General features: G+C 70.8%; 54 protein-coding genes, 3 tRNA genes, 1 pseudogene and 1 riboswitch (2 of these 59 only partly in view). Of the genes and pseudogenes, 34 read left to right on the forward strand and 24 right to left on the reverse strand.

Annotated elements, in window-relative coordinates:
• Positions 1-21, forward strand: the end of a protein-coding gene (locus PKF00_RS34505; protein ID WP_271221908.1) for an MFS transporter. Its footprint begins 1347 nt before the window's first position; only the last 21 of its 1368 coding nucleotides appear in the window; the start codon falls outside the window, past its left edge; the stop codon is at positions 19-21.
• Here PKF00_RS34505 and PKF00_RS34510 read toward each other — a convergent pair.
• Positions 2-547 carry an FHA domain-containing protein gene (locus PKF00_RS34510; protein WP_271221909.1) on the reverse strand — a complete coding sequence of 182 codons (546 nt, stop codon included), beginning with the start codon at positions 545-547 and terminating at the stop codon, positions 2-4. The two genes, PKF00_RS34505 and PKF00_RS34510, sit on opposite strands and share 20 nt — an antisense overlap.
• 97 nt (positions 548-644) lie before the next feature.
• Here PKF00_RS34510 and PKF00_RS34515 point away from each other — a divergent pair, with 97 nt between their 5' ends.
• Genes PKF00_RS34515 through PKF00_RS34525 form a run of 3 tightly spaced genes read left to right on the forward strand, consistent with a single transcriptional unit; the run spans position 645 to position 4485 of the window.
• Complete coding sequence (locus PKF00_RS34515) at positions 645-1172, forward strand: PadR family transcriptional regulator (protein WP_271221910.1); 528 nt, start codon at positions 645-647, stop codon at positions 1170-1172.
• Positions 1169-1876, forward strand: coding sequence for an ABC transporter ATP-binding protein (locus PKF00_RS34520; RefSeq protein WP_271221911.1), 708 nt, complete (start codon positions 1169-1171; stop codon positions 1874-1876). Before PKF00_RS34515 ends, PKF00_RS34520 begins: the two co-directional genes overlap by 4 nt.
• Complete coding sequence (locus PKF00_RS34525) at positions 1873-4485, forward strand: FtsX-like permease family protein (RefSeq protein WP_271221912.1); 2613 nt, start codon at positions 1873-1875, stop codon at positions 4483-4485. The genes PKF00_RS34520 and PKF00_RS34525 overlap by 4 nt, the downstream gene beginning before the upstream one ends.
• Before the next feature lie 90 nt (positions 4486-4575).
• On the opposite strand, the gene PKF00_RS34530 is transcribed toward PKF00_RS34525, so the two are convergent.
• On the reverse strand, positions 4576-5430 hold the full coding sequence (locus tag PKF00_RS34530; protein ID WP_271221913.1) for a hypothetical protein: 855 nt from the start codon (positions 5428-5430) through the stop codon (positions 4576-4578).
• Positions 5431-5639: 209 nt separating this feature from the next.
• Here PKF00_RS34530 and serA point away from each other — a divergent pair, with 209 nt between their 5' ends.
• Complete coding sequence (gene serA, locus PKF00_RS34535; RefSeq protein WP_271221914.1) at positions 5640-7229, forward strand: phosphoglycerate dehydrogenase; 1590 nt, start codon at positions 5640-5642, stop codon at positions 7227-7229.
• A 565-nt stretch (positions 7230-7794) separates the two neighbouring features.
• Here serA and PKF00_RS34540 read toward each other — a convergent pair.
• Positions 7795-8571: a C40 family peptidase gene (locus PKF00_RS34540; RefSeq protein WP_271221915.1), complete on the reverse strand. Its 777-nt coding sequence runs from the start codon at positions 8569-8571 to the stop codon at positions 7795-7797.
• A riboswitch (cyclic di-AMP (ydaO/yuaA leader) is annotated at positions 8559-8775 on the reverse strand. (Overlaps the previous gene by 13 nt.)
• A 145-nt stretch (positions 8776-8920) precedes the next feature.
• Here PKF00_RS34540 and PKF00_RS34545 point away from each other — a divergent pair.
• A complete protein-coding gene (locus PKF00_RS34545) occupies positions 8921-9967 on the forward strand; it encodes a 3-isopropylmalate dehydrogenase (protein WP_271221916.1) in 1047 nt (348 codons plus the stop codon).
• Between the two features lie 182 nt (positions 9968-10149).
• Positions 10150-11244, forward strand: coding sequence for a branched-chain amino acid aminotransferase (locus tag PKF00_RS34550; RefSeq protein WP_271221917.1), 1095 nt, complete (start codon positions 10150-10152; stop codon positions 11242-11244).
• A gap of 352 nt (positions 11245-11596) precedes the next feature.
• Here the strand turns inward: PKF00_RS34550 and PKF00_RS34555 are convergent, their stop codons facing one another.
• Positions 11597-12247 (reverse strand): O-methyltransferase, encoded by a 651-nt coding sequence (locus PKF00_RS34555; RefSeq protein ID WP_271221918.1) that lies wholly within the window; start codon positions 12245-12247, stop codon positions 11597-11599.
• 281 nt (positions 12248-12528) lie between these two features.
• Here PKF00_RS34555 and cimA point away from each other — a divergent pair, with 281 nt between their 5' ends.
• Positions 12529-14109: a citramalate synthase gene (cimA, locus tag PKF00_RS34560; protein ID WP_271221919.1), complete on the forward strand. Its 1581-nt coding sequence runs from the start codon at positions 12529-12531 to the stop codon at positions 14107-14109.
• A 225-nt stretch (positions 14110-14334) separates the two neighbouring features.
• Here cimA and PKF00_RS34565 read toward each other — a convergent pair whose 3' ends face one another.
• The 3 genes from PKF00_RS34565 to PKF00_RS34575 form a co-directional block, all read right to left on the reverse strand.
• Positions 14335-16113 (reverse strand): heparinase II/III family protein, encoded by a 1779-nt coding sequence (locus PKF00_RS34565; protein WP_271221920.1) that lies wholly within the window; start codon positions 16111-16113, stop codon positions 14335-14337.
• Positions 16114-16251: 138 nt separating this feature from the next.
• A complete protein-coding gene (locus PKF00_RS34570; protein ID WP_271221921.1) occupies positions 16252-16869 on the reverse strand; it encodes a cysteine hydrolase family protein in 618 nt (205 codons plus the stop codon).
• Positions 16870-16944: 75 nt separating this feature from the next.
• A complete protein-coding gene (locus PKF00_RS34575; protein WP_271221922.1) occupies positions 16945-17964 on the reverse strand; it encodes a GlxA family transcriptional regulator in 1020 nt (339 codons plus the stop codon).
• A 71-nt stretch (positions 17965-18035) separates the two neighbouring features.
• Here PKF00_RS34575 and PKF00_RS34580 point away from each other — a divergent pair, with 71 nt between their 5' ends.
• Positions 18036-18632: an HD domain-containing protein gene (locus tag PKF00_RS34580; RefSeq protein WP_271221923.1), complete on the forward strand. Its 597-nt coding sequence runs from the start codon at positions 18036-18038 to the stop codon at positions 18630-18632.
• Positions 18633-18862: 230 nt separating this feature from the next.
• Here the strand turns inward: PKF00_RS34580 and PKF00_RS34585 are convergent, their stop codons facing one another.
• The 7 genes from PKF00_RS34585 to PKF00_RS34615 form a co-directional block, all read right to left on the reverse strand.
• Positions 18863-19279, reverse strand: coding sequence for an antibiotic biosynthesis monooxygenase family protein (locus tag PKF00_RS34585; protein ID WP_271221924.1), 417 nt, complete (start codon positions 19277-19279; stop codon positions 18863-18865).
• A 162-nt stretch (positions 19280-19441) separates the two neighbouring features.
• Positions 19442-20029: a hypothetical protein gene (locus tag PKF00_RS34590; RefSeq protein ID WP_271221925.1), complete on the reverse strand. Its 588-nt coding sequence runs from the start codon at positions 20027-20029 to the stop codon at positions 19442-19444.
• A gap of 5 nt (positions 20030-20034) precedes the next feature.
• Positions 20035-20796, reverse strand: a complete 762-nt coding sequence (locus tag PKF00_RS34595; protein WP_271221926.1) for a DUF6286 domain-containing protein — start codon at positions 20794-20796, stop codon at positions 20035-20037.
• Entirely contained in the window at positions 20793-21260 is a 468-nt protein-coding gene (locus PKF00_RS34600; RefSeq protein WP_271221927.1) for an Asp23/Gls24 family envelope stress response protein, read from the reverse strand. Before PKF00_RS34600 ends, PKF00_RS34595 begins: the two co-directional genes overlap by 4 nt.
• Complete coding sequence (locus tag PKF00_RS34605) at positions 21257-21445, reverse strand: hypothetical protein (RefSeq protein ID WP_271221928.1); 189 nt, start codon at positions 21443-21445, stop codon at positions 21257-21259. Before PKF00_RS34605 ends, PKF00_RS34600 begins: the two co-directional genes overlap by 4 nt.
• Positions 21442-21708: a hypothetical protein gene (locus tag PKF00_RS34610; protein ID WP_271221929.1), complete on the reverse strand. Its 267-nt coding sequence runs from the start codon at positions 21706-21708 to the stop codon at positions 21442-21444. The genes PKF00_RS34605 and PKF00_RS34610 overlap by 4 nt, the downstream gene beginning before the upstream one ends.
• Positions 21705-22202 (reverse strand): Asp23/Gls24 family envelope stress response protein, encoded by a 498-nt coding sequence (locus tag PKF00_RS34615; RefSeq protein ID WP_425582228.1) that lies wholly within the window; start codon positions 22200-22202, stop codon positions 21705-21707. The genes PKF00_RS34610 and PKF00_RS34615 overlap by 4 nt, the downstream gene beginning before the upstream one ends.
• Before the next feature lie 248 nt (positions 22203-22450).
• Here PKF00_RS34615 and PKF00_RS34620 point away from each other — a divergent pair, with 248 nt between their 5' ends.
• Entirely contained in the window at positions 22451-23227 is a 777-nt protein-coding gene (locus PKF00_RS34620) for a fumarylacetoacetate hydrolase family protein (protein WP_271221930.1), read from the forward strand.
• 28 nt (positions 23228-23255) lie between these two features.
• On the forward strand, positions 23256-24593 hold the full coding sequence (gene gltX / locus PKF00_RS34625) for a glutamate--tRNA ligase (RefSeq protein WP_271221969.1): 1338 nt from the start codon (positions 23256-23258) through the stop codon (positions 24591-24593).
• On the opposite strand, the gene PKF00_RS34630 is transcribed toward gltX, so the two are convergent.
• A complete protein-coding gene (locus PKF00_RS34630) occupies positions 24481-25884 on the reverse strand; it encodes an MATE family efflux transporter (protein WP_271221931.1) in 1404 nt (467 codons plus the stop codon). The two genes, gltX and PKF00_RS34630, sit on opposite strands and share 113 nt — an antisense overlap.
• A gap of 118 nt (positions 25885-26002) precedes the next feature.
• Between PKF00_RS34630 and PKF00_RS34635 the strand changes: the two genes are divergently transcribed.
• Positions 26003-26551 (forward strand): PadR family transcriptional regulator, encoded by a 549-nt coding sequence (locus tag PKF00_RS34635; protein WP_271221932.1) that lies wholly within the window; start codon positions 26003-26005, stop codon positions 26549-26551.
• 72 nt (positions 26552-26623) lie between these two features.
• On the opposite strand, the gene PKF00_RS34640 is transcribed toward PKF00_RS34635, so the two are convergent.
• Complete coding sequence (locus PKF00_RS34640) at positions 26624-28600, reverse strand: M3 family metallopeptidase (protein ID WP_271221933.1); 1977 nt, start codon at positions 28598-28600, stop codon at positions 26624-26626.
• Positions 28601-29048: 448 nt separating this feature from the next.
• Here PKF00_RS34640 and PKF00_RS34645 point away from each other — a divergent pair.
• From PKF00_RS34645 to PKF00_RS34665, 5 genes are all read left to right on the forward strand, one after another.
• A tRNA-Gln gene (locus PKF00_RS34645) sits at positions 29049-29120 on the forward strand.
• A 63-nt stretch (positions 29121-29183) separates the two neighbouring features.
• Positions 29184-29259 (forward strand) — tRNA-Glu (locus PKF00_RS34650).
• Between the two features lie 17 nt (positions 29260-29276).
• Positions 29277-29349, forward strand: a tRNA-Glu gene (locus PKF00_RS34655).
• 139 nt (positions 29350-29488) lie between these two features.
• Positions 29489-30454 carry a redoxin domain-containing protein gene (locus PKF00_RS34660; RefSeq protein WP_271221934.1) on the forward strand — a complete coding sequence of 322 codons (966 nt, stop codon included), beginning with the start codon at positions 29489-29491 and terminating at the stop codon, positions 30452-30454.
• A 437-nt stretch (positions 30455-30891) separates the two neighbouring features.
• Complete coding sequence (locus PKF00_RS34665; RefSeq protein ID WP_271221935.1) at positions 30892-31482, forward strand: SGNH/GDSL hydrolase family protein; 591 nt, start codon at positions 30892-30894, stop codon at positions 31480-31482.
• Positions 31483-31671: 189 nt separating this feature from the next.
• On the opposite strand, the gene PKF00_RS34670 is transcribed toward PKF00_RS34665, so the two are convergent.
• Together PKF00_RS34670 and PKF00_RS34675 are read right to left on the reverse strand one after the other, a co-directional pair.
• Positions 31672-33411: a hypothetical protein gene (locus PKF00_RS34670; RefSeq protein WP_271221936.1), complete on the reverse strand. Its 1740-nt coding sequence runs from the start codon at positions 33409-33411 to the stop codon at positions 31672-31674.
• A 75-nt stretch (positions 33412-33486) separates the two neighbouring features.
• On the reverse strand, positions 33487-34203 hold the full coding sequence (locus PKF00_RS34675) for an IclR family transcriptional regulator (RefSeq protein WP_271221937.1): 717 nt from the start codon (positions 34201-34203) through the stop codon (positions 33487-33489).
• Between the two features lie 69 nt (positions 34204-34272).
• On the opposite strand from PKF00_RS34675, the gene leuC reads away from it, so the two are divergent.
• From leuC to PKF00_RS34695, 4 genes are all read left to right on the forward strand, one after another.
• Positions 34273-35652 (forward strand): 3-isopropylmalate dehydratase large subunit, encoded by a 1380-nt coding sequence (leuC, locus tag PKF00_RS34680; protein WP_271221938.1) that lies wholly within the window; start codon positions 34273-34275, stop codon positions 35650-35652.
• A 12-nt stretch (positions 35653-35664) separates the two neighbouring features.
• On the forward strand, positions 35665-36252 hold the full coding sequence (gene leuD, locus PKF00_RS34685) for a 3-isopropylmalate dehydratase small subunit (protein WP_271221939.1): 588 nt from the start codon (positions 35665-35667) through the stop codon (positions 36250-36252).
• Positions 36231-36485, forward strand: coding sequence for an SCO5555 family protein (locus PKF00_RS34690; protein WP_271221940.1), 255 nt, complete (start codon positions 36231-36233; stop codon positions 36483-36485). Before leuD ends, PKF00_RS34690 begins: the two co-directional genes overlap by 22 nt.
• 143 nt (positions 36486-36628) lie before the next feature.
• Positions 36629-36928: an HU family DNA-binding protein gene (locus tag PKF00_RS34695; RefSeq protein WP_271221941.1), complete on the forward strand. Its 300-nt coding sequence runs from the start codon at positions 36629-36631 to the stop codon at positions 36926-36928.
• Positions 36929-37121: 193 nt separating this feature from the next.
• Here PKF00_RS34695 and PKF00_RS34700 read toward each other — a convergent pair whose 3' ends face one another.
• Entirely contained in the window at positions 37122-37337 is a 216-nt protein-coding gene (locus tag PKF00_RS34700; protein WP_271221942.1) for a hypothetical protein, read from the reverse strand.
• Between the two features lie 17 nt (positions 37338-37354).
• Positions 37355-38155, reverse strand: coding sequence for a TetR/AcrR family transcriptional regulator (locus PKF00_RS34705; protein ID WP_271221943.1), 801 nt, complete (start codon positions 38153-38155; stop codon positions 37355-37357).
• 211 nt (positions 38156-38366) lie between these two features.
• On the opposite strand from PKF00_RS34705, the gene PKF00_RS34710 reads away from it, so the two are divergent.
• Entirely contained in the window at positions 38367-39824 is a 1458-nt protein-coding gene (locus PKF00_RS34710; RefSeq protein WP_271221944.1) for a DHA2 family efflux MFS transporter permease subunit, read from the forward strand.
• Between the two features lie 93 nt (positions 39825-39917).
• Here PKF00_RS34710 and cofC read toward each other — a convergent pair whose 3' ends face one another.
• A complete protein-coding gene (gene cofC / locus PKF00_RS34715) occupies positions 39918-40604 on the reverse strand; it encodes a 2-phospho-L-lactate guanylyltransferase (RefSeq protein ID WP_271221945.1) in 687 nt (228 codons plus the stop codon).
• Between the two features lie 68 nt (positions 40605-40672).
• Between cofC and PKF00_RS34720 the strand changes: the two genes are divergently transcribed.
• From PKF00_RS34720 to PKF00_RS34735, 4 genes and pseudogenes are all read left to right on the forward strand, one after another.
• A complete protein-coding gene (locus tag PKF00_RS34720; RefSeq protein ID WP_271221946.1) occupies positions 40673-41386 on the forward strand; it encodes a lysophospholipid acyltransferase family protein in 714 nt (237 codons plus the stop codon).
• A 20-nt stretch (positions 41387-41406) separates the two neighbouring features.
• A complete protein-coding gene (locus PKF00_RS34725) occupies positions 41407-42417 on the forward strand; it encodes an NAD(P)H-dependent glycerol-3-phosphate dehydrogenase (RefSeq protein ID WP_271221947.1) in 1011 nt (336 codons plus the stop codon).
• Positions 42418-42595: 178 nt separating this feature from the next.
• Positions 42596-43789: pseudogene (locus PKF00_RS34730) on the forward strand (trans-sulfuration enzyme family protein); the annotation flags it as partial.
• A 256-nt stretch (positions 43790-44045) separates the two neighbouring features.
• Entirely contained in the window at positions 44046-45155 is a 1110-nt protein-coding gene (locus PKF00_RS34735) for a D-alanine--D-alanine ligase family protein (protein WP_271221948.1), read from the forward strand.
• Positions 45156-45227: 72 nt separating this feature from the next.
• Here PKF00_RS34735 and PKF00_RS34740 read toward each other — a convergent pair whose 3' ends face one another.
• Positions 45228-45674: a DUF3515 domain-containing protein gene (locus PKF00_RS34740; protein ID WP_271221949.1), complete on the reverse strand. Its 447-nt coding sequence runs from the start codon at positions 45672-45674 to the stop codon at positions 45228-45230.
• 17 nt (positions 45675-45691) lie between these two features.
• Entirely contained in the window at positions 45692-45925 is a 234-nt protein-coding gene (locus PKF00_RS34745) for an Lrp/AsnC family transcriptional regulator (RefSeq protein ID WP_271221950.1), read from the reverse strand.
• Between the two features lie 51 nt (positions 45926-45976).
• Between PKF00_RS34745 and PKF00_RS34750 the strand changes: the two genes are divergently transcribed.
• From PKF00_RS34750 to thiD, 3 genes are all read left to right on the forward strand, one after another.
• The gene (locus tag PKF00_RS34750) at positions 45977-46933 is read left to right on the forward strand and encodes a thiamine-phosphate kinase (protein WP_271221951.1); all 957 of its coding nucleotides are present in this window, start codon (positions 45977-45979) and stop codon (positions 46931-46933) included.
• A gap of 367 nt (positions 46934-47300) precedes the next feature.
• Positions 47301-48107: a hypothetical protein gene (locus PKF00_RS34755; RefSeq protein WP_271221952.1), complete on the forward strand. Its 807-nt coding sequence runs from the start codon at positions 47301-47303 to the stop codon at positions 48105-48107.
• Between the two features lie 82 nt (positions 48108-48189).
• Positions 48190-48993 (forward strand): bifunctional hydroxymethylpyrimidine kinase/phosphomethylpyrimidine kinase, encoded by an 804-nt coding sequence (gene thiD / locus PKF00_RS34760; RefSeq protein WP_271221953.1) that lies wholly within the window; start codon positions 48190-48192, stop codon positions 48991-48993.
• A 215-nt stretch (positions 48994-49208) separates the two neighbouring features.
• On the opposite strand, the gene rpmB is transcribed toward thiD, so the two are convergent.
• Positions 49209-49394, reverse strand: coding sequence for a 50S ribosomal protein L28 (gene rpmB / locus PKF00_RS34765; RefSeq protein ID WP_012894387.1), 186 nt, complete (start codon positions 49392-49394; stop codon positions 49209-49211).
• A 195-nt stretch (positions 49395-49589) separates the two neighbouring features.
• Between rpmB and PKF00_RS34770 the strand changes: the two genes are divergently transcribed.
• From PKF00_RS34770 to PKF00_RS34790, 5 genes are all read left to right on the forward strand, one after another.
• Entirely contained in the window at positions 49590-51164 is a 1575-nt protein-coding gene (locus PKF00_RS34770; protein ID WP_271221954.1) for a DAK2 domain-containing protein, read from the forward strand.
• 208 nt (positions 51165-51372) lie between these two features.
• Positions 51373-53544: an ATP-dependent DNA helicase RecG gene (recG, locus tag PKF00_RS34775; protein ID WP_271221955.1), complete on the forward strand. Its 2172-nt coding sequence runs from the start codon at positions 51373-51375 to the stop codon at positions 53542-53544.
• 457 nt (positions 53545-54001) lie between these two features.
• Positions 54002-54571: a 16S rRNA (guanine(966)-N(2))-methyltransferase RsmD gene (gene rsmD / locus PKF00_RS34780; protein WP_271221956.1), complete on the forward strand. Its 570-nt coding sequence runs from the start codon at positions 54002-54004 to the stop codon at positions 54569-54571.
• A gap of 16 nt (positions 54572-54587) precedes the next feature.
• Positions 54588-55064: a pantetheine-phosphate adenylyltransferase gene (gene coaD, locus PKF00_RS34785; protein WP_271221957.1), complete on the forward strand. Its 477-nt coding sequence runs from the start codon at positions 54588-54590 to the stop codon at positions 55062-55064.
• Positions 55065-55130: 66 nt separating this feature from the next.
• Positions 55131-55171, forward strand: the start of a protein-coding gene (locus tag PKF00_RS34790) for a YceD family protein (RefSeq protein ID WP_271221958.1). It continues 514 nt past the right edge of the window; only the first 41 of its 555 coding nucleotides appear in the window; the start codon lies at positions 55131-55133; its stop codon lies beyond the right edge, outside the window.

Genomic DNA, 55171 nt, shown 5'->3' on the forward strand with positions numbered 1-55171 from the left:
CTCAGATCAGCTGGGGAGTGATCACCAGGAAGACGCAGTCCCCGAAGGACAGGACGTCGCCGGGGCGGACCTTCGCCGGCCCGACCAGCCGCCAGTCGTTCAGCCGGGTGCCGTTGAGTGAGCCGAGGTCGACGACGATCCATCCCTCCCCGTCGCGGCGGAGCTCGGCGTGCACCCGGGACACGGTCAGGTCGGCCAGGACCAGGTCGCAGGCCGACCCCCTGCCGACCACGTAACGGGTGCGGCTGTCGCCGGGCAGCGCCAGCCTGGGCAGCCTCGGACGCCGCCAGGCGGACTCCACGCGCTTGGTGAAGTCGGACGCCGAGGAGACGATCTCGGTCACCATCCGGCGGAACCGGCCGCGTTGCGGCAGATCGGCGACCAGGTTCTCGAGCTCGCCCTGGTTCTGGGCGCGCAACGCCATGTCCACTCGGCCGAGGAACGTGTCGTGCGAGAGGCGACCCTCGACGGCGCGGTCACGGAGCTCGCTGATCGCGCGATCGCGGTCCCCATCGGACGCGCGGGACGGGGGATGCGTCGAGCTCATCCCCTGAGTATCAGCCCCAGCGGTGGAACCTGTCCAGAATATGCGGATCTCTTGCTCCGGTTGCCGTGACCATACTGAGTATGCATACTCAGTATCCATGGCGATCAGACAAGGGCTTCTCGCTCTGCTGAGTCGGGGGTCCCGCTACGGCTACCAGTTGCGGACCGAGTTCGAGGCGTCCACAGGGGCGACCTGGCCGCTCAACATCGGCCAGGTCTACACGACGCTCTCCCGCATGGAACGCGACGGTCTGGTGAGCCCCGGCGAGCAGGACGACCAGGGCCGGGTCGTCTACACGATCACCGAGGCCGGTCGGGCCGAGATGGAGCGATGGTTCAGCACCCCCGTCGTCCAGGCCGACCGGCCTCGGGACGAACTGGTCATCAAGCTCGCGATGGCCGTCACCGCCGGCGCCGACGTGCGGCCCGTCATCCAGGCCCAGCGCGTGGCGACCATGCGCACGCTGCAGGAACTGACCCGCGCCAAGCGGGCGAACGTCGAAGGCCCCGCGCAACGGCTGGTGCTCGACTCGATGATCTTCCAGGCCGAGGCCGAGCAGCGCTGGCTCGACCACTGCGAGGCAGTGCTCGCGGCATCCTCCCAGACGCAGGAGAGACAAAGATGAGTTTCGATCCGGTCTTACGGCTCGCGGACGTGAGCCGCGTGCACGGCGAAGGACCGCAGGCCGTACGGGCGCTGCGGGGGGTGAGCCTGGACGCCGCCGCGGGGGAGCTGATCGCGGTGATGGGCCCTTCCGGATCCGGGAAGTCCACGCTGCTCAACCTCGCGGGCGGCCTCGACACGCCGACCTCCGGCACCGTGGTCGTCGAGGGCACGCCGCTGTCGAACCTGTCGGCCGGGGAGCTCGCCGGGCTCCGCCGCCGCCACGTCGGCTACGTCTTCCAGGACCTCAACCTGATCCCCTCGCTGACCGCCGCGGAGAACGTCATGCTCCCGCGCGAGCTGGACGGCGTCAGGGCGAGGCGGGCCAGGCAGGAGGCGGCGGAGGTCCTCGCCGACGTCGGCCTCGCGGACGTCGCCGACCGCTTCCCCGACGAGATCTCCGGCGGCCAGCGCCAGCGGGTCGCCATCGCCCGCGCGCTGGTCGGGGAGCGGCGGCTGATCCTGGCCGACGAGCCGACCGGGGCCCTCGACACCCCGACCGGCGACGACATCCTCCAGCTCCTGCGCGCCCGCTGCGACGCGGGGACGACGGTCCTGCTCGTCACGCACGAACCCCGCTACGCCGCCTGGGCCGACCGGGTGGTCTTCCTGCGCGACGGCGAGATCACCGACTCCACCTCGGCTCCCATGGAGAGCGCCCGATGAGCGCCCTCCTCGCCGCGCTGCGGATCTCCCGCAGGGACATCGGGCGCGCCAGGGCGCGCAGCGCGCTCATCGTGGTAATGATCGGCCTGCCGGTCCTCGCCATGACCGCCGCCCTCACGCTGTTCGCCACGGATGACATCCGGCTGGAGGAACGGCTGACCATGGAGCTCGGCGTGGCCGACGCCAGACTGGTCGACACAGGCCAGGCCAGGCCGATCCGGCAGAGCGCGAACGGCGAGTACTGGGAGCCCGGCGGCGGCGAGAGTCGGCGGAGTCCGAGGTCCAGGGCGGAGATCCAGGCCCTGGCCGGGCCCGGAGCGCGGGCCGTCCCGATGAACCTGATCACCAGTGAGTACTGGGCGGGCGACGCCTACGACTGGGTCACGGGCATGGAGCTGGACCTGCGGGACCGGGTGACGAACGGCATGTTCCCCCTGCTCCAGGGGCGTTATCCGCAGGCCGCCGACGAGGTGGTGGTCACCGCCTCCCTGAGGGCGGCCGTCGGGACGACGATCCGCTACACCCGTAAGGACACGGCGAAACGCGTGGTGGGCAGGGTGGTCGAACAGTCGACCGGCGTGGGCGCGTCGATCATCGGACTGCCCGGCTCGCTGCCCTCCGCCACGTCCGGCGACGCCGACCAGAGCTACTGGCTGCTGGACACCCCGGCCCCGGTCACCTGGGCGGAGACGCTCCGGCTCAACCGGGCGGGGGTGGCCGTGCTGTCGCCCGCGGTGCTCGCCGACCCGCCGCCGACGGGTGACGGGAACGGGCAGGCCCTCGACGACAGCCTGACGGGCAGCAGCGCGACGTCGACGATCGTCGCGGCCGTCATGGGGATCGCCCTGGCCGTCATCGAGGTCGTGCTGCTGGCGGGCCCGGCCTTCGCCGTGGGCATCCGGCGCCGCCGCAGGGAGCTCGCGCTCATCTCCGCCCAGGGCGGCTCGGGCCGCCACCTCAAGCTGGTCGTGCTGGCCGACGGGCTGACCCTGGGCCTGGTGGCCGCCGTGCTCGGCTCGGTCCTCGGCCTCGGTGTCGCCAGGGCGGTCGTGGCCTACCGGGGGAGCTGGCCCGAGGGCGACATGGGGCCGTTCGAGGTGCCCGCCGGGCAGATCGCGCTGGTCGCCGCGCTCGGCCTGTTCAGCGGAGTCGCGGCGGCCGTGGTGCCCGCCGTGCAGGCCGCGAGGGCGGACGCGGTCGTGGCGCTCGCGGGCCGTCGGGCCGAGACCCGCGACCGGGCGGGATGGCCGCTGGCCGGGCTGGTCCTGCTCGGGGCGGGGGTCGCGGCGATGCTCTACGGGACCTGGAGCACCGAGGCGATGATCTTCTTCGGCGGGGTGCTCGGGCTGCTCGGCCTGGTCATGCTGACCCCCCGGCTGGTCAGGCTGATCGGCGGACTGGCCGGAGGGCTCCCGCTGCCCCTCCGGCTGGCCGTCCGCGACGCCTCCCGCAACCGGGGCCGCACCGCTCCCGCCGTCGTGGCGGTGCTGGCCGCCGCGGCCGCGTTCAGCACCGTCGCCGTCGGCGTGACCAGCAGTCAGGAGCTGGCGCGGCAGTACGGCTGGGAAGGCTACCCGCGGGGCGCGATGATGATCTACGGTGACGACGTCACCGAGGAGTCCTGGAAGAGGATCAGGCCGATCGTCGCCGAGGCGCTCGCCGGCGTGCCGTTGCTGGAGGCCTACCAGGCCGTCGACGACGAGGGCAGGGTGGTGGACTTCGCCTGGACGAACAACGTCTGCGAGCGATGCACCACCCGGTTCGGGGCGCTGCGCGGCCTTCCCGCGGGCGGGCCCGACCTGCTGCGCTTCCTGATGGGCCGTACCGACCCGGCGGCCGAGGCCGCGCTGGCCGCGGGCAAAGCGGTGATCTTCCACCCGAAGGCGGTCGTGGACGGCGAGGTCAGCCTGTCCGCCGCGAGCCTGAGGCCGGACGCGCCGGACGGGCGGAAGATCGCCGTGCCCGCGGTGACCGCCACCGTCCAGGGGCCTTCCATCGTGCTCGGCGTGATGCCGGTGAGCGCGATCACCAAGACCGGTTTCACCTCCAGACTCGGTCACCTCATCGTGGATCCGGCGGTCGCCCGCCTGACCTCCGAGCAGAGGCAGCGGCTCGGCGAATCGGTGCGCGCCGTCACCCGCAACGTCGAGATCGGGGGAGACGACCGGTCGGACAGGGTCAACCTCGTCATGTGGGTCATGGCGGCTCTGGCGTCGGTCGTGGTGCTCGGCGGCACGTTCGCCGCCGCGGGGCTGGCGGCCGCGGACGCCCGACCCGACCTGAGCACGCTCTCCGCGGTCGGGGCGCCGCCCTGGACGCGCAGGACGGTGGCGGCGGGGCAGGCGGTGTTCGTCGCCGGGCTCGGGGTGCCTCTCGGACTGCTCGTCGGGCTGGTCCCCGGATTCGCCATGGCGAGCCAGTCCGCCCTGCAGGTGAGCAGACTGCGGGAGGTCGGGCTCAACGGGATCCCCTACCCGAAGGTGGAGATGGCCCTCAGCGCGCCGTGGCTCTCGCTTGTCGCCGTCGGGGTCGGGCTGCCGCTGGCGGCGGGGCTGATCGCGCTGGTGTTCGCCAGGACCGGGGTCACGCTGACACGGCGGACGGGATAGCCGACGCCGGGCGGCGAAGCCCCACGGGCAGGGGCGCGGACGCTCCGCGGCGGAGCGGCGGTCCCGCCTCGGCGGGACCGCCGCTCCGGCTCAGTCGGTGACGTCGGCGCAGACCACGTGGGCGCCGATCTCTATCATCCGCTGCTCGCTGCGCGCGTCCGCCACCCTGGCCATCAGGATCGGCGCCTCGCTCGCCGCGAGCTGCGGCAGCCGGGCGCGCACCCCGCGGTGTATGTCCCTGACCACGTCCTCCGCCGCCGACATGTGCACCTTGACGTGCAGCATGATCCCCGGAGCCCCCGAGGAGGTCTTGGCCTCGGAGATCCACACGTGGTGGACGAGCGGGTAGTCGGCGAGCACGAGGGAGATCGCGGTGCGCAGCGCGGGCAGGATCGGATGGTCGCACCGCCGGTAGCCGGGGTCGACCATCTGCATCGGCCCGGACAGGTGGGGGCGCGGCGCGGGGATCCACGGCTGGGCGGGCGCCGCGGGGGTGGGGGTCCTGCGCGGGCTCACCGTCGAGGTGCGCGGGACCGTGGCCATCGCCCCGGTCGCGTACGCCGTGGGAGCCGCGCTCGACAGCGCGGGGGTGGGCCCCGTGCGCGTCGAGAGCAGGTAGCGCTGGAGGTCCTCGATCGGCACGGCCGCCGCCGCGGGGCCCGCGGCGTCGATCACGATCTCCCGCACGCCGGTGACGCGCTGGATGTCGAGGATGGTGTCGACGTCGCAGGCCGACAGGGAGTGGCTGCCCCGATGGCGCGCGTAGGTGCTCGAGGAGGTGTATCCGAGCAGGACGCGGTCACCGGCCTGGGTCGTGCCGAGCACGACGGAGCGGTCGGGCCGTACGGCAACCAACAGCCCCCCTTCGGCCAGCGCTGCGAGAAGCCGGTGGGGGCCTCCGTGCTGCGAGAGCACGTCGCCGAGAGCTGGGTTCCCGATGCTCATATAAGGAACCTTAGGTAGTGAACCACGGCTTATCAGGGTAATCGTGAAGATTTCTCTGTATCAAGACCAAGATGAATTTTGTGGGCATGGAACGTGTACGAGGTGGGTACGTGTCTCGGATCCCGGGACACTCGTGAACGCGTTCACAAGCGCAGATAGACTACGTGAGGTCCATGCAGCAGCCTCCACGTCTCCAAAGGATCTAGCCTGTGAACAAGCCCGTCGTACTGGTCGCAGAGGAACTCTCCGAGGCCGGTCTCGCTGTCCTGGGAGCGGACTTCGAAGTCCGCCACACCGACGGCGCCGACCGTGCCCAGTTCCTGCCCGCCCTCGCCGACGTGGACGCGCTCATCGTGCGCAGCGCCACCCAGGTGGACGCAGAGGCGATCGCCGCCGCGCCCAAGCTCCGCGTGGTCGCCCGCGCGGGTGTCGGTCTCGACAACGTGGACGTGGAGGCCGCGACCAAGGCCGGCGTCATGGTCGTCAACGCGCCCACCTCCAACATCACCAGCGCCGCCGAGCACACCGTCGCGCTGATCCTCGCCTCCGCCCGCAACGTCGCCCAGGCGCACCTGGCGCTCAAGGGCGGCGAGTGGAAGCGCTCGAAGTACACCGGCGTCGAGCTCGACGAGAAGGTCGTCGGCATCCTCGGCCTCGGCAAGATCGGCCAGCTGGTCGCCCAGCGCCTGCAGCCGTTCGGCGTCGAGCTGATCGCCTACGACCCCTACCTGCAGCCCGCCCGCGCCGCCCAGATGGGCGTCAGGCTGGCCTCGCTGGAGGAGGTCCTGCGCGAGTCCGACTTCATCACCGTGCACCTGCCCAAGTCCAAGGAGACCGTCGGTCTCATCGGCGACCGGGAGCTCCACCAGGTCAAGCCGTCGGTGCGCCTGATCAACGTCGCCCGCGGCGGCATCATCGACGAGGGAGCCCTCTACTCCGCGATCAAGGAAGGTCGCGTCGCGGGCGCGGGCATCGACGTGTTCCCGAAGGAGCCCGTCACCGACAGCCCGCTGTTCGAGCTGGACCAGGTCGTCGTCACCCCGCACCTGGGCGCCTCGACCCACGAGGCCCAGGAGAAGGCGGGCACCCAGGTCGCGCGCAGCGTGAAGCTCGCCCTCGCCGGGGAGTTCGTGCCGGACGCCGTCAACGTCCAGGGCGGCGCGGTCGCCGAGGACGTCAAGCCGGGCCTGCCGCTGGCCGAGAAGCTCGGCCGGGTCTTCACCGCCCTCGCGGGCGAGGTCGCCACCAAGCTCGACGTCGACGTGCGCGGCGAGATCGCCTCCCAGGACGTCCGCGTGCTGGAGCTGGCCGCCCTCAAGGGCGTCTTCACCGACGTGGTCGAGGACTCTGTCACCTACGTCAACGCCCCGCTCCTGGCCAAGGACCGCGGCGTGACCGTCGAGCTGGTCACCAGCTCGGACAGCCCCGACTGGCGCAACGTCGTGACCGTCCGCGGCGTCCTCGCCGACGGCCGCGCCGTCTCGGTGTCCGGCACGCTCTCGGGGCCGCGCCAGATCACGAAGATCGTCGAGGTCAACGGCTACCAGATGGAGATCGAGCCGACCGACCACCTGTCGTTCTTCACCTACGTCGACCGTCCCGGCGTCGTCGGCGTCGTCGGCCGCATCCTCGGCGACCACGGCATCAACATCGCCTCCATGCAGGTGGCCAGGGACGTCAAGGGCGGCAAGGCCCTCATCGCGCTGACCGTCGACTCCGCCATCCCGTCCGAGGTGATCGACCAGATCGGCGACGAGATCGGCGCCGACAGCGGCCGCTCGGTCGACCTGGCCGACTAGTCCCCGTCTCTCCACGGCTGCGGCTGCCGTCCCCGGTTCTCCCGGGGCGGCAGCCGTCTCCGTTTCCGGAGACAACCGTCGCCGTCTCAGTATGTGAGAAATCTGTACGAGGGGCGAGACGGCATCTTGACCGCCAGGTAACATGGCATGAAATGCGCCAGGTTCTCGTACTCATTACCTGCCGCGGCGAGGCCTGACAGGGGCGGGCCGGCAGCTCGTCGCGGTGTGATGGCGCTCGCCGGCCCAAGGCTCCCTCTTCGCCGATCCGCGACCCGGATCCGCGATCTCGAGCCCGATCCGGATTCGCGACCGGAATCCGGTCCCTCTCCCTTCATGCTCCTGTGCGACCGAGACGAGAAGCGTCATGTATGACATGTATCCCTGGAACCGTCCCGAGGACACCGAGGACGAGGCCACCCAGGCTCTCCAGACCGCCCTGGACCGCCGCGACAACGGCGGGGTTCCCCCGCGCTCGTAGGAATCCCTCCGCGCCTCGCCGCGAACCCCGCCGGGCGCGCGGCGAGCCGGTCGGCTCACCGCGCGCCCACACCCGTGAGAGACGGGGTCAGGAGGCGATCGCGGGGGATGTGGCCGCAGGGACGGCCGGCTGCGTGGGCTGCACGGTCTGCGTGGGCTGCGTCGCCTGTGCCGCCTTCGCGGCCTCTGCGGCCTGCTTGGCCTCCCTGGCCTGCTCGGCGCGCTGAACGGCGACCTTGACGCCCTTGGGGTCGGGGCGGACGGCGCCCACGAAGCTGGAACGACGCCATGCGCCCAGCTTCTCCACCTTGACCACGTCGCCGGTGCGCGGGGCGTGGACCATGTAGCCGGGCTTGCTGACCATGCCGACATGGCCGAGATTGTGGAAGAAGACCAGGTCGCCCGGCCTGAGGTCCTTCCAGGCGATCTTCTTGGAGAACGCGGAGTACTGCTGGGCGGCGGTGCGCGGCAGGTGGATCCCGGCGGCGCCGTACGCGCGGAGCATCAGGCCGGAGCAGTCGAAGCCGCCGTTGCCGGTGCCACCCCAGACGTACGGGGTGCCGCGCTTGGACATGGCCCACTTCAGGGCCTTCCGCCAGGCGAGGGGTTTTTTCTTGACCTTGGAGAGTTTGCCGAGAGCGACAGGGGCCTCGGCCGCGACGCGGGTGGCGGAGGCGGGGAGGGAGTCGTTCGGGCCGGGGGCGGGGCTCGCGACAAAGGCGCCGGCCCGCGCTGTGGCGAGGGCGGGGGACGCGAGCGGGGAGTCGGCCCGCGCGATGGCGGGGGTCGCGAACACGGTGGCGCCGGTGACGATCAGGGTCAGGACACGGGGGTAAGTCTTGCCGGTCAGGATCGTTCCTTCCATAAGGCCGGCCGGGTGAGCTGTCGGGCTCGGGCGTGAAGGTCGCCCTACGGCGCGAGAAGGCGCCGATTCGCCCCAAGGGATCTGTGAAGAGCGGCCGGAGATCTGCTCCGTCGAGCGGAGGTGAGGGCTCCGGGCGCGTCACGGAACCCAGAAGTGGTTCCCCGGCTCCGTGCAGGCCGAAAGGGGGGATGGCCTGCGCGGATTAGGCGACGATGCGAATGGCCAGGACCTTAACGAAACGGTCAAAAGATCGCAAACAGGACAAAGTTCATGAGCCCTGTTCGGTGAAGATATGTCCGATGGGTGAGATCGGTGTTCGATTAACGAGACGGACCGGTAAGGTGCGTGCATGGATTCGCGCAACATTCGCCTGGCCGTCATCCCCGGGGACGGGATCGGAGTCGAGGTCGTCACCGAGGGCCTGAAGGTCCTCGAAGCCGTTGGCACCAAGGTGGAGACCACCACCTACGACCTGGGGGCCAAGCGGTACCACGAGACCGGTGAGGTCCTTCCCGAGGCGGTCCTCGACGAGCTGCGCGGATACGACGCGATCCTGCTCGGAGCCGTCGGCGACCCCAGCGTCCCGCCGGGCATCCTCGAGCGCGACCTGCTGCTCAAGCTCCGCTTCGAGCTCGACCACTACGTCAACCTGCGCCCGGTCAAGCTCTTCCCCGGCGTCGAGACCCCGCTGGGCAAGTCCCGCCCCGAGGACATCGACATGATCGTCATCCGCGAGGGCACCGAAGGCCTCTACGCGGGCGCGGGCGGCGTGCTGCGCCGCGGCACCCCGCACGAGATCGCCACCCAGGAGTCGCTGAACACCGCCTACGGCGTCGAGCGCGTCGTCCGCTACGCCTTCGAGAAGGCCCTCGGCAGACCGCGCAAGAAGCTGACGCTGGTCCACAAGACCAACGTCCTCACCTTCGCCGGTGACCTCTGGGCCCGCACCGTCGACCGGGTCAGCCTGGAGTACCCCGACGTCACGACCGACTACTCCCACATCGACGCCGCCTCGATGTTCTTCGTCAACCAGCCCGAGCGGTTCGACGTGATCGTCACCGACAACCTCTTCGGCGACATCATCACCGACATCGGCGCCGCCATCGCCGGTGGCATCGGCCTGGCCGCCAGCGGCAACGTCAACCCCGACCGCACCTCGCCCAGCATGTTCGAGCCGGTCCACGGCAGCGCCCCCGACATCGCGGGCCAGGGCAAGGCCGACCCGACCGCGACGATCCTGTCGGTCGCCATGCTTCTCGACCACCTCGGCCTGGCCGAGGAGGCCGCGAAGGTCGAGCAGGCCGTGGCCGAAGACCTGGTCGAGCGCCAGACCGGCTGGGCCAGCCGGACCACCCACGAGATCGGCGACGACATCACCGCCCGAGTAGCCGGCTGAGGAAGCCGCCTACCCGACCTCAGACGCGCCTGGCGGCTCACCCGAGCCGCCGGGCGCGTCTTTTTTGTTCGTCGCCACAACGACAGTGCCGGATTTCGGCATAGATGCAGTAGTTTCCCGTTACCTGCTCCATCGCAGAATGGACTCAGGTGCAGTCCGTCACAAAGAGAAGGATCTCCGTCATGACCACCGCTCAGAAGCTCAGCTTCGACGTGCAGCTCTCCGACCACGCTCGCACCGCGGCCGAGCGGGAGCAGGTACTGGCGAGTCCCGGATTCGGTCAGACCTTCACCGACCACATGATCTCCATCGACTACACGGAAGGGGAGGGCTGGCACGACGCGCGGCTCACGCCGTACGGTCCGCTCACCCTCGACCCGGCGACCGCGGTCTTCCACTACGCCCAGGAGTTCTTCGAGGGGCTGAAGGCCTACCGCCAGGAGAACGGGGCGGTCGCCTCCTTCAGGCCGTACGCCAACGCCGCCCGCTTCAACGCGTCGGCCCTGCGGATGGCCATGCCGGAACTGCCGGAGGAGACGTTCGTCGAGTCGCTGGAGCTTCTCGTCCAGACCGATCGCGACTGGGTCCCCACGACCCCGGGTCACAGCCTCTACCTGCGCCCCTTCATGATCGCCACGCAGGCGGCGCTCGGCGTGAACTACCCCTCCAGGTCCTACCGCTACATGGTGATCGCCTCTCCCGCGGCCGCCTACTTCGGCGGGGACAAGGCCGTCTCGGTCTGGCTGTCCACCGAGTACACCCGCGCCGCCCCCGGCGGCACCGGCTTCGCCAAGTGCGGCGGCAACTACGCGGCGGCCTTCGTCGCCCAGCGCCAGGCCGTCGAGCAGGGCTGTGACCAGGTGGTCTGGCTCGACGCGAACGAGCACCGCTACGTCGAGGAGATGGGCGGGATGAACCTGTTCTTCGTCTACGGCGACCGCCTGCTCACCCCCGCCCTCACCGGCACGCTCCTGCCCGGCATCACCCGCGACTCGATCCTCTCCCTGGCCGCCGACCTCGGTCTGACCGCGGAGGAGGGGCGCCTGTCGATCGAGGAGTGGCAGGCGGGCTGCGAGTCCGGCGAGCTCACCGAGGTCTTCGCCTGCGGCACGGCGGCGGTCGTGAGCCCGGTCGGCTCGGTCAAGGGCTCCGACCGCGCCTGGATCATCGGCGACGGCACCCAGGGTCCCGTCACGGCCAAGATCCGCGAGGCGCTGGTCGGCATCCAGTACGGCTCCCGCCCCGACACCCGCGGCTGGATCCACAAGATCTGCTGATCCCCGAAGGGAAGGCCCAGCCCACCGGCTCGGGCCTTCCCTGGTTTTCCCGGATCGGGGACGTGAGGCGACTGTCTTCGGGGCGATGCTCGTCCACCGGCGACACAGTGTCCCCTTGGTCCTCCTGGTGCTCTTGGTCCTCGTGGGTCGCCTGGTCCGCTTGGCCCTCTGGGTTCGCTGGGCAGAGAGCCAAGCTGACCAGCCCGAACAGGCGCCCCAAGCCCCCGATCCACGAAACAGTCCCTATGAGGAACACATCAGACCGTGGCAGGCGATGGCGGACACCGCGAGGGCGAGGTTCCAGCCGTGAACACCCCGGGAGTCCTGGAACCTCTCCTGTCGCCGGTTCTCGTCAGTACTTGCGAATCACGGTGAGTCCGTCGGCGATCGGGAGCATCAACGAGGTCACCCGGCTGTCCGCCATGACCAGGTCGTTGAACTCGCGGATGCCCCTGGTGGCCTCGTCGACGCTGGGGTCGGCGACGCGTCCCTTCCAGAGGGTGTTGTCGACCAGGATCAGGCCGCCGGACGCGAGGCGGGACATGAGGATCTCGTAGTAGACGGGATAGTTGGGCTTGTCGGCGTCGATGAACGCCAGGTCGACGGGCTGGTCCGCAGGGAGCTCGCGCAGCCGCTCCGCGGCCGGGCCGATCCTGAGGTCCACCCGTTCGGCGATTCCGGCCTTCTCCCAGTAGCGCCGGGCGATCGCCGTCCAGTCCTCGTTGATGTCGAAGCAGGTCAGTCTGCCGCCGGGGCCGAGCCCCCTGGCCAGGCAGATGGACGAGTAGCCGGTGAAGGTCCCCACCTCGACCACGTTCCGTGCGCGGCTGAGCTGGACGAGCATGGTGAGGAGCCGCCCCTGGTCGGGAGATATCTGCATGCCCGCCCTGTCGCCGGTGACCTCCCGGGTCTCCAGGGCGAGCGCGTCGAGGACGTCGTCGGGCATCGTGGTGTGCGCGAGCAGATACTGCCCGACGGCCGGGTCCAGATAAGTCGCCTTCATGCAAGCCATTCTTGCCGGTCAGCGGGGGTGTGTGCGAGCGGTTCGCCCCTCGTGTCCACGCCACGCACGTCCCAGATCCTGAGATCGATGTGTCAAGTGGTGTCAGCGTGTGGCAGACTCCGAAGCATCATGTTCTACGGTCTGCTCATTATCGGCAGGCGCGCTGGCTGACAAGGGACACCGCCAGCGCGCAGACCTCTCACGTCCGTGAGGGGTTTTTTTGTTTCTCAGAGCCAAATGAGCGCGCGGCGCAATCATCCGAACCCGCGAAGGAGACTGACATGGCCGACGACCGCTTCCACGTGTACGACACGACGCTCCGTGACGGCGCCCAGCAGGAGGGCCTCAATCTCACGGTGGTCGACAAGCTGGCCATCGCGCGCCAGCTGGACAGCCTGGGCGTCGGCTTCATCGAAGGCGGTTGGCCGGGCGCCAATCCCAAGGACACAGAGTTCTTCAGACGGGCTCGAACAGAGCTCGATCTGAAGCACGCGCAGCTCGCCGCGTTCGGCGCGACCCGCCGAGCAGGTGTGAAGGCGGCCGATGACCCACTGGTCGCCGCGCTGCGCGAATCCGGCGCGCCGGTCGTGACCCTTGTCGCCAAGAGTCACGACCGGCACGTGGAGCTGGCCCTTCGCACGACTCTCCAGGAGAACCTCGCGATGATCCGCGACACGGTCTCTCACCTTCGTGCGGAGGGCCAGCGAGTCTTCCTCGACGCCGAGCACTTCTTCGACGGCTACAAGTCCAACCCAGCCTACGCGCTGGAGGTCCTGCGCACGGCCGCGGAGGCGGGCGCCTCGGTCATCGCCCTGTGCGACACCAACGGCGGAATGCTCCCGGACGAGCTCGCCGAGGTCGTCCACGCCGCCGTCGGGACCTCGGCCAGGATCGGCATCCACTGTCATGACGACACCGGATGCGCGGTGGCCAACACCCTGGCCGCGGTCAAGGCGGGCGCGACCCACGTGCAGGGCTGCGCCAACGGGTACGGCGAGCGGTCGGGCAACGCCAACCTGTTCACCGTCGTGGCGAACCTGCAGCTCAAGCGGGGCTTCGACCTCGTCCCGAGGGAGGCGCTCGCCGACATGACCAGGATCGCGCACGCGATCACCGAGGTCACGAACGTCACCCCGAACTCCCACGCCCCCTACGTGGGCGTCTCCGCCTTCGCGCACAAGGCGGGACTGCACGCCAGTGCCATCAAGGTCGACCCCAACCTGTACCAGCACATCGACCCGGCCATGGTCGGCAACGACATGCGCATGCTCGTCTCCGACATGGCGGGCCGCGCCTCCGTCGAGCTCAAGGGGCGGGAGCTGGGCTACGACCTGTCCTCGGAGACCTCGCGTGTGCTGGTCGAGCGGGTCAAGGACCTGGAGTCGAAGGGCTACACCTTCGAGGCCGCCGACGCCTCCTTCGAGCTGCTGCTCCGCGACACCGTGGCGGGCGGCCGCAAGCGCCGCCACTTCGAGGTCGAGTCCTGGCGGGTGATCGTCGAGCGCACCCGCGGAGGTGAGGTGGTCAGCGAGGCCACGGTCAAGCTGCACGCGAAGGGCGAGCGGATCGTCGCGACCGGCGAGGGCAACGGCCCGGTCAACGCCCTGGACAAGGCCGTGCGGCTCGGGCTGGAGAAGCTCTACCCCGAGCTGGCGGCCGTCGAGCTGATCGACTTCAAGGTGCGGATCCTGGAGGGCACCCACGGCACGGACGCGGTCACGCGCGTGCTCATCACCTCCAGTGACGAGACCGGCGAGTGGGCCACGGTCGGCGTCGACGAGAACATCATCGAGGCCTCCTGGCAGGCCTTGGAGCAGGCCGTCACCTACGGCCTGCTGCGGGCGGGCCACGTCGCCGACTGACCGGCGGGCGGGCCGATCGCCGGCTGACCGGCAGTCCGGTCACGTCGCCGGCTGACCGGCAGTCCGGTCACGTCGCCGGCTGACCGGCAGTCCGGTCACGTCGCCGGGTGACCGGCGGAAGAACCGGCTGACCGGTGGGAGAACCGGGTGACCGGCGGGAGAAAAGGGGGCGCGGCCGCCTGGCCGTACCCCCTTTCACGTCTTCGGGTCTCTCGGCGACGACCTTCAAGACAGGTCGGCGCCCGAGGCCTTGAAACTCACCTGTCCCTTGGAGGTCTGCAGCCGGACCCTGCCGCCGGAGCAGGAGACCGAGGGGTTGTCCGTGCCGGGCACGACGACGGTGAGCAGTGAGTTCTCCGAGGCGGGGGAGAGCACGGCCGGAGCCGCCTGCTTGCGCAGGTAGGCGGGGGAGACCCAGCCCTGGTACGGGTTCTGCCTGCCGCTGACGACCTGCAGTCCGGCCACCGGTTTGCAGGAGGGCATGGACAGCTGGACCAGCGTCGCCTTCCACCCCGCCTTGTCCTTGACCACGACCCGGCCGCCGCCGTTGGAGACGGTGGACAGCTCCCGGGCGAAGTGCCAGACGTTGCTCACCCTGGAACGTCCGGGAACGGTGTCCAGCACCGCCATCACGTCCTGGCCGTGGTTGACGAGCACCGACCGGGTCCTCGGCACGCCGTACGCCTTGTCGGTCAGCCGGTAGCTCTGCCGGTCCTCCCCGACCGAGGACCTGCTCAGAGCGGTGGCCGTCTTCCCTCTGAACCTCGCGCCGACGACGGCGGAGGTGTTGTGCGCCTCGGGCGACATCGTCCAGCGGCGGTAGCCGTTGTTCTCGTAGGAGTGGAAGCCCACGTCGACCAGGACGTCGCGGCCCTGGGCGTAGTAGGTGACGCCCAGGTGGTCCTCGTGGCCGTGGTACTTCAGGCCGGGGCCGAACCGGATGGAGTAGAACGCCGACTCCGGGTCGTCCCACGCGGTGCGCCCGTAGACGTAACCGTTGCCGAACACCCGCACCGTCTTCTTCGGGTGGGCGTACCCGACGGGCCGCACGTCCGCGCCGCCGTCGCCGATCGGGACCATGAACCCGTTCGGCTGCGTCGAATGGGAGATGAAGGCCTCCATCGACTCCCACCGCGTGCTGATCTCGGAGGGAACCTTCCTGCCGCAGTCCTCGATGCGCTCCATCGCGACCTTGAGCCGCTCATAGACGTAGATCGCGTACCGCGGGGCCTGCTCACGCAGCACGCCCTGGGAGTCGACGTCGAGCTTGACGGTCTCGGTCAGCCGCTTGACCGCGAGGTTCGACCACTGCTCGCGGCCGTAGCGGCAGCCGATGCCGAGCAGCGCGATGTCCTGGTCGATCCCGTGGTTGTGGCCCTTCTCGTACAGGGCGGGATCGGCCAGCACCTTGGCGTGCTCGGCCAGGCTCTTGGACAGCCAGGACTCGTTGACGTGCTTGCTGAGACAGACCAGCGCGGGGGCGCGCAACGCGATCGGGTGCTCCTGCCAGGCGTACACGCTGGCCTTCGGACCACCGCGGCGAGGGTTGTCCGCGACCCAGTCCTTGGCGATCTCGGTGGCGCGGGTCAGGTAGGCCTTCTCCCCGGTGGTCTCGTAGTCGGCGACCAGGCGGCCCATCCAGCGCAGCGAGTGGAAGACCATGCTCCAGGAGCGGTTGCGGTAGGGGTCGGTGCGCCAGTTGACGTCCTTGCCCACCTTCACCGGGGGCAGGTCGACGAACTCCACCTGACCGGACATGATCTCCGGCGAGGTGGGCGTCGCGGGCAACCAGTCGCCCTGGCACTCGGCCGTGCGTTTGATCTTGTCCGCAGCCTTCGCCGTGCCGACCGTCGCGCCGCAGGTCAGGGGGAGAATGAGCGAGAGAGCTAGTGCTGTGGTGCGGCGGCGCACGCCAGGCCCCTTCTTCTTCGCGACGCCTGGCGGCGTCGCGGGCTCGGGCGCGTCGACGGCTTCCCTCGTCGCTCGGTCGCTGCGCTCCCTCACTCCTCAGTCCAGCCACCGGCGCGCCGAAGCCTGTCCAGCCACTGGTGTGCCCGAGCCGGTTCCGCCACTGGTGCGCCCAAGCAGGTACGACCACTGGTGTGCCCGAGCCGGTTCCGCCACTGGCGCGTCCGAGTTGGGCTAGTTTAGCGGTGTACGGGCGGGCGCTGTGCTCTGCCAGATGTTGGGGCGGGGAAGGGCGGCGCCGGACTTGGCGGCGGCGGTCCACTCGGCGGTGGTGGCCACCGAGGCGAAGTTGGACTCCATCACCACCAGCACGTGATTGTGCAGCTCCTCGGCCGTCACGGCGCCCATGCGGTTGGACATGGCCACGGTGCCGGTCGCGTCGGACAGGAACTCGACCGCCAGACCGAGGTGGGCGGCGTCACGGGCGGTTGACTCGTCACAGTTCTGCGTCATGTATCCGACGACGGCCAGAGTGTCGATCTCGTGGGCGGCCAGCCACTCGGCCAGGTCCGTCTTCGCGAAGGCCGAGGCCATCGACTTGTCCGTCAGGTGGCTGTACGGCCTGCGCCCGACCTCCTGGTGCAGCTCCCACGAGTCGCTCCCGGCCGCGAACAGCGGGGACTCGACGGGAGCGGTGTGCCTGACCACGATCACCGGGATGTCGTGCTCGTGGGCGGTGTCCATGGCGGTGAGGATGTTCGCCAGGCTCTCCTCGCGAGGGGGATGGGCGATCGGCAGGTTGCCGGTGAAATACTCGTTCTGGACGTCGATGACGATCAGTGCTCGCTTCATAGGTCCAGGTTGACGGGGCGAGCCGCATCGGCGTGATAGGGCTCTCGGCCATTCGTCACGAGAATCACGCCATGTTCATCGCGCCGCCGTGTTCATCGCGACGTCTTCGGCGTCGCGGGTTCGGGCGCTCCCGAGCCGGTGGCCTCCCTCGCCGAAGGTCTCGCGGTAGGCGGTGGGGGAGACTCCCACCTGGCGGCGGAAGTGGGGGCGCAACGCCACCGCGGAGGCGAAGCCCGCGTTGCGGGCCACCACCTCCACGGGCTCCGTCGTCGTCTCCAGCAGCCTCTGCGCGTGCAGGATCCGCTGGTGGAGCAGCCACTGGGCGGGGGTGGTGCCGGTGACCTGGCGGAAGCGTCTGTCGAAGGTGCGGCGGCTCATCATGGCGTGGGCGGACAGGGCGTCCACGGTGAGCTCGCGGTCCAGGTGACGCATGGCCCATTCGAGGGTCTCGCCGAGCGGGTCGCCGGTGGTGGGAACCGGCACCGGATGGTCGATGTACTGGGCCTGCCCGCCGGCCCTGTGCGGCGGCACCACCATGGACCTGGCGATGTCGTTGGCCAGCCGCGAGCCGTACGTCCTGCGGATCAGGTGGAGGCACAGGTCGATGCCGCCCGCGCTTCCGGCCGAGGTCAGCAGGTCCCCCTCGTCCACGTACAGGACGTCGGGCTTGACCTGGATCCGGGGGTAGGTCGAGGCGAGCAGCGGGGCGTAGCGCCAGTGGGTCGCGGCGGGGCGGTCGTCCAGCAGTCCCGCGGCGGCCAGCACGAACGTGCCGAGGCAGAGGCCGACCACCGTCGCGCCCCGGTCGTGGGCCCGGCGCAGCGCCCGCAGCGCCTCGGGCGCGGGCGGGCGGCCGAGCGGGTGCCGCCAGGTCGGCACGATCACCAGGTCGGCCTCGTCCACGGCGTCCAGGTCGTACGGCGCGGACAGCGCGATGCCCGCGTCGGTCCGCACGGGGCCTCCCTCGGCGGCCACCGCGCGCACGTCGAAGTCCGGCAGCCCGCTGCGCCGCTCACCGAAGACCGCGATCGGCACCGACGCCTCGAAAAGCGGGACCTCGTCGAACAACATCACGGCGATCGTCGTGAATCCCATGGCGGGATCCTATCGATGGATGGCTTCCCAGCCACTCGCGAACCTTCCCGTGGCCAGGACACGCTGGTCACATGAGATTCGCCGACATCGTGATCCCCGAGACCGCCGCGACCAGGGCCGCGCTGGAAGTGGCCACCGCCTACTGCTCGCCCGCGCTGCTGAACCACTCCGTACGGGCCTATCTGTGGGCCGCCGCGTACGGCGCGATGAACGACATCGCCTTCGACGCCGAGTTGCTGTACGTCTCCTCGATGTTGCACGACCTCGGCCTGGTCAAGGAGTTCGACAGCCACACCGTGCCGTTCGAGGAGGCGGGAGGGCACCTCGCGTGGGTCTTCGGAGCGGCGGCCGGGTGGCCCGTCGAACGGAGGGTGCGTGCCTCCGAGGTGATCGTGCGCCACATGTGGGACAAGGTCGACGTCGCTGAGGACCCTGAGGGACATCTGCTGGAGCTGTCGACCGGGTTGGACGTCTCCGGAAGACGCCCCGAGGCCTTCCCCGTCGAGCTCAGGGCCGAGGTGCTGGAACGCCATCCCCGTCTCGGCCTTGGCGAGGAGTTCGTCGCGTGTTTCAGGGACCAGGCCGAACGCAAGCCCGACAGCCTGGCCGGGCGGTTCGTGCGCACCGGATTCGCCGAACGCGTCGCGGCGAACGTCCTGGACCGCTGACCCGGACCGCTGACCCGGACCGCTGTTCCGGACCGCTGTTCCGGACCGCTGTTCCGGGCCGCTGTTCCGGGCCGCTGTTCCGGACCGTGGGCGTTCGGGAGAACGCCCCGGTTGGCTGCTCGGATGCCGGTGACCGGCGCCTTCACCGTGTTCGGAGTGCCTCGCCGTCCGGGACGACCCATCGGGCCGGCACGGCGGGCGGCGGCGTGGACGGACGGTGTGCGACCCGGTCAGGACTCGTCTTTGGGGCCGGTGCTCTGGACCACCTCGAACGACCACAGCGTGGCCCCGGTCGCGGCGGGTCCCCTGCCGTGGCCGTGCCCCTGACCGGCTTCCTGGCCCTGTCCCTGCCCGTGGCCCTGTCCGTGGCCGTGACCCTGACCCTGGCCCTGGGCGGCCGCGTCCGCCGCCGCCTGGGCGTGCCCTCGCTGGAAGGCCTGGCTCTCGGTCCACCGTTTGAAGTCCTCCTCGGACCTCCAGCGGGTGTAGACGAGGTACTGGTCGGTGCCCTCCTGCGGACGGAGCAACTCGAACCACTCGAAACCGTCGGCCGACTCCACTATCCCGGCCCGTCCGGAGAAGCGGCGTTCGAGCTCCTCACGCTGTTCGGCGGGGACGGTCAGCACATTGATCTTCACAACGCTCATAAGGCCATCCTGCCCCACAGGCCGTCCCGCCCCACCGGCGACGCCCCCACGCCCTCACCGCCGCCTTTTCCCGCCGCACCCCTGGCCGTGCCGGCCGGAAAACGCCGGGCCCGCGCCGCCGCCGGGCGTCGCAGTGACACGGGCCGCGCGACACGCGCGACGTCAGGCCACCACCCTGCGGGAGTGCGACGGCTCCTCCAGGCTCACCCTGGCGACGGCCGGAACGTGCTCCAGTTCCAGCGCCTGTCGCATGTGGGGGATGGCGTAGGCGCCCAGTCGCTCACGGATCACGCTCATCGGGGCGTTCTCGTCGGCCACGACGCGCAGCCGTACCGCGGGGTGTTCCCTCGTGCCCACCATGGAGGCGCTGGCGCTCAGGACCGCGGGGTGGGCGACGACCTCGCCCGCCACCGCGTTGGCGACGGTGGAGGTGCGGACGTCGGTGACTCCGCCGGAGCCGCTCTCCAGGCGGAAGTCGCCCAGCCGGTCGCGTCGTCCCTGGACCAGCAGCCAGCGCAGTCCGAACAGGGCGAGCACGACCGCCGCCGCGGCGATCGCCCACCACAGCCACGGGTCGTAGCGGGCGAAGGCCGCTCGGACCGGGTCGTTGACCAGTGGCTCTCCGCCGGGGGCCACGGTCTGCGGCAGGGCGTGCGCGCCTCTGGCGAGCGTGTAGCCGCCGAGGAGCACCAGCAGCAACCCCATGATCAGCAACCCCAGCCGGTTGCCCCGTACGGTCTTCCTGTCCATGGCGGTCACTTTCCTCGCAGGTGCACGCGTACGGGATGGTCCTTCAGCGGGGCGAGCGCGGCGATCCGCGTCGTCACGGCTTGCTGTACGGCCTCGGCCAGGCCGACGGGCTCCCGCAGCGGGCTGCGGGCCGTCACCTCGGCGGTCCTGCCCCGCAGTCTCACGCGGGCGTGGTCGACCCCGGGCACCTGCTCGGCCGCGTGGGCCAGGGCGCGGATGAAACCCCGCGGCTGCATGCCGATGACCAGATCGGGGTCGTCCGTCCTGACCGGGATGAGCCTGGGGCGTCCCGGCACGAGGGCGAGCAGCACGAGCAGCAGGCCGAGCAGGGTGATCAACGCCGCGCCGAGTGTCACGGACGGGTCGTCCCACGTGGTCGAGGAGGCCCAGCTCAGCAGACGGTCGTACGGTATCCAGCGCAGCGGGCGGCCGAGCAGGGCGGAGATCACCTCCGCCGCCACGAGGGCGCCTGCCACGGTCATCAGCGCGGCGGTGATCGTGGCGGGGACCACCCGGCGCGGGCGGAAGGCCCTGACCGCCGCCCGGTCCGCGGCGCGGTTCCTGGGAACCCTCGCGGACACGGGCGGAGCGGTCGCCTCCGAGACCCCCGCGCCGGGTGCGGTCGGCGTCTCGGGGGTGGGACCCGCCCCGGAGACAGGATCCGGGACGGGCCTTTCCCCCGAGGTGGGGACCGGTGGCCCGAAGGAGGGGACGGCCGTCCTCTCCCCCGGGGCGGGAACGGGTGGTTCCGAGGGCGGGACGGTCATCCGCCGTCCTCCCGCAGGGCGGGGACCACTCCGGTCACGTCGATGTCGATCTGGCCGACGGTCAGGCCGGTCAGCGTGTGGACGCGCTCGTTGACGTGCCTCCGGATCTCCTCGGCCATCTGGGCGAGCGGCGCCGGGTACTCGACCGACACCTCCAGCTCCAGCAGGGCGAGCCCTCCGTCGACGGTGGCGTGGGTGTGCCCTCCGAAGGCCAGCGGCCCCCGCTCGCGGACCTCCCGCACCCGCGCCACCTCTGCGGCCGCGTGGGCGGCGATGCGCGTGACCACCCGCTCGGGGATGTCCGTCCTGCCCCGCCGTTCCGCCGGTACGGCCTGCCGTCCGGGCGCGGCGGGTCGCGCGGCCGACGCCGTGCCGGGGGCGCCCCCTGCCCGCTGCGCGGGGAGGTCGGGCACGCCGACGGGCGTCTGCGTGGACGCGACGCGGTGTTCGACCGGCGTGGTCATCGTCGCCTCGACGCCAGCCGCGACACGTCGATCTCGCCGCCTTCCACGATGCGGCCGATGAGGAACCCGACGGTGCCCAGGACGAGCACCAGCAGGAACGCGCCGAGGCCGCCGAAGGCCGCCGCGAAGCCCAGCGCGAGACCGGCGGACAATCCCATCACTGACCAGATAGGAAACTGATTCATCGAATACCTCCGATATGCACGTTCACGGGGCGATCTCCCACCAGTGGCGCGACCGCCGCCCGTACCTCGTCGGCGATCTCAGGCAGCGGCCGTCCTGGCTGGACGACGACGGAGACCTCCACCTCGTCCTCGCGCAGGGCGACGCCGGAGACCCGTTCTCCCGGCAGGTAGGTCGCCACGGTCCCGAAGGGGCCGCCCGACAGGTCGGCCACGTCGGGGCAGCGCCGTACGACCTCGGCTATCTCGTGTGCGAGCTCGCTCACTGGACGCGCGGCTCCGGCTCGCCATGCTCCGATCCGCCTCCGCCTCCGTCCCCGCCCTGGTCGGGCAGGTGGACGTCGTCGACCTTGATGTTGACCTCGGTCACCTCGAGCCCGGTCATGCGCTCGACGCCCGTGATCACGTTGCGGCGTACCGAGGCGGCGAGGTCGGGGATGGCCACGCCGTACTCGACGACCAGGTCGAGGTCGACCGCCGCCTGCCGCTCGCCCACCTCGACGGACACGCCCTGAGTCGCGGTGCTTCTGTCTCCGCCGACCATGCCGCGGACCGCGCCGAGCGCGCGTGCGGTTCCCACCCCCATGTTGTAGACGCCAGAGACCTCCCTGGCCGCCAGACCTGCGATCTTCGCGACGACCCCGCTGTCGATGCTGGTGCTCCCCTTGGGGGTCACCAGGCCTCCCTGGTTGGCGGGGACGTCGGTCCGGGACCGCGGGGCCGGGTTCTCTGGCCTGTTCACCGTGCTGGCTTCGGTCACGTCGATTCCCTCCCCCTAGGGGAAGACGTTCTGCTTCCCCGGAAGTTTCCTACGCCTGGTAATACCCCCCATATGAACAGCAATCAGCACATACTTCTTCTTAGGGAAATCCTTTATGTAAGCGTTTAGGTATTTTAGGAATATTTTTGGAGTTAGATGCTTTATAGGAGCCTTTGTGGCGGTTGTCGGAGCCGCTGCGCCCGGCGGGGGCGGTCATGCGGGATCCGAGGCGCGACTAGCCTTGTCATGTGCGCATAGCGAGGTTCTCCACAGGTGAGGGTGTCGGGTTCGGCGTGGTCGAAGGCGGGCCAGGCGAGGAGTTCGTCTCGGCGATCTCCGGTCACCCCTTCGGGCCGATCCAGTTCACCGGAGAGCGTCACTCGCTCTCGCAGGTCAGGCTGGTCGCCCCCATGTTGCCCAGCAAGGTCGTCGCGATCGGCAAGAACTACGCCGACCACGCCCACGAGATGGGCGGCGAGGTCCCCGACGAGCCGCTGGTCTTCCTCAAGCCGTCCACCTCGGTGATCGGCCAGGGGGAGGCCATCGCCTACCCCACGGGGTTGAGCAGCCGGGTCGACTACGAGGGCGAGCTGGCGGTGGTCATCGGCAGGCTCTGCCGGGAGGTCCCCGCGGAGCGGGCCCATGAAGTGATCTTCGGTTACACGTGCGCGAACGACGTCACCGCGCGTGACCTGCAGAAGAAGGACGTGCAGTTCACCCGGGCCAAGGGCTTCGACACCTTCTGCCCGCTCGGCCCGTGGATCCAGACCGAGCTCGACGCGGCCGACGTGGGCATCACCACGACGGTCAACGGCGAGGTCAGGCAGAGCTCCCGCACCTCCAAGCTCATATACGACATCCCCACGCTGATCGCCCACGTGAGCGCGGTCATGACCCTGATCCCCGGCGACGTCATCCTGACCGGGACGCCGGAGGGGGTCGGCCCGCTGGATGTCGGCGACGAGGTCAGCGTCGCCATCGAAGGAATCGGCACTCTCACCAACCGGGTGGTCTCCCGTGATTAGGGTTCGTTTCGCTCCCTCCCCCACCGGCATGTTCCACGTCGGCGGCGCCCGTTCGGCACTGTTCAACTGGGCGCTGGCCGAGCAGTCGGGCGGCAGGTTCGTGCTGCGCATCGAGGACACCGACGCCGCCCGCAACCGTCCCGAGTGGACCGAGGGCATCATCTCCGCGCTGGCCTGGATCGGCGTCAACGGCGACAGCCCGTTCTTCGAGGGGCCCTACTTCCAGTCGGCCTACGAGGAGCAGCACCGGGAGGCGGCGGCCAAGCTGCTCGCCGACGGCCGGGCCTACTACTGCACCTGCACCCGCGACGACGTCAAGGCCCGCACCGGCTCCGAGCACCAGGGCTACGACGGCTTCTGCCGCGAGCGGGGCCTGACCGAGGGCGCGGTGCGCTTCCGCACCCCCGACGAGGGGGTCACCGTGGTCGAGGACCTGGTCCGCGGCACGGTCGAGTTCCCCAACAACGCGATGGAGGACTTCGTCATCGCGCGCGGCGACGGCTCCCCGCTGTTCGTCCTCGCCAACGTGGTCGACGACGTCGAGATGCGCATCAGCCACGTGGTCCGCGCTGAGGAGCACCTGTCCAACACGCCCAAGCAGCAGCAGCTCTGGGAGGCGCTCGGCGTGACCCCGCCCGTGTGGGCGCACGTGCCGGTCATCGTCAACGAGAAGCGGCAGAAGCTGTCCAAGCGCCGCGACAAGGTCGCCCTGGAGTCCTACCGCGAGGAGGGCTACCTCGCCGAGGCGATGGTCAACTACCTGATGCTGCTCGGCTGGGGGACCGGCGAGGACCGGGAGATCATGCCCTGGTCGGAGATGATGCCGAGGTTCAAGCTGGAGGACGTCAACCCGTCCTCGGCCTTCTTCGACGAGAAGAAGCTGCGCGCCTTCAACGGCGAGTACATCAGGGCGCTGCCGCTTGAGACGTTCATCGCCCGCTGCGAGCCCTGGCTCGAGCCCGACTGGGACCGGGAGACCTTCGCCAAGGTCGCCGAGCTGGCCCAGACCCGCCTGGCGGTCCTGTCCGAGATCACGGCGAACGTCGACTTCCTCTTCCTGGACGAGCCCGTCTTCGACCAGGCGTCATGGGACAAGGCGATGAAGGCCTCGGCGGCGGAGATCCTCACCGGCTACCTCGCCCGCCTGGAGACGGTCGACATGGACCCCGAGTCGCTCAAGAGCGCGCTCGAGGAGGTCGGCGCGGAGCACGGCCTCAAGCTCGGCAAGGCCCAGGCCCCGGTCCGGGTGGCGATCACCGGGCGGACCGTCGGCCTGCCGCTGTTCGAGTCGATCGAGGCGCTCGGCCGGGAGCGTTCTGCGGACCGGATCCGCGCCGCGCTCGCCAGGCTCGAAGGCGCCAACTAGGGATCGGGAGGGTGGCGAGGGCGAGCGCGAGCGCGGACCCCGCCGCCATCGCCAGCCAGACCCCGGTGACGCCCGCCAGGGAGCCGAGCGCGTAGGTGAGGGGCAGCTGGACCGCGAAACCCGCCAGGGTCGCGGCCAGCAGCCTGCCGCCCTTCCCGTTCGCCTGGAGGACCCCGCCCACGGCGATCAGCCCGCCGAACGGGACGAGATACAGGGGCATCCAGCGCAGGAAGTCCGCAGCCGCCGCGACCACCGTGGGATCCCCGGTGAACAGGCCCGTCACGAACGGAGCGGAGAGGACGAGCCCGGCGGCGACGGCCAGGCCCGCCAGCAGGCCGTACCTCAGGGCGGGACCCGCCTCGCCCGAGCGGGCCGTCTGGATCATCGTGGCCTGGCGGAGCGCGTAGAAGGCCATCACGCCGGCCAGCATGATCTTCGTGCCGATGCCGTAGCCGGCCAGGGCCGCGACCCCGAACCCGCCGACCACCTCCACCATGATCATGCTGACGATCGCCCTGGCCAGGAAGTCCCCCGACATGGGCAGGCCGATGCGGACGATCTCCGCGGCGTCCGTACGGCTCGCGCCCGCCCGTGAGTCGCGGGGCAGCCGTCGCAGGAGGAGGACCAGGGACACGGCGAATGCGACCGCGCGGGCCAGCACCGTCGCCAGGGCCGCGCCCCGGACCCCCAGGTCGAGCCCGTAGACGAACAGCGGGTCCAGGGCGACCACCAGCGCGTTGCAGAGCAGCGCGGCGCGCATGGGGGTCGTGGTGTCGCCGAGTCCCTTGAAGATCCCGTCCGCGAGCGTCTGGGCGTAGAACACGGGTATCCCGGCCAGGGAGACCAGGTAGAAGTCGGCGGTCAGGCCCGCCGTCGCCGCGTCGCCGGTGAAGAGCCCGGCGAGCGGCTCGCGAAACAGCACCCCGGGGACCGCGACCGCCAGGGACGCCGCCGCCCACAGCAGCCACGCCGTACGGATCGCCGGCCTGATCGGCTCCCTGCCGTCACGCCTGCCGACCAGGACGGTCGTTCCCGTTCCGAGGGCGAGGACCACCCCCAGGGCGAGGTGCTCGGTCGTGGTCGCGATCGTCACGGCGGCCACCGCCTGCCTGCCCAGCCCGGACACCCAGAACAGGTCGATCAGGCCGACGGCGACCACGGCGGTCAGCAGCTCCACGTAGACGGGCAGAGCCAGACGGATCACCCCTGCGGGGGCGCCTGTGCCGGTCGCGACGCCCTCGGCGTCGCGGGCTTGGGCGCTTTCTGGCCGGTGTCCTCCCTCGTCGCTCATCCGCTCGCTCCTTCTGTTTCATCGCGACCTGTTTCATCGCGACGCCGCGCGTCGCGAGGCTTGGGACATACCTCTTTTCGAGTTATCTCTTTTAGAGGTATAGCGATACGATGCGCCAATGGCAAGCGGTGATCTGACCCTGTCGATCCTCGGCCTCCTCGGAGAGGGGCCGATGCACGGTTACGAGCTCAAGAGCCGCATCCTCGAACTGAGCGGTCATCTACGGCCGGTCAGCGACGGAGCCCTCTACCCGGCGATCTCCCGTCTGGAGAAGGCCGGGCATGTCGAGCGACACGAGGAGGAGGGGACAGGGGCGGCCCGCAGGCAGGTCCTCACCCTGACGGAAGCGGGAAGACGAGAGCTGCTGCGCCGTCTCCAGGAACCCGACGACTTCGACATCAGCGACCAGACCCGCTTCTTCGGCCTGCTGACCTTCCTGTCCCAGCTCGCCGACTCCGCCGCCCAGGTCAGGCTGCTCCGCCGCCGCCTCGACTTCCTGGAGACCCCCGCGGGATTCTTCTACCGGGACGGCAGGCCCCTGCGGGCCGAGGAGGTCTCCGACCCCTTCCGCCAGGGCGTGCTGCTGGTCGCCAGAGCCACGGGAACCGCCGAGAGACAGTGGCTGAGACAGACCATCAAGGCCCTGGAGGACGAGGACCCCGGATGACCGAAGGCGGCCGAGCCCGCCCCACGGCGACCTCTGCCCGCCCGGCCCGCGCCGCCGCCAGGCGTCGCGGGATCAACGCAACCCGCGGCGCTCCAGCAGAGGCTCGATGCGCGGGGTGCGCCCCCTGAAGTCGCGGAAGGCGTCCATCACGTCCATGGAGCCGCCGACGGACAGCAGGGTGGACCGGAAGTGGTCGCCGTTCTCCCGTTTGAGGCCGTCGTTCTCCTTGAACCACTCGACGCTCTCCGCGTCCAGCACCTCGCTCCAGATGTAGGAGTAGTAGCCGGCGCTGTAGCCGCCGACGCCGCTGGAGAAGATGTGCGCGAAGTAGTTGGTCCGGTAACGCGGGCGGACCAGCTCGAAGGCGATTCCGGCGCGTTCCAGGGCCGCAGCCTCGAACGCCTCCGCGTCCTCGACGGTCTGGCCGGGGGCCAGCTTGTGCCAGGCCCAGTCGAGCAGCGCCGCGGCGAGATACTCCACGGTCGCGAAGCCCTGGTTGAACTTCTCGGCCGCCTTCATCTTCTCCAGCAGTTCGGCGGGCACCGGCTCGTCGGTCTCGTGGTGCCTGGCGAAGTTGGCGAGGACCGAGGGCCAGGTGGCCCACATCTCGTTGACCTGGGAGGGGTACTCCACGAAGTCCCTCGGCACCTCGGTTCCGGAGACCCTGGGGAAGCGGACGTCGGAGAACAGGCCGTGCAGGGCGTGGCCGAACTCGTGGAAGGCGGTGGTGACCTCGTCGAAGGTCAGCAGGGTCGGGCCGTGCGAGGGCTTGGTGACGTTGAGGTTGTTCATCACCACCGGCAGGTCGCCGAACAGGTGCGACTGGTCCACGAGGTTGTTCATCCACGCGCCGCCGCGCTTGGTCGGCCGCGCGTACGGGTCGAACAGGAACAGGCCGAGCGGCGAGCCGTCGGCTTCGAAGACCTCGAAGACCCGCACGTCGGGGTGGTAGCCCGCCAGGTCGTCCCGCTCGGTGAAGGTGACTCCGTACAGCTCGCCCGCGGCGTGGAAGACGCCGTCGCGCAGCACCCGGTCAAGCTCGAAGTAGGGGCGGAGCTCGGCGCCGTCGAAGTCGTAACGTGACTTGCGCACCTTCTCCGCGTAGAACGACCAGTCCCACGGCTCGATGGGGAAGCCGGCCTGCTCGGCCAGCGCCTCCGCCTCGCGGCGGGCGTTCGCCACCGCCGGGCCGACCAGTTTGCCGAGCATCTCCTCGACGGCCTCCGTCGTCTTGGCCGTCTGGTCGGCGACGGAGTAGGAGGCGTGGTCGGGGTAGCCGAGCAGCGCGGCCCGCTCCGCGCGCAGCGTGGCCAGCCTGACGGCGAGGTCGAAGTTCTCCGGGGCCCGGCTCACCGAGAGCTCGTACAGTCTCCTGCGGGTCCGCCTGTCGGTCAGTTCGGCGAGGGCGGGCTGGTTGGTGAAGTTGAGCAGCGGCAGGACGTACTCGCCGTCCTTCTCGATCGCCTTGACGGCGCTCTCGGAGAGCCCGTCGAGTTCCGCCGCGTCCTCGACGACCAGTGCGGAGGCGGTCGAGGCCTTCAGCAGGTTCTGGGAGAAGGTGGTGGCGATCCTGGTCAGCTCCTCGTTGAGCTCCCTGAGCCGCCGCTGCTCCGTCTCGGTCAGGTCGGCGCCCGCCCTGACGAAGTCGACGCGGTACTTCTCCAGCAGCCAGGCCTCTTCGGGGTCCGAGGCGGAGACCTGCTTGATCCGCTCATAGAGCGCGCGGTTCAGCCGGATCGCGTCGCTGTGCTTGGTCAGCTTGGGGAAGATCTCGGTCTCGATCTCCCTGATGCGGTCGGTCGCGTCCGAGGCCGCGACGCTGGAGAAGACCGTCACCGTGCGGCTCAGGATCTGACCCGAACGCTCCAGAGCCTCGACGGTGTTCGCGAACGTCGCCGGATCGGGGTCCGAGGCGATCGCCTCCACCTCCCGCAGCTGGTCGGCCATGCCGCGCTCGAAGGCGGGCAGGTAGTGCTCCTCCCGGATCTCGGCGAAGTCCGGCAGCTTGTAGGGCAGCGTGCTGGGGGCGAAGAACGGGTTCTCAGCCAAGGCGAGGACTCCTCACGTGGGATGGGATCTCCTGCAGCAGCGTCGCACAGTGCCTTCCCCGAGGACACGGCGACGTCCGGGGTCGGCCCGCGCTGAGAGCGCCTGACGCCTCCTGGGGATGTCGGCAGGCCGCCTGTCCTGGCGCGGGCACCGCGCGGGCGCCGCGTGGACACCGTGCGGGCACTGTGTGGGCACTGTGTGGGCACCGCACGGATGCTGTGCGGGCACTGCGTGGGCACCGTGCGGGCACTGCTTGGGCACCGTGCGGGCGCAGTCTGATCGCTGTCTGGGAGCTGCTCAGTCCCTGGTCGGGCGTCGCCTTCGTGTCGTGCGGGAGCGGCCGTGGTGCGGCCTGGAACGGGCGGCCGCCAATCGTTTTGGCCTTGGCACCCAACCTGGGCTATTCTTTCGGAGTCGCCAGCGAGCCCCGCAAGGGGGTCAAGCGCGGTGGGGTATGGTGTAATTGGCAACACGACTGATTCTGGTTCAGTTATTCTAGGTTCGAGTCCTGGTACCCCAGCTGCATCTCCTTCTGGAGATGCTGCGGATTCCGCTTCAATCGGAATCCGACGACAGTGTGTACGGTCCCGTCGTCTAGTGGCCTAGGACGCCGCCCTCTCAAGGCGGTAACGCCGGTTCGAATCCGGTCGGGACTACCACTCTGTCACCATCGCAAGGCTCCGTCGTCTAGTGGCCTAGGACGCCGCCCTCTCAAGGCGGTAGCGCCGGTTCGAATCCGGTCGGGGCTACCCAGGTGAACCCCCGGAAGCATCAGCTTCCGGGGGTTTCTGCATTTTCCCCGAAATCCCGGTATCGGGAATACCCCTTGATTGGATAGCGTTGCTGCCCAACAGTTGGAGAGCGATGCTATCTAGTGAGGGGTCAGTGATGATCACTTTGTTGGCGGACGGGCGTGAGGAGAGCGTCGAGGGTCTGGTCGTTCCGCACGGGGCGACGATCCTGGGCTGGGAACGCAAGCCGCACGGCTGGTGCAGGGGGGACGCGTGCGTTCCCGCGTTCCGCGCGGCGGCCGCGGAGAGCGAGGACGGCGTCGACCTCGTCAGGTTCGCCGGGCTGCTCGGGCGGCAGGCGGCGGTCGACCTGGACGAGGGCGTGGTGGCCATCGGCGAGCCCGCCGACTCCGACCTGGACACGGCCCCCGACTTCGGCCCGCTTCCCGGTCTGCGCGGCACCAAGGTCGCCCTGGTCTTCTGGGCCTCCTGGTGCGGCTGCCGCTACGACCTGCCCGCCTGGGAGGCCCTGCACCGCGAGCTCGCCGGGTACGGCTTCAGCGTGGTCAGCGTCTCCCTCGACCGCGACCCGAAGGACGCCGCCGAGTGGCTCGCCGACGTCACCCACCCGGCGGTGGTCGACGACGACGGGCGGATCGCCGAGCTGTACAACGTGATCAACGTGCCGACCGTGGTCTGGGTCGACGAGGAGGGCCGGATCGCCAGGCCGCAGGACACCATGACCGCCACGGACACCTTCAGGTCGATGAACGGCCTGTCCTCGGAGCGGGCCGTCGCCGCCCTGCGCAGATGGGTGATCGAGGGCGACGCGGGGACGACGACCCGGCGGCTGCGTCCCCCGACCGACGACGAACGCCTGGCTCGGCTGCACGCCCGGCTGGCGGCCTGGTTGTTCCGCCGTGACCGCTCCGCCGCCGCCGAGCGGCACCTCGCCACGGCCGCGGGGCTGGCCCCGCACGACCTCGCCATCCGGCGCGGCCTCATGCCCCTCAACGGCGTCGACCCGTTCGGCGAGGAGTACTTCAAGCTCCGCGAGGAGCTGGAGAGCGCCGGGGTCGCGATCTACCGGCCGCTGCCCGACTGGCAGGAGGAAACCCGATGAAGGAGCCGTCCGTACGGCTCGCCACCCCTGCCACCCTTCTCCTGGCCCCTGTGCTGGCCGTACAGGGGCTCAGGGTGCGGCGTGCCACTCCCAGGCTGCCCGAGGCGTCAGGGCCGCGCACCGGGGCGGTGCCGCTCCCGGTGCCGCTCCCGGTGCCGCTTCCGGGGCCGTTGCAGGGGCCTTCGCCGACGCCAGGCGCGGATCCGGGGCCGATACAGGGGCCGGCCCCGGACCGGGGAGCGGACGCGGGCTCGGGGAGAAGGACGGACGCGGATTCGGGGACAGAGTCGGGATCGAGAACGGGGACAGACTCGGGATCGAGAACGGGGACAGGATCGGGCCCGGGGGCGGGGACGAGGACGGATTCGAGGTCGGAATCGGGCCCGGGGGCGGCGCCGGATTCGGGGTCGGATTCGGGCGCGGGCGTCGTGCTCAGGGTGGCGGTGCTCGGTGAGTCCACCGCGGCGGGAGTGGGGGCCACGACTCACGAGGAGGGGCTGGCCGGCTGCCTCGCGCGTGCGCTGGCCGTACGGACGGCCAGGCCGGTGAGCTGGCAGGTGGCGGCCAGGAGCGGTGTCAACACCCGCACCACGCTCGCCGAGCTGGTTCCGCTGCTGGAGCCCGCCGACGTGGTCGTGGTCGCGCTCGGCGTCAACGAGCTCCTCGAGCTCAACCAGCCGTCCCGGTTCGGCCGCGAGCTCCGCGCGCTGACGGCGGGCGTGCGGGAACGGATTCCCGGCGTGCCGATCCTGATGGCGGGGATGCCGCCGGTGGGCCGCTTCCCCGCGCTTCCGCAGCCGCTCAGAGCGGTCATGGGCCTGCGCGCCAGAGCGCTCGACCGGGTCATCCAGGAGGTGGCGGCCGACATCTGCGGCGTCACACACGTGGCCGTCGACGTCCCCGTCGAGCTCGCGGGCTTCTTCGCGAGGGACGGCTTCCATCCCTCGGCGACGGGATACGCGACCTGGGCCGAAGGCCTGGCCGACGCCCTGCCGGGCCTCCTCACGCGGGCTCCCGCAAGCACGTAGCGGCTCGTGCCGCCCCCTCCGGCCCGGCGGACGCGCACAGGCGCCGATCCGCGCTGTGCCGTCGCTCGCCGTACCGGCGCCGGGGGTGGTGTCGAGGTGTGGTTGTGCGGGCGGGGGCCGGTGGGGTGGGCGGGGGCGTCCACCAGGGCGAGGCCGAGGGGACGGCGCGCGACCTGGTGGACGTCTCCGCTAGTTGTGGCTGGAGCGGGCCTTGAACAGGGCCCGCTTGGCGGCCTTGCCGACCTGCTTGTCCGGGTGGGCCTTGCCGATCGCCTCGAGCAGCTCCTCCAGGTGGGGGTGCGGCACCTTCCAGATCACGTCGAGCAGGTTGACCAGGTTCGGCACGTTGCCGATGTCGTCCAGGCTGCTGACGAACTCGGGACGGCCGAGGCCCGCGGAGATGGTCAGCATGTCGAGGATCAGCCAGTGGGTGTCCGCCTGGGTGGGCGGGGGCGCGTCCTCGACGCCGAGCTGGGCCAGGTGCGTCGCCGCGTAGGGGCGCAGGGACGGCTCGTCGAGGGCGTCCTGCCAGGCGGGCACCGCGACCTCGCCGAGCGAGCCGACCATGCTGGCCGCCTGGACCCGGACCAGGGCGTCCGCGTCGTCCTCGGCGGCGGCCTCCAGCAGCTCCTTGGCGGCGCGGTCGGGCTCGCGCAGCTCCATCCAGGCGGCGAACTCGGCGTCGGCCTCCTCCTCGGGCAGCTCCGCGCTGAAGGAGAGCAGGTCCAGGGCCGTCATCGCGTCGATGGCGGGGCGGGCGTCCAGCTCGATGTCGGCGTCGTCGGCCAGGTGGACGACGCCCTCCATGCCGAGCGGCGTCAGCCGCACCTGGTCGTGTTCGACCTCGACCATGCCGTAACCCGCGAGCCAGTCGAGCACGGGGGTGAGCGGGTCGCCGTACTGCTCGGTGGCGGCCGTCCAGGCCTCCGCGCCCTGGTCGTCGTACTCGGCGACGGCCTCCGCCAGGTCGGCCCGGAGCTCCGCCAGCGGCTTCGAGCCGGTCGCCAGGAGCACCCTGACCAGCAGCGCCCTGGTCAGCCCGGAGAGGGCGATCGTGGCGTCCTCGTCCTCGAGCTCGGGGTCGCCGTAGTCGATCGAGTGCAGACCGGCCAGCCAGGCGTCCAGGACGTCGTCGTCCTCCTCGAAGGGCCACTCGGCGGTGTCGGCGTCGGCGCTGACGGTGTCCTCGCCCTCAGGCTGGAGGAAGTCGAGGTCGATCGCGAGGTTCCAGATGTTCCAGAGCGCGGGCACGGAGTCGGCCAGAGACCTGCCCTCCGTCGCCGGGACGGGGAAGCCCAGCGCCCCCAGCGCCTCGGTGATCTCGGCATCGGTGAGCAGGCTCGTCTCGCCGACCCGCCGCTCCGAGCCGACCCACACCGCGAGGTCGCGGGCCTTGGCGACCAGACTGACCTCACGGGCGGCCGCGGCCAGCTCGGAGTCAGGGCGGAGCCGGATCGTCGCCAGCTCCGAGAGCTCGTCGGCGAACGGCTCGAAGTCGCCCAGCCCGTCGGCCTCGTCCTCCTCGTCGTCCTCGTACTCGTCCTGCTCGGCGACGAGGTCTTCCATCACGTCGACGAAGTCGTCTTCGAGACGGTCCAGCTCGGCGAGCAGATCCTTGAGCGAGGCGGAGCCCTTGACCAGCCTTCCCGTCTCCGACAGGAAGGTCAGGTAGGCGCGGACCGCGGGCACCATGCCGTCGGCGGCGGCGTCCGGGTCCTCGACGACCTGGGGCATCCGGTCGAGCAGCACACTGCGCAGGTCAGCCTGCCTCCACCGGCCGACGTCGGTGGATGCGATCAGCCGGTGCCACAGGGCGACGGAGCCGACCAGATTGGAATCGCTGCCGGGCGCGTTCTCACGCGCCCAGAGGATGAAGTCCTGGAGCAGGGGACGCAGTTCAGCGGCGGCTGCCTCGATGCGATCTGTCACCTACCCAGCCTAGGGGGCCGCAAGGGTGCTCGCCTCCCCATATCGTGCGCCTCGGTCGGCTCGATGTCGTGCGGCTCAGTTGGCCCGCCGCATCGACTCGGTGATCCGCTCGGCGGCGGTGACCACGGGAACGGCGTGCAGCCGTCCCGGGGTGCGGGTCAGGCGCTCGATGGGGCCCGAGACCGAGACCGCGGCGACGACCTTGCCCGCCGCGCCCCTGATCGGCGCCGAGACGCTGGCCACGCCCTGCTCGCGTTCGCCCACGCTGTGCGCCCAACCCCTGCGGCGGACGCTGGCCAGCGTCGCCGCGGTGAACTTGGCCCCGCGCAGCCCCCTGTGGAGGCGGTCGGGCTCCTCCCAGGCCAGGAGGATCTGCGCCGCGGACCCGGCGAGCATCGGCAGCGCCGAGCCGACGGGGACGGTGTCGCGCAGCCCGCTGGCGCGCTCGGCGGCGGCCACGCACACTCGTTCGTCGCCCTGACGCCGGTACAGTTGGGCGCTTTCGCCGGTCAGGTCCCGCAGCTGGGTCAGCACCGGCGCGGCGACCGCCAGCAACCTGTCCTCGCCCGCGGCCGTGGACAACTCCGACAGACGGGGGCCCAGCACGAACCGTCCCTGCGTGTCGCGGGAGACGATGCGGTGGTGCTCCAGCGCCACGGCCAGCCGGTGGGCCGTCGGCCGTGCCAGGCCGGTGGCCTGGACGAGCTGGGCGAGGGACGCCGGGCCGGCTTCAAGGGCGTTGAGCACGAGAACGGCCTTGTCGAGTACGCCGACTCCGCTAGAGTTGTCCATACACCGATACTGCCGTCTCGACATATGAGAAAGCAAGTGGGGTGCGGAAAGCGATCGCAAGGAGGCGACATGGGCCGCACGCTGGCGGAGAAGGTCTGGGAGCAGCACGTGGTACGGCGTGCGGAGGGAGAGCCCGACCTGCTCTATATCGACCTGCACCTCATTCACGAGGTGACCAGCCCGCAGGCGTTCGACGGCCTGCGCATGGCGGGGCGTCCCATCAGGCGGCCCGATCTCACGATCGCCACCGAGGACCACAACGTCCCGACGGTACGCGGCCCGATCAACGACCTGGTCTCACGCACCCAGGTCGAGACGCTGCGCAAGAACTGCGCGGAGTTCGGGGTCAGGCTGCACCCGATGGGTGACGCGGGCCAGGGCGTCGTGCACATCATCGGCCCGCAGTTCGGCCTGACCCAGCCGGGCATGACGATCGTGTGTGGCGATTCTCACACCTCGACCCACGGCGCGTTCGGCGGCATCGCCTTCGGCATCGGCACCTCCGAGGTCGAGCACGTGCTGGCCACCCAGACGCTGCCCGCGTACCGGCCCAAGACGATGGCCATCGAGGTCTCGGGAGAGCTGCCCGCCGGGGTCACGGCCAAGGACCTGATCCTGGCGATCATCGCCAAGATCGGCACCGGCGGCGGTCAGGGCTACATCGTCGAATACCGCGGCGAGGCCGTCCGCAAGCTCTCCATGGAGGGCAGGATGACCGTCTGCAACATGTCGATCGAGGCGGGCGCCAGGGCGGGCATGATCGCTCCGGACGAGACCACGTTCGAGTACCTGAAGGGCCGTCCCCACGCCCCGACCGGAGACGCCTGGGACGCCGCCGTCGAGTACTGGAAGTCGCTGGCGACCGACGAGGACGCCGTCTTCGACACGGTCGTGGAGATCGACGCCTCGACGCTGACCCCGTTCGTCACCTGGGGGACCAACCCGGGCCAGGGAGCTCCCCTGGGAAGCGCGGTGCCGGCCCCCGAGGAGACCGACGACCCGTCCGCCGCCGCGCGCGCGCTGGAGTACATGGGTCTGACGGCGGGCACCCCGCTCCGCGAGGTCAAGGTCGACACGGTCTTCGTCGGTTCCTGCACCAACGGCCGCCTGGAGGACCTGCGGGCCGCGGCGGAGGTGCTGCGCGGACGCCAGGTCGTCACCCGCACGCTGATCGTCCCCGGCTCGATGCTGGTCAAGCTGCAGGCCGAGCAGGAGGGGCTGGACGAGGTGTTCAAGGCGGCGGGCGCCGAGTGGCGCGAGGCGGGGTGCTCGATGTGCCTGGGCATGAACCCCGACACCCTCGCCCCCGGTGAGCGCAGCGCCTCGACGTCCAACCGCAACTTCGAGGGGCGCCAGGGCAAGGGCGGCCGTACCCACCTGGTCTCCCCGCAGGTCGCCGCAGCGACCGCCGTCACCGGCAAACTGACCGCGCCCGCCGACCTGGCCTAGGAGATCTCAACAATGGAAGCCTTCACCGTCCACACCGGCCGGGCCGTGCCGCTGCGCCGCAGCAACGTCGACACCGACCAGATCATCCCCGCCGTCTGGCTCAAGCAGGTCAGCCGGACCGGGTTCGAGAAGGGCCTGTTCTCCGCCTGGCGTGAGGACCCCGACTTCGTCCTGAACAACCCCGTCTACGAGGGCGCCTCGATCCTCGTCGCCGGCCCCGACTTCGGCACCGGCTCCTCGCGCGAGCACGCTGTCTGGGCCCTGCAGCAGTACGGCTTCCGCGTCGTCGTCGCGGCGCGTTTCGCCGACATCTTCCGTAATAATTCCACCAAGATGGGACTGCTCCCGGTGGTCCTGCCCGCCGCCACGGTGGAGGCCCTGCAGGCCGCCGTCGAGGCCGATCCCACCCTCGAGGTCACCGTTGACCTGGCGGAACGCCAGGTGCGCTGGGCGGGGGAGACCGCCGCCTTCGAGATCGACGACTACACCCGCTGGCGGCTGATGGAGGGGCTCGACGACATCGGCCTGACCCTCCGCAACGCCGATGCCATCGCGACATACGAGAATGGTCGGCAGCCATGGCTGCCGACGACCGTCTGACTCGTTCAGAAGACGAACTGGCGCGGCGGTTGCGCGATGCGCACCGCCGCGTCCGTGCTGTGCCCGTTCCCCCCGCGCAGCGCGAGCGCCTCGCCAAGCGCCTGCTGTCGATCTGTGACCTCGCCAAACGTGATCTCCCCCACGCTGCGGGGCGTCTTGATTTATTCCTTCTCGACCTTGATGCTCTGGTTTCAGATACGCCAAGTGCTGGAAACATTGCGGAAGGTGATTGAGTCATACGGCTCCGTCCCTTAATTTCAAGCGGGCAAGGGGTTTCTCGCTCTGTTGAGACCTCAGGCCGTGACAAATCGGGTGAGACGGGCTATCTGCCTCATGACCCACTCCCAGACATCGGTAAGCAGGGGGAGCAACCTTTATGAACAAGAAGGAACTCGTCGAGGCGATCGCGGATCGGGTCGGCGACAAGAAGACCGCCACCGAGGCCGTGAACGCGGTGCTCGACGCCATCCAGAAGGCCGTGGCGAGCGGGGACAAGGTCTCCATCACCGGCTTCGGCGCCTTCGAGATGGTGCACAAGCCCGCCAGGTCGGCCCGCAACCCTTCCACCGGCGCGGAGATCAAGGTCGCCGAGAGCTGGGGGCCCAAGTTCCGGCCGGGGTCGGACTTCAAGGAGCTCGTCAACGTGGAGGGAAAGAAGGCCGCGAAGAAAAAGTGAGGCCGTGCCCGGGCGCCGGGGTTCCCTGAGGGGGCCTGGCGCCCGGCCCTTCCCTGCGGGTGTCAGGCGCCGCGCCGAAGGGCCGAAAGGAGACGCGCGGTTCGGACCGGACAGGGGCGGGCCGGACCTCGGGTGAGGCCGGCGGGGGAGAGGGCGGCCCGCTCGGGGCCGAGCGGGCGGACCCGCGGGAGGGTCAGGACGGGGGCGGGGCCGGCAGGGGGAAGGTCGACAGCGTGACGTAGGTGATCCGGCCGTCCTCCATGACGACGTTCACCCGCTGCCCTGACCTGAGCAGCCTCAGCGGCCCCGCGTCGAAGGCCGCGGCGTCGAACGGGATCTCGGTCCCGTCGTCCGCGTACACCGATCCCGACCTGGTCGCCGTGTCGAAGATCCGTACCGTCGCCTGCACCCGATCAGGGTAACCCCTCAGGCGTCGCCGGGCTCGCCGGAGGGGAGCGGGGCGGCACTGGAGGGTCCGGCCGCGGGAGAGGCGTCCTCGGCGAAGGACGCCAGGCCTCTGATGATGATCTCGACGCCCAGGTCGAACCGATCGTCGTTCGTGTTGTCCAGCACGATGCCGGAGAGCGCGACCAGGTTCGGGAAGCGTTCCGGCGGCAGCTCGCTGAAGTAGCGTTCGAGCGTCTCCCGCATCTCCTGCCAGTTCTCCTCGGGAGACTGGTCGTGGGTGTCCCCGTTCGACTCGTGCCGACGGGTCTCCCACATGCTCTCCTCGAAGGCGAAGCCGTTCACGAAGGTGGAGAGCACGTCGCCCGCCGCCCCCACGATGCGGTCGGGAAGCCCGCCCGCGCGAAAGAGGCCGAGAAGCCTGTCGATGTGGGGCAACGCCTCGGGGCTGAAGGGGAAGCCCGTCATCGCGACCCTGGCCATGTCGCGGTGCTCGTGCAGTTTGGCCCGCCCCGTGCGGGCGTACTCCTGGACCTGCTCCTGCCAGCGCTCGGGGTCGGGGACAGGTGGCTGCCAGCCCTCGTACATCTGGAGGTACATGAGCTCCAGGAGCTCGTCCTTACCGTTGACGTGGGCGTAGAGGGCGGAGACCGCGACGCCGAGCTCGGCGGCGACCTGGCGCATGCTGAGCTTCTCGTAGCCGACGCGGTCGAGCACGGCGAAGGCGGCCTCGACGATCCGGTCGCGGGTGAGCGGGACTCGGGCGGGCCCGGGCCTGCGGCGTGCCCGCTCCCAGGGCAGTGCGGGCAGCTCGTCACTCATGAGATCAGTGTATCGCCTTGGTGAACAGTGCTCATGTGATCGAACGTCGCTCATTTTCACGATATATCTTGTTCTCGGCGTGGATGCGACATATCTTGAGAACATCGCACTGATCGGCGAACGATGTTCGTGTGGAGAACATCGCTCATGTATGGTGAACGCTGTTCATCAACGCCTGACCGTCCTCCGAATCGACACGAGGAGTCCCCCCATGACCACCGACGTCAAAGCCGCAGCTCAACCGGCGACTGAGCCACCCCCGTACCGGTGGCGCTGGATCGCGCTCGCCGTGATCCTGATGGCCGAGGTGATGGACCTCCTCGACGCCATGGTCACCAACATCGCCGGTCCCACCATCAAGGCCGAGCTGGGCGGCACCGAGGCGACCATCCAGTGGCTCGGCGCCGCCTACACCCTTTCGATGGCCGTCGGCCTGATCACCGGTGGACGGCTCGGCGACATCTTCGGCCGCAAGCGGATGTTCCTCATCGGCGCGGCCGGCTTCACCGTCGGCTCACTGCTGTGCGGGGTGGCCCAGTCGCCCGAGCTGCTCGTCGGCGCACGCGTCCTTCAGGGCCTGTTCGGCGCGGTCATGCTTCCGCAAGGGCTCGGCATGATCAAGGAGATGTTCTCCCCGAAGGAGATGGGCGCGGCGTTCGGCCTGTTCGGGCCGATCATGGGCCTGTCCTCCGTGGGAGGGCCGATTCTGGCCGGATGGCTGATCGACGCCGACTTCTTCGGCACCGGCTGGCGCATGATCTTCCTGATCAACCTGCCGCTCGGCCTCGCCGCCGTCGCCGCCGGGCTGCGCTTCCTGCCCGAGTCACGCTCGCCTCACCCGCTCAAGCTCGACGTCCCGGGCGTGATCCTGGCCTCCCTCGGCGGCCTGCTGCTGGTCTTCCCGCTGGTCCAGGGCAGGGAGAACGACTGGCCCGCATGGTCCTTCGTCATGATGGGCGCCGCCGTGGTGGTCTTCGCGGTCTTCGGCTGGTTCGAGTCCCGCAAGAGCAGGGCGGGCGGCGACCCGCTGATCGTCCCCAGCCTCTTCCGCAAGCGGGCCTTCACCGGCGGCCTGCTGACCGGCCTGGTCTTCTTCTCCGCCATGTCGGGCTTCGTGCTGGTGTTCAACCTCTACACCCAGATCGGTCTCGGCTACTCGACGCTCCAGGCAGGCCTGGTGATGGCTCCCTGGTCGCTGGGCATGGTCGCGGGCTTCGGCGTGGCGCAGGCGGTGGCCAGGTTCGGCCGCAAGGTCCTGCAGGGCGGCGTCCTCGTCATGACCCTCGGCACGCTCGGCGTCCTGCTGACCGTCACCCAGGCGGGCGCGGGTGTGACCGCCTGGCAGTTCGTCCCCGCCCTGGGGGTCACCGGCCTCGGCATGGGCCTGCTGATGGCGCCGTTCTTCGACATCATCCTGGCCGGGGTCGAGCAGCACGAGACCGGCTCCGCCTCGGGGACGATGACCGCCATGCAGCAGCTCGGCGGGGCCGTCGGCGTCGCGCTGCTCGGCACGGTCTTCTTCGACCAGGTGGCGGGCGGGCCGAACCCCGACTTCATCGGGGCGGCGGGGGTCGTCCTGGCGGTGGTCGCGGGGATGCTCGTGCTGACCTTCCTGGCGGCCTTCCTGCTGCCGAAGCAGGCCCGCGAGGGGGAGCACGCCGGGCACTGATCCGCCGCGGACCCTGCCCACGGGGGCACGCCGCTCGGATCGGAGACCGGGCCCGAGCGGCGGACACGGCGCGACGCCGGGGAGCGCGGCCGGTCAGGACGGTGAGGGAGTCCCCCCTGAGGGGGACTCCCTTCCTATTTGCTCCACCGTCGCCAGGGTGCGGGGGCCGACGCCGAGCGCGAGCGCGGCCCGCAGGTCGTCGGGGGTGTCCACGTCCCGCCGGATCGAGTCGACCCCGTCGGGGCAGAGCTCCTTCGCGCCGCGCCGCAGATGGCGCTCGCGGGACTCGCCGCCGAACCCCGGGGTGAACGGGACGCCCGGCCGTACCCCGTAGAAGGTCGTGCCGATCTCGGCCGCGTCGGGCAGGAACGCCTGGTCGAACTCGGAGGCGGCGGCGAGCACGACGGCCAGCTCCGCGGGCCGCAGCGCGGGCAGGTCGGCCTGGAGCGCGCCCACGGCCCCCGAGGGCGTCAGCCGCAGGGCCTCCAGGGCGCCGTGGCGCAGCGCCGCGTTCAGTCCCGCCTCGGGGTCGTCGACCACGTGGGCGCCCACCGAGGCGAGCGCCCCGGCCGCCACGGGATCGCCCGTGACCACCACGACCCGCGCCACGGCGGCGCAGCGCAGCGCAGCCTCGACGGTGTCGCAGGCGATCGCGACGGCCAGCGCGGCCCGATGCGGGCCCGCCGCACGTGAGAGCCGGGTCTTGGCGGCGACCAATGTCTTGACAGGGACGACGAGGGTCCAGTCTGAACTCCGCGGAGCAGGCATAGCCTTAAGCATCCCGCCTCGACATCCCGCGCGGCCAACCGGGACACTTGGGGGCGCACCCCGCGCATCTGGAGGAGCTCATGAGACGTCCTGGATGGCCTTCCCGGTTCTGGGTCGCCGTGGCCGTCACGATCGTCAAGCCGATCTCGTGGCTCCTGGTCAGGAAGGACTGGCGCGGAGTGGAGCGCCTGCCCCGGACCGGCGGCGTGATCCTGGCGACCAACCACCTGTCGTGGCTGGACCCCGTCCTGCTGGCGCACTACCTCTACAACAACGGCCGCTGGCCGACGATCCTCGCCAAGTCGGGCCTGTTCTCCGTGCCGGTTCTCGGGCACATGGTGCGGGAGCTGCGGGCCATCCCGGTCTACCGGGGAAGCGCGGACGCGGCCCGCTCGCTCGCCGAGTCCGAGCGCAGGATCGCCGAAGGGGCGTGCGTGCTGTTCTATCCGGAGGGCACCTGCACCCGTGATCCGGAGTTCTGGCCGATGGAGGGCAAGACCGGCGCGGCCAGGCTCGCCCTGGCGACCGGCGCGCCGGTGATCCCCGTGGCGCACTGGGGGGCCCAGGAGATCCTGCCCTACGGCGGCAAGCGGCCCAGCCTCTGGCCGCGTAAGACCTTCCGCGTGCTGACCGGTCCGCCGGTCGACCTGTCGAAGTACGAGGGGCGGCCGCTGCACGCGGACGTCCTGCGCGAGGCGACCGCCGACATCATGGCGGCGATCACGGCTCAGCTCGCCGAGTTGCGCGGTGAGAAGGCGCCGGAGACGCCGTTCAAGCGACCCGCAGACAACTGACTTCGACGTACGGTGATGAAATGACCAAGGCGGCTGTATTCGGCACAGGCTCGTGGGGCACGACCTTCGCGATGATCCTGGCAGGGGCGGGCGGCAAGACCGTCCTGTGGGGCAGGCGCCCCGAGATCGTCGAGGCGATCGACCGCCGCCATGAGAATCCCGACTACCTGCCCGGCGTGGCGCTGCCCGAGAGCCTGCGCGCGACCACCGACCCCGCGGAGGCTCTCGAGGGCGCCGACTTCGTCGTGCTCGCCGTCCCCTCCCAGACGCTGCGCGCCAACCTGACGGAGTGGAAGCCGAACCTGCCGCCGAACGCCGTGCTGGTCAGCCTGATGAAGGGCATCGAGCTCGGCACCACCAAACGCATGAGCGAGGTGATCTGCGAGGTCGCCGAGGTGCCCCAGGAGCAGGTGGCGGTGGTCTCAGGGCCCAACCTGGTCGGCGAGATCGCCAGGGGGCAGCCCGCGGCGACCGTGGTCGCCTGCACGGACGAGCGCGCCATGGAACGCCTCCAGGAGGCCTGTCACCTGCCGCCGTGGTTTCGCCCCTACACCAATCCCGACGTGATCGGGGTGGAGCTCGGCGGGGCGGTCAAGAACGTGATCGCCCTGGCCGTCGGCGTCGCGGCGGGCATGGGACTCGGCGACAACGTCGGCGCGATGCTGATGACGCGCGGCCTCGCGGAGATCTCGCGGCTCGGCGCGGCGCTCGGCGCTGACCCGCACACCTTCGCCGGGCTCGCCGGGATGGGCGATCTCATAGCGACCTGCACATCCCCATTGTCCAGGAACCGCACCTTCGGTGAGAATCTTGGCCGGGGGATGACCCTCGCCGAGGTCGTCGCCGCGACGAAGCAGACAGCCGAGGGGGTCAAGTCCTGCGAGTCGGTTCTCGAACTGGCCAGAAAGCACGATGTGGAGATGCCGATCACGGAGGTGGTTGTGGCCGTCGTCCACGACGGGATGCCCCCCGGCGAGGCCGCGATGCTGCTGATGTCGCGCACCCCCAAGCCGGAACGGTACGGCGTTTGAGGTCCTGCCCGACACCGACGTCGACGCCGAGAACTCCCCGCCCGAGGCGGACAACCTCCGGTCCTGAGCCGAGGACTCCCAGCCATCCGACCCCATCGACGTCTTGAGGGAGGGAAGCGCCGTCGCTCTCCGGCCTCGGGACCGGAGCACCCCCGGCGCGCATCCGGTGAACCGACGCATGCGGAGACCAAAGGGTGAGAACACCCGGTCGGTGCACCTGCCGGCCCCGGAGGCCCCCGGGCAGACCCCGCTGGGCATGCCGGTCTGGCGCAGCTCGGAGTGGGGCTTCGCCGACTCGGCCGAGTACGCCGACGTGTGCGACGAGAGACGCTCGGGCTTCGCCTACGGCAAGGTGGACAACCCGACGACCGCCGCCTTCGCCTCGGCGGTCGCCTCGCTGGAGGGGGCCGCCGCGCCGAAGGACGTCGCGGGCCAGGCGTTCGCGTCCGGGATGGCCGCCGTCAACGCGGTCCTGATGACCTTCCTGCGCGCCGGGGCGCACATCGTCGCCCCGATCCCGATGCACGGCGGAACCTACTCGCTGATCACCAACGTGCTCTCCCGGTTCGGCGTCACCGCAGGCTTCGCGGACTACGGCGACCTCAGCCGGGTGAACGCCGAGGTCAGGTCGAACACGAAGATCATCTATGCGGAGACCCTGTCCAGTCCGACCATGGCCGTCTCCGACATCCGGGGTCTGTACCGGATCGCCCGCAGGGCGGGGGCGCTGCTGGTGGTCGACTCGACCTTCGCCACCCCGATCGTGTGCCGCCCCCTGGAACACGGCGCCGACCTGGTGATCCACTCCGCGACCAAGTACCTCGGCGGCCACGACGACTGCAGCGGCGGCGTCGCGGTCGGCCGCCCCGACCTGATCGCGCAGCTCCGCGAGGTCGGCATCGACACCGGCGGCACGCTCTCCCCCGACGACGCGTTCCTGCTCCGCAGGGGCCTGGCCACCCTGCCGCTGCGGGTGCGCAGGATGTGCGCGACCGCGATGGTGTTCGCGGCCGCGGTGGCCAAGCACCCGGCGGTCCGCCGGGTCGACTATCCGGGCCTGCCGGAGCACCCGGGGCACCAGCTGGCCAGGCACCTGTTCGACTCGGGCCCCGAGGGGACCAGGTACGGCGCCTGCGTGACGGTCACCCCGCACGGCGGCTACGACGCGGGCGTGGCGCTGGCCGACGGGCTCGACCTCGCCTCGATCGCCACGTCGGCCGGGGGCACTCACACCAAGGTCACGCATGTGGCCTCGACCAGTCACCCGCAGCTCGGCGAGGCCTCGGGGATCGACGCCGCGGCCGTCAGGTTCTCCATCGGGCTCGAGGACGCGGAGGATCTCATCGTCGACGTGACCAAGGCCCTCGACTCCCTGCTGTCGTCGGGGTCGCTGTCGGGGTCACTGCCGGGGTCCGCCCAGGGGCAGGCGCGGATGCCCGGCCAGGGAACGGCGCAGGAACGACCCCGGGGGCCTGCCTCAAGACCTGGGCAGGGACCCGCGCAGGGACACGGCCAGGGACCCGGGCAGGGACCCGCGCCGGGAGTAGGGCGGGGCCACGAATCGAACAGAGGGAACAGGCGAGTCTGACAACCGGAATGACCCCCCAGAGGGGGTAGATTCGGTCATCATGAGCGAGCAGTACGAAACCCGGCCGCGGGTAGCAATCGTCTTCGGTGGCCGCAACTCCGAGCACGCCGTCTCCATCCTCGGAGCGGGAAGCGTGCTGGAGGCCATCGACCGGTCCAAGTACGAGGTCGTCCCCGTGGGGATCGCACAGGATGGGCGGTGGGTGCTCGCCTCAGGCGACCAGCGCTACGCGATCGAGGACGGCGCGTTTCCCGCGGTCGACGACCAGGGAACGGCGCTGGCGCTGCCGTCCGGCAGTGGTTCGCTGGTGACCTACGACGCGGGCAGCATCCCGGTCGAGCTCGGTCAGGTGGACGTCGTCTTCCCCGTGATGCACGGCCCCTTCGCCGAGGACGGCACGATCCAGGGGCTGCTGGAGATGGCCGGGGTCCGCTACGTCGGCTCCGGGGTGCTGGCCAGCGCGGTCGGCATGGACAAGGGCTACATGAAGACGGTGCTCGCCGCGGCGGGCCTGCCGGTCGGGCCGTACGTCGTCGTCCGCGACCGTGACTGGCGGGTCGACCGCGACCGCGTGCTCAAGGAGGTGCAGGAGCTCGGCTGGCCCGTCTTCGTCAAGCCCGCCCGCGCCGGGTCGAGCCAGGGCATCTCCAAGGTCAACGACCTGGACGAGCTCGAAAGGGCCGTCGAGCTCGCCCGCGAGCACGACCCCAAGGTGCTGGTCGAGGCCGCCATCGTGGGACGCGAGATCGAGTGCGCGGTGCTGGAGTCGCCGGGCGACGAGGCCCCGCGCGCCAGCCTGCCCGGCGAGGTGCTCGTCCGCGGCGACCACGCGTTCTTCGACTTCGAGGCCAAGTACATCGAGGGCGACATGTCCCTGGCCGTGCCCGCGGACATCCCGGCCGAGGTGGCTGAGGAGCTGCGGGGGATGGCCGTGCGCGCCTTCGAGGCGCTGGGCTGCGAGGGCCTGTCCCGGGTCGACTTCTTCTACACCGAGGACGGCGGGCTGATCCTCAACGAGATCAACACGATGCCCGGCTTCACCTCGGTCTCGGTCGCGCCGCAGCTGTGGGCCGCGACCGGCGTCTCCTACGCGGAGCTGGTCGACAGGCTGATCCAGCTGGCCCTGGCCCGGCCGTCCGGCCTGCGGTAGCGCCGTCCCCGCGCCGGACGGACCGCCTGGCCGCCCGGTCCGCGGCGCACGGCCCCGGACAGGCAGGAGAGGTCAGCCGGTCTGCGGCAGCGCCGCCTTGATGGGCGGCGCGAGATCGACGAGCACGTCCTGGGGGGTGTGCTCACGCGAGATCGTCACCTCGACGTAGGCCTCCCTGCCGACCGCCGTGAACAGCGCCGGCCTGACGGGGTCGTTGAACCACGCGACCCCGTCGATCTCCGGCACCTGTTCGGTGGCCGTCATCGTCGCCGGCCGCGGCACCCCGCAGCGCAGGGCGATCCTGGCCTCCCCCCACACCGCCACGTACGGCGAGGCGGGCGACGACTCCACCCGTTCGAGGCCGTCGAGCGCGCGGGGAAGCCGCTCGCCGAGCGCCTTGCACGCGGCGGCGGCCACCCCCTCCGGCGCGGGTGGATCCACGCGGACGGCGCCGCCGCATCCCGCCAGGGTCAGTGGGAGGCAGGCGCACGCCGCCCAGCGCGCGAACCGGAGTGACATGTCGTGTTCCCGATGGATCAGATATGAACGATGGGACACGTAAGGGTACGTGTGATGCCCTCCACCGCCTGAATCTGGGCCACCACGAGCTTGCCTAGATCATCCACATTGCGGGCTTCGGCGCGGACGATCACATCGTAGGGGCCGGTGACGTCCTCGGCCTGCGTGACACCGGTGATCGAGGAGATCTGTCCGGCCACGTTCGCCGCCTTGCCGACCTCGGTCTGGATCAGGATGTAGGCCTGCACCATAACGTCCTCCCGGGCGATTGGATCAGTGCCGAAGGGCCACCGTACCCTGTGATGAACGGGAGGTGCGTCATCACAGTCGGAGATCTCGGCGAATTCGGAGTTGTTGCACGTATAGCCGAACGCTTGCCACAGGGTGGGACCGTGCTCCTCGGTCCCGGGGACGACGCCGCGATGGTGAGGTCTCCTGACGGACGGGTCGTCGTGACGACAGACTTATTGATCGAGGGTAGGCACTTTCGTCGCGATTGGTCCAGTGGCTATGACATCGGCCGCAAAGCCGCGGCACAGAATCTTTCGGACATCGTTGCGATGGGAGCCAACCCCACCGGCATCGTGGTCGGCCTCGGCATGCCCGCGGACGCGACCACGGGCTGGCTCGACGATCTCGCCGACGGCTTCCGCGACGAGTGCGACCTGGTCGGAGCCAGTGTGGTCGGCGGCGACACGACCCGCTGCGACCTGGTCGTGATCGGTGTCACGGCGCTGGGAGACCTGGGCGGGCGGGCGCCCGTCACCCGTTCGGGCGCGCGGCCCGGTGACGTGGTCGCGGTCGCGGGGCGGCTCGGCCACGCCGCCGCCGGTCTCGCGCTGCTCACAGAGGGCGGGAGCGGTCCCGCGGAGCTGGTCGACGCCCACCGTCGCCCCGAGCCCCCGTACGCCTGCGGCCCTCAGGCCGCCGCGCTCGGCGCCACCTCGATGCTCGACGTCAGCGACGGCCTGCTCCAGGACCTCGGGCACGTCGCCACGGCGAGCCGGGTCGGCGTCGTGCTCCTCCCCGAGTCCTTCACGGTCCCCGTCCCGATGGAGAAGGCCGCCCGGCTGCTCGGCGTCGACCCGCTGGAGTGGATCCTCTCCGGCGGGGACGATCACGCCCTCGCCGCGACCTTCCCCGAGACCGTACGGCTCCCGCCTGAGTGGACGGTGGTCGGTCACGTCGTCTCCGGCGAAGGTGTGCAGGTCAGAGGGCGTTCCATGACGCGCGGAGGCTGGGACCACTTCCGGCAGTGACGTTTCCCACTGCTGTGACATCAGTTAAATTTGCGACAAACGGTTACTAAAATGGTATGAAGTTATGCGGCCGAGATTCCCTAGAGGAAGGGGCGACATGGGCCGCCATGGTGGACATGGGGAAAACGCCCCCCGTAACCGGGGGAAACGTGAGCCGGAGCCCGCTCCGGACCCCGCTTCACACGCCGAGAGACCCTTCTCGCCCGCGGAGACCCGCGAGGAGCCGATCGGGCGCCGGCTCCGTCCCGAGGAGTCCGCGGTCACCGAACCCCGCAAGGGGTTCCTGGGATCGGGCTGGTCAGCCACCTCCGAGCTGTCCGAACCTGTCTGGCCGGACAGGGAGAGCGGACGGGGAGGACGCGCCAAGATGGCGCTGCTCGCCGTCGCGGCGGTGGTCGTGGTGCTCGGCGGAAGCGTGGTGGGCATCCAGCTGGTGAGCAGCGGCCCTGCCGGCTCGACCACCGGGTGTCAGACCAGCGGATGCGTCGCGGGCGCCTCGAACCAGCCCGCCCCCGAGGACACCCTCGCCGATCCGGACGAGGAGCCCTCCTCCTCGGAGGAGCCCTCGCCCGCCGAGGAACCCGCGGCCGAGGAGAAACCGGACCCGGACGCCTCCGGGACCCCCGCGCCGGTGACGACCCCCCGCCGCGTCAGCCGTACCCAGGGCGCGAAGCCGCGTCCGACCCCGACGGCGACCAACACCCCGCGCCGCACCCAGCAGCCGCAGCCGCAGCCGGAGGAGCCGCAGCCCACGCCGAGCTCGGTCGACCAGTCGCCGATCTCCGACACCCCGACCCACAGGCCGTCCGAGAGCTCGGGCGTCACCGAACCGTCGCCCGCCCCGACCTCCTCCGCGACCTCGACCGCCCCCGCCGCCGGCGCGGCCGTCACCGTCGGATACGGCCTGGTCAGCGAGAAGGGCAAGGCGTACACCGCCCAGCTCGTGGTCACCGCGGACGACAGGCTCGACCGCCTGACGCTGAAGGTGCCGGTCAGCGGCGAGGTCACCTCGGTGCGCGGCGCGAACTGGAGCCAGACCGGCGAAACCCTGGTGATCGAGTCCACCGAGAGGCTGGACGAGGGTGAGAACCTGGTCGTCACCTTCACCGCGGACGGGCAGGCGCACGAGCCGCGGACCTGCCAGAGCTCCCAGGGAGACTGCGTCGTCGTCTGACCGGGCGAACCTTCCCGGGCACGGCGACAGCCGGGCGCGAAGCCCCCGGGACGGGGGCGCGGTTGGGCGGGGAACTGGTTGGATGGTGCGTATGACCGATTCCATCCCTCCTCGCGTGCTGACCGTCGCCGGTTCCGACTCGGGCGGCGGCGCCGGCATCCAGGCCGACCTGAAGACGATGCTGGCCCTCGGCGCGCACGGCATGAGCGTCATCGCCGCGGTGACCGCACAGAACTCGATGGGTGTCCAGGGATACTGGGAGCTGCCCGCGGAGGCGGTGCGGGCCCAGCTCGACTCGGTGCTGGGCGACATCGGCGTCCAGGCGGTCAAGACGGGGATGCTCGCCTCGCCCGTGCTGGTCGAGACGGTGGCCGAGGTGCTCGCGCGGGTCGAGGCGCCGGTCGTGGTCGACCCCGTGGGGGTCTCCAAGCACGGCGACGCGCTGCTCGCGCCCGAGGCGGTGGACGTCGTCAAGTCGCGGCTGCTGCCCACGGCGACCGTGGTGACGCCGAACCTCTGGGAGGTCCTGCAGCTCACCGGCGTCAAGGTCGAGGACGACCAGGACATGCGTCGGGCCGCGGACGCGATCCTGGAGCTGGGCCCCACCTGGGCGCTGATCAAGGGCGGGCACCTGCCGGGAGCCCCGGTCGACCTGCTGACCGACGGCACAGAGGAGTTCCGCTTCAGCGCCGAACGCCTCGACAACCGCCACACCCACGGCACCGGCTGCACCCTGGCCTCCGCCGTCGCCTCACACCTGGCGTTCGGCGAGGACGTCCCGACGGCCGTGGAGAAGTCCAAGGCGTACGTGACCGGAGCCATCGCCCACGGCTTCGCGCTCGGCTCGGGCATCGGCCCCGTCGACCACGGGTGGCGCTGGCGTTAGGTTCGTGTGCCGCGACGCGGGCGAGGCGGCCGGGCATCAGGCGCGCCGCCGACGCCCGCCTCCCAGCGGAGGCGGCCGGCTCCGAGCGGAGGAGCCTTTCTCCGGGCGGAGGAGCCTTTCTCCGGGCGGAGGAGCCTTTCTCCGAGCGAAGGCGGCTGGAAACGGCGACGGCCCGTCGCCTCCGAGCGGAGGCGACGGGCCGTGCGCGCGTCTGGCTAGCGAGTGACCTTGCCGGCCTTGATGCAGGAGGTGCAAACGTTCAGCCGCTTCGGCGTGCCGTTCACCACTGCGCGCACGGGCTGGATGTTCGGGTTCCAGCGGCGGCGGGTGCGGCGGTGCGAGTGGGAGACGTTGTTGCCGAAGGTCGGCTTCTTAGCGCAAACATCGCAGACGGAAGCCACGGTTCGCTCCTTAGATAAGTCGAGAGGCTCGATCCGCCGCACTGGCGGCGGTCATCGGGCGCGCCGGGACGACCGGCTGGCCACACGAGGATATCCGATGTCCGGCCATGGATGCCAACACGGGCCGCCATGACTGGCCGAACGGGGATAATCTCCGGAGGCAACCGTAGCGCATTCCCAGGGGTGGAGGGCGGCATGCTGCAGGTTCTCGACCCGTCCGCCGTGCGGCGGTGGTCGCGGCTGGCCGCGGAGACTCTGGGAAGGGCTCGCGAGGAGATCGACGCGCTCAACGTCTTCCCGGTTCCCGACGGCGACACGGGGACCAACCTGCACCTGACCATGCTCTCCGCCGCCGAGGCGCTCGACGGGCTGCCCGGCGACGCCGACGCCGCGACCACCTGGCAGACCCTCGCCCAGGGCGCGCTGCTCGGCGCCAGGGGCAACTCGGGCGTCATCGTCAGCCAGGCGCTGCGCGGTCTCGCCGAGGTGCTCAGAGCGGCCGACGGGCGGGGCGCCGACCTCGGCAGAGGGCTTGTCAGGGCCGCCGAGCTGGCCCGTGAAGCGGTGGCCAGACCGGTCGAGGGCACGGTGCTCAGCGTGCTCGCCGCCGTCGCGGGAGCGGTGCGCGATCTGCGGGGGGACCTCGCGGCCGTGGCCAGGAGCGCCGCCGACGAGGCGCGCTCCGCGCTCCGCCGCACCCCGGACCAGCTCGACGTGCTCGCCCGCAGCGGCGTCGTCGACGCGGGCGGCGCGGGGCTGACGATCATCCTGGAGAGCCTCGCCGCGGTGGTCACCGACTCCCGCGCCGAGCGGGTCGACATCCCGGCGCCGACCCGCCGGGCCGCCGTCGAGCCGGTCGGGCCGCAGGAGGGGCCGGGCTACGAGGTCATGTACCTCCTGGACGCCGACGCGGAGGCGGTCGGCGAGCTGCGTCGGGAGCTGGACGCGCTCGGCGACTGCCTGGTGGTCGTCGGCGGCGAGGGCCTGTGGAACGTCCACGTCCACGTCGACGACGCGGGTGCGGCGATCGAGGCGGCCGTGCGCGTGGGGCGGCCGCACCGGATCAGGGTGACCTACCTGCCCGGGGCGGGCCGGACCCACCCCGTCGCCCGGGGGAGAGGCGTCGTGGCCGTGGCCGCGGGACCCGCGCTCGGCGCCGTGTTCGAGCGCTCCGGCGCCGTGGTGGTCCGCAGGGAGCCCGGCGCGAGCCCGCCGCTGGCCGCGGTGCTCGCCGCGATCCGCGAGGCGGGCTCGGAGGTCGTGGTGCTGCCGAACGACGGCGGGACACGCGAGGTCGCCACGGCCGCCGCGGAGGTCGCCAGGGAGGAGGGGCTGACCGTCAGCGTGCTGCCCACCAGGGCCTCGGTGCAGGGCCTGGCGGCGCTCGCCGTCCACGATCCGCTGCGCCGCTTCGACGACGACGTGGTGGCCATGACGGAGGCCGCCGCGCACACCCGGCACGGGCACGTCTGGGTGGCCGACCGCGAGGTCGTGTCGAGCGCGGGCCCGGCCCGTCCGGGAGACGTCCTGGGCGTGATCGACGGCGACGTCGCCGTGATCGGCGCGGACCTGGTGGAGACCGCCCTGGAGACGGTCCGCCGCATGGTGTCCCCGAGCAGCGAGCTGGTGACCGTGCTCGAGGGGGTCAACGCGCCCGAGGGGCTGACGCGAGCCGTACGGGACCATCTGGCCGAGACCCGCCCCGACATCGAGGTCGTCGCCTACAAGGGCGGCCAGGGCGGCTACCCGCTGCTCGTCGGCGTCGAGTGAGACCGGCGTCGGGTGGGAGCGGCGTCGGACGGGACGCGCGCCGGGTGGGAGCGGCGTCGGACGGGACCGGCGTCGGGTGGGAGCGGCGTCGGACGGGACGCGTGCCGGAGGGGAACCGCGTGCCGGAGGGGAGCGGGGCGCGGCGCGGACGGACGCGCTCAGGGGGCGTCGGGCCCGTTCTGTCGCACGGACGCGGTAGAAACTTGGGGTGACGAGCTTCGACGAGCCGCTGACCAAGGCGCTTGACCCCAAGACCGCCAAGCTGCTGGAGAGCGTCCTCGATCTGCGCACCGTGGGTGACCTGCTGCGGCACTACCCCCGGCGTTACGCGGAGCGGGGCGAGCTGACCGACCTCGAGGACCTCCGGGTCGACGAGCACGTCACCGTGGTCGGCGAGGTCACCAGGGCCATGCGCAGGCCGATGCGCAACAAGGGCGGCACCTGGCTCGAGGTCGAGGTCGTCGACGGCCGCCGCAGCAAGATCTACCTGTCCTTCTTCGGCAAGGCCTCCCACATCGCGGAGACGCGGCTGCGGCCCGGCACGCGCGGAATGTTCGCGGGGAAGGTCGGCGCGTTCGGCCAGGGCGACAAGCGCAGGTGGCAGCTGTCGCATCCCGAGTTCGAGATGTTCGACGAGAGCGACGCCGCCGCGGAGAAGTTCGCCGCCGCGCTGGTGCCGATCTACCCGGCGGGCAAGGACGTGACCCCGTGGGCCATCCGCAGGGCGCTGGGCGTCCTCCTCGACACCCTCGAGCCCCTCGACGACCCGCTCCCCGCCGACCTGCGGGCCAAGCACAACCTGCCCGGCCTGGCGGAGGCGCTCCTGGCCGTCCACAGGCCGCGTGACCACGCAGACGTCTCCAGGGCGCGCAAGCGGCTGAAGTTCGACGAGGCGTTCCTGCTGCAGGCGGTGCTGCTGCAGCGCCGGATGGCGGCCTCCTCCTGGCCCGCGACCCCCAGGCCCGCGCGGGGCGACGGGTTGCTCGCCGACTTCGACGCACGCCTGCCGTTCCAGCTCACCGAGGGCCAGCGGGACGTGGGGGAGGAGATCGCCGCCGACCTCGCCCTGGCCCACCCCATGCACCGGCTGCTCCAGGGCGAGGTCGGCGCGGGCAAGACGGTCGTCGCGCTGCGCGCCATGCTCCAGGTGGTCGACGCGGGAGGGCAGGCCGTGCTCCTGGCGCCCACGGAGGTGCTCGCCCAGCAGCACCACAGGTCGATCTCGGCCATGCTCGGCGACCTGGCCGCGGGCGGGATGTTCGGCGGTACGGCGGTCGCCCTCCTCACCGGCTCGCTCGGCGCGGCGGCCCGCCGTTCCGCCATGCTCGACGCCGCCTCCGGCGCGGCCGGGATCGTGGTCGGCACCCACGCCGTGCTCCAGGAGCGCGTGCAGTTCGCCGACCTCGGCCTGGTCGTGGTCGACGAGCAGCACAGGTTCGGCGTCGAGCAGCGCGACGCGCTCAGGGAGAAGGCCGGGGGAGGGCGGCCGCACGTGCTGGTCATGACCGCCACCCCGATCCCGCGCACGGTCGCCATGACCGTCTTCGGCGACCTCACGGTCTCCACGCTGTCCCAGCTGCCCTCAGGACGCGCGCCGATCACCACGCACGTGGTGCCCGCCGCGGAGAAGCCCCACTTCCTCGACCGGGCCTGGACCAGGCTGCGGGAGGAGGTCGAGCTGGGGCGGCAGGCTTACATCGTCTGCCCGCGCATCGGCGACCTGGAGGGCGACGAGGGCGACCTGTCCAAGGACGACGACGAGCGCCGTCCGCCGCTCGCGGTGCTTGAGACGGCCGAGACGCTGTCGCAGGGGCCGCTGCTGGGGCTCCGTACGGCGGTGCTCCACGGCAAGCTCCCCCCGGAGGAGAAGGACGCCGTGATGCGGGCCTTCAGCCGGGGCGAGACCGACGTCCTGGTGGCGACCACGGTCATCGAGGTCGGCGTCGACGTCCCCAACTCCTCGGTCATGGTCATCATGGACGCCGACAGGTTCGGCGTCTCGCAGCTCCACCAGCTGCGGGGCCGGGTCGGCCGTGGCGGGCTGCCGGGGCTGTGCCTGCTGGTGACGGAGTCCCTGGGCGGCACTCCGGCCCGCGACCGGCTCGACGCGGTCGCCTCGACCCTTGACGGCTTCGAGCTGTCCCGCGTCGACCTGGAGCAGCGCAGGGAGGGCGACGTGCTGGGCGTCGCCCAGTCGGGCCGCAGGTCGTCCCTGAAGCTGCTGCAGCTCCTGCGGGACGAGGACGTCATCCACACCGCCCGGCTGGACGCCGAGACCATGCTGGCGGCCGACCCCGACCTCGCGGGGCACGCGATGCTCAAGTCGGAGATCGACAGGCTGCTGGCCGACGAGCGCGCGGAGTACCTCGAGAAGACCTGAGGCGGGCGCGGAGGGGGGCGAACGCCCAACTGCGGGGACGGCCTCCCCCCGAATGCCGTCCCCGCCTGGGCCCACTCTCGGGTCAGGTGCCGAGAGTACCGGCGTGCGGAAGGGCTCACGATCACGCCGGTCGGCCTCCTTCTGGGTCACGTGAAGGCCGCAGGACTCATCATGCAAGGCCCGGCGGCCGGGTGGAACGACCCTTGCGCTTTCGTCGCCACTCCTTGCCCACTCTTGACCTAGATCACCTTCCCGGACCCTTTTGACCTGGGGTTATGTGATGCGTCGCGACACGCCGGGCTGCGGGGAGAGGGGGCGCGGCGGGCGGCGGGCGGCATGGTGACGGGGCAGCGGCGGGGCAGCGGCGGGACCGCGGCGGGACCGCGGCGGGACTGCGGTGGGACAAAAGGGGCGGGAGGCCGCGAGCGAAGCCGCGGCGCGCTGGGACAATGGGCCGGTGAGTCGAGTCATCGCGGGAAGCGCAGGAGGACGACGGCTGGCCGTGCCGCCGGGCAGGGGCACCCGCCCCACGAGCGACCGGGCCAGAGAGGGGATCTTCTCCACCGTGGGATCGCTGCTGGGCTCGCTGGACGGGGCGAGGGTGCTGGACCTGTACGCCGGATCGGGCGCGGTCGGCCTCGAGGCGCTGTCGCGGGGGGCGGTCCACGCGCTGCTCGTCGAGTCGGACGCCAAGGCGGTCAGGACGATCAGGGCGAACATCGCCGCTCTCGGCCTCCCCGGAGCCGAGCTCGCGGCGGACCGGGTGGAGCGGGTGCTCGAACGGGGCGCGGCGGAGCCGTACGACCTGGTGTTCGCCGACCCGCCGTACGCGGTGGGCGCGGAGGCGGTCGACGCCGTGCTCGGGCAGTTGCGGGACAGGGGCTGGCTGGCGCAGGACGCGCTGGTCGCGGTGGAACGGGAGAGCCGGGGGAAGGACCTGGTGTGGCCCAGCGGATACGAAGAGGAGAGGGTCCGTCGTTACGGCGAAGCGTCCGTTTGGTACGGTCGCGCCGCCGGAAATCCATAGAGCAGGGGGTTTCGCCTTGCGTCGCGTTGTCTGTCCGGGATCGTTTGATCCCGTTACCAACGGCCACCTGGACATCATCGGCCGGGCCTCCCGCCAGTACGACGAGGTCGTCGTGGCCGTGCTGATCAACATCGAGAAGAAGAGCCTGTTCACGGTCGAGGAGCGGATCGAGATGCTCCAGACCGTGACCAAGGAGTACGGCAACGTACGCGTGGACAAGTTCCACGGCCTGCTGGTGGACTACTGCAGACAGCAGGAGATCCCGGCCATCGTCAAGGGACTGCGGGCGATCAGCGACTTCGACTACGAGCTCCAGATGGCCCAGCTCAACTACCGGATGTCCGGGGTGGAGACGCTGTTCATGGCGACGGGCCCCGAGGTGTCGTTCCTGTCCTCGAGCCGCATCAAGGAGATCGTCAGGTACGGCGGGAGCGTGGCCGGCCTGGTCCCCGATCTCGTCCAGGAACTCCTGGTCGAACGGCTCAGGGGCTAGGTCCTGGTATTCTCTTGTTTCTGCCTTGCACGACGGCGTTGATTCGCCATGCCTAATGAGAGTGGAATGACTCCGCACAACCTCGACCCCCGCGCCCCATGGGTGAT

Origin of the sequence: Streptosporangium carneum (assembly GCF_027922005.1) — a bacterium.
In the GTDB taxonomy this organism is placed as follows: Bacteria; Actinomycetota; Actinomycetes; order Streptosporangiales; family Streptosporangiaceae; genus Streptosporangium; species Streptosporangium carneum.

Bases quoted from the DNA above. Each gene is read 5' to 3' on its own strand.
- leuC (WP_271221938.1), top strand. From the start codon at position 34,273: ATGGGCCGCACGCTGGCGGAGAAGGTCTGGGAGCAGCACGTGGTACGG.
- PKF00_RS34570 (WP_271221921.1), bottom strand. From the start codon at position 16,869: ATGAAGCGAGCACTGATCGTCATCGACGTCCAGAACGAGTATTTCACC.
- PKF00_RS34770 (WP_271221954.1), top strand. From the start codon at position 49,590: ATGCTGCAGGTTCTCGACCCGTCCGCCGTGCGGCGGTGGTCGCGGCTG.
- PKF00_RS34710 (WP_271221944.1), top strand. From the start codon at position 38,367: ATGACCACCGACGTCAAAGCCGCAGCTCAACCGGCGACTGAGCCACCC.
- PKF00_RS34510 (WP_271221909.1), bottom strand. From the start codon at position 547: ATGAGCTCGACGCATCCCCCGTCCCGCGCGTCCGATGGGGACCGCGAT.
- PKF00_RS34530 (WP_271221913.1), bottom strand. From the start codon at position 5,430: ATGAGCATCGGGAACCCAGCTCTCGGCGACGTGCTCTCGCAGCACGGA.
- thiD (WP_271221953.1), top strand. From the start codon at position 48,190: ATGGTGCGTATGACCGATTCCATCCCTCCTCGCGTGCTGACCGTCGCC.
- cofC (WP_271221945.1), bottom strand. From the start codon at position 40,604: ATGCTTAAGGCTATGCCTGCTCCGCGGAGTTCAGACTGGACCCTCGTC.
- PKF00_RS34600 (WP_271221927.1), bottom strand. From the start codon at position 21,260: ATGACCACGCCGGTCGAACACCGCGTCGCGTCCACGCAGACGCCCGTC.
- PKF00_RS34590 (WP_271221925.1), bottom strand. From the start codon at position 20,029: ATGGACAGGAAGACCGTACGGGGCAACCGGCTGGGGTTGCTGATCATG.
- PKF00_RS34585 (WP_271221924.1), bottom strand. From the start codon at position 19,279: ATGAGCGTTGTGAAGATCAATGTGCTGACCGTCCCCGCCGAACAGCGT.
- PKF00_RS34705 (WP_271221943.1), bottom strand. From the start codon at position 38,155: ATGAGTGACGAGCTGCCCGCACTGCCCTGGGAGCGGGCACGCCGCAGG.
- leuD (WP_271221939.1), top strand. From the start codon at position 35,665: ATGGAAGCCTTCACCGTCCACACCGGCCGGGCCGTGCCGCTGCGCCGC.
- PKF00_RS34755 (WP_271221952.1), top strand. From the start codon at position 47,301: ATGGCGCTGCTCGCCGTCGCGGCGGTGGTCGTGGTGCTCGGCGGAAGC.
- PKF00_RS34545 (WP_271221916.1), top strand. From the start codon at position 8,921: ATGGATTCGCGCAACATTCGCCTGGCCGTCATCCCCGGGGACGGGATC.
- PKF00_RS34720 (WP_271221946.1), top strand. From the start codon at position 40,673: ATGAGACGTCCTGGATGGCCTTCCCGGTTCTGGGTCGCCGTGGCCGTC.
- PKF00_RS34690 (WP_271221940.1), top strand. From the start codon at position 36,231: ATGGCTGCCGACGACCGTCTGACTCGTTCAGAAGACGAACTGGCGCGG.
- PKF00_RS34750 (WP_271221951.1), top strand. From the start codon at position 45,977: ATGAACGGGAGGTGCGTCATCACAGTCGGAGATCTCGGCGAATTCGGA.
- PKF00_RS34695 (WP_271221941.1), top strand. From the start codon at position 36,629: ATGAACAAGAAGGAACTCGTCGAGGCGATCGCGGATCGGGTCGGCGAC.
- PKF00_RS34735 (WP_271221948.1), top strand. From the start codon at position 44,046: ATGAGCGAGCAGTACGAAACCCGGCCGCGGGTAGCAATCGTCTTCGGT.
- PKF00_RS34525 (WP_271221912.1), top strand. From the start codon at position 1,873: ATGAGCGCCCTCCTCGCCGCGCTGCGGATCTCCCGCAGGGACATCGGG.
- PKF00_RS34520 (WP_271221911.1), top strand. From the start codon at position 1,169: ATGAGTTTCGATCCGGTCTTACGGCTCGCGGACGTGAGCCGCGTGCAC.
- PKF00_RS34745 (WP_271221950.1), bottom strand. From the start codon at position 45,925: ATGGTGCAGGCCTACATCCTGATCCAGACCGAGGTCGGCAAGGCGGCG.
- cimA (WP_271221919.1), top strand. From the start codon at position 12,529: ATGGCCGACGACCGCTTCCACGTGTACGACACGACGCTCCGTGACGGC.
- PKF00_RS34740 (WP_271221949.1), bottom strand. From the start codon at position 45,674: ATGTCACTCCGGTTCGCGCGCTGGGCGGCGTGCGCCTGCCTCCCACTG.
- PKF00_RS34550 (WP_271221917.1), top strand. From the start codon at position 10,150: ATGACCACCGCTCAGAAGCTCAGCTTCGACGTGCAGCTCTCCGACCAC.
- PKF00_RS34660 (WP_271221934.1), top strand. From the start codon at position 29,489: ATGATCACTTTGTTGGCGGACGGGCGTGAGGAGAGCGTCGAGGGTCTG.
- PKF00_RS34515 (WP_271221910.1), top strand. From the start codon at position 645: ATGGCGATCAGACAAGGGCTTCTCGCTCTGCTGAGTCGGGGGTCCCGC.
- PKF00_RS34675 (WP_271221937.1), bottom strand. From the start codon at position 34,203: ATGGACAACTCTAGCGGAGTCGGCGTACTCGACAAGGCCGTTCTCGTG.
- PKF00_RS34540 (WP_271221915.1), bottom strand. From the start codon at position 8,571: ATGGAAGGAACGATCCTGACCGGCAAGACTTACCCCCGTGTCCTGACC.
- PKF00_RS34630 (WP_271221931.1), bottom strand. From the start codon at position 25,884: ATGAGCGACGAGGGAGGACACCGGCCAGAAAGCGCCCAAGCCCGCGAC.
- PKF00_RS34605 (WP_271221928.1), bottom strand. From the start codon at position 21,445: ATGAATCAGTTTCCTATCTGGTCAGTGATGGGATTGTCCGCCGGTCTC.
- PKF00_RS34635 (WP_271221932.1), top strand. From the start codon at position 26,003: ATGGCAAGCGGTGATCTGACCCTGTCGATCCTCGGCCTCCTCGGAGAG.
- PKF00_RS34575 (WP_271221922.1), bottom strand. From the start codon at position 17,964: ATGGGATTCACGACGATCGCCGTGATGTTGTTCGACGAGGTCCCGCTT.
- gltX (WP_271221969.1), top strand. From the start codon at position 23,256: ATGTTCCACGTCGGCGGCGCCCGTTCGGCACTGTTCAACTGGGCGCTG.
- PKF00_RS34555 (WP_271221918.1), bottom strand. From the start codon at position 12,247: ATGAAGGCGACTTATCTGGACCCGGCCGTCGGGCAGTATCTGCTCGCG.
- PKF00_RS34580 (WP_271221923.1), top strand. From the start codon at position 18,036: ATGAGATTCGCCGACATCGTGATCCCCGAGACCGCCGCGACCAGGGCC.
- PKF00_RS34595 (WP_271221926.1), bottom strand. From the start codon at position 20,796: ATGACCGTCCCGCCCTCGGAACCACCCGTTCCCGCCCCGGGGGAGAGG.
- PKF00_RS34725 (WP_271221947.1), top strand. From the start codon at position 41,407: ATGACCAAGGCGGCTGTATTCGGCACAGGCTCGTGGGGCACGACCTTC.